Genomic DNA, 55,350 nt, shown 5'->3' with positions numbered 1-55,350 from the left:
ATGTCTGTTCGTTTTTAATTTTTTCAACGAATAAAAGAAAACTGAATATTCTCAACTTATTTATGCGACACTAGTGAATTTAGTACTATAAAGAAAACACCCTCAAATGTTTTGAGGATGTCTAAGTCATACTGTTTTCAGCAAAAGCCGGAATGTGAGAATGAGAAGGGCCAAAAAGGTTACTTTCTCAATCAGACCGCCTGTCCGAATATGGGCGATACGGAATCGCTTCGCCTTAGGAATGGGATACAGGAGCGGCACACCTTGAGGGTTCAGCATGTCGAGCAGCACGTGGCTGATTGCACCTACGAAGAAGCCAAAAGCGATTGGGTAGGAGTATGAACTGAATTCGGTCAGTCCCAGCCCGGAATAGAGAAGCAGGCTGAACAAAGCAACGATAAGCGGGGAATGAGTTGCTCCGCGGTGCGTGGTCGTACGTCTCACTAAAAAGCCAAAAGGTTTCAAACGGTTGCTGATGAAACTGTTCTTGTGGTCGATGTCTGGCGCAACCGAGCCGATCAGGGTAGCGACGGCGAATGGCACCACTTGCTCTGGCGACACATACTCGGTATGTTGAAGAACCGCGAGCGTGATGAGCGCCCCACCAGCGAAATGGGTCTTGTATTGCATGAGAAACCTCCTTATTTATGGTGCTAGTCCATAATAAGGGGTATATGTGTTCGATACAATACGCCAAATGCAGTATTAATGGATGATTAGTAACTTCTATTACAAAACGAAACGAGGCGATTCCTATTCAATCGATACACAAGCAAGGCGAACGCTTTTGGTACAGTACGGCTGTCTCTTTAACTGTAAGCATCAAATAGTGAACACGTTTTAGTTATTCAAAAGAAAAGAAAGAAGTAGAAGGTTTTTTACTGGTATTGAGTTTGAAAGGTCAGCTGAAAATGTATTGGGGCTTGTCAGAGAGCTGAAGTCTAGATACAAAACCATCATCTGATAGGGTTTGGAGTGGGGGCTACGACTGCTTTGTTATGCAGTAAAGGTGAGGATGTAGATGGGGATATTGGGATTTTGTGGTTCTGGTATCGTGAATTTTTTAGATATACTCCAAGGGTGTATGGCTCTTCTCCTCTACCGTAAAAAGGAGTGCGTGAGCTTTGATGACAAACTTTCCGAATTCAGAAATCTGCGAGTAGAATACTTTGAAGAAAGTGTCGATTATGAGGATACTCTTGCTTTGAGAAACACTCAAGGACCAGGGGAGTGAGTCTATCATCAGACTGCTCTCTTTATAAATATGATAAAGGGGAGAGCGGTTTACCATTTTGGTATGAACATAATCAACTCGGAACCATTTCAACTCTTCGTTCGTATGAATATATGGCACAAACTTAATAGTGTTATTTTGAAGGAAGGTTGTAAAAGATATGAGATATAGACATGTGATGGCCGTTTTAGTGAGCAGTGTATTAATAGTCTTAGGTATATTGTTTGCTCAAATCCAATCGGCTGATGTAACTTCAGGTGGCGAAATAACCAAAGAGAAGAATGTTGTCGCGTCCAAGTATCCAGGTATCGAGATACATACAAAAATTGAAGAGACGGATACGTACAAATCTGCGGTTCACGTTCCCTTGTTTGTGGATGATAGATTGAATGTGGAGATCAATAAGTATGTTGAAAACCAAATAAAGTCATTCCATAGCGACCTAAACAAGAACTTAAAAGTAAGTCCATCACCCCAGTGGCAGTCAGAACTCTATATAACGTTCGATGTGTACCAAGTCTCACCTTCAATCTATTCGTTTTCCATTGATACAAGCTCTTATCTCGCTGGAGCTAATGGGAATCAGACTACTAAATCGATTACGATGAATGTCGAGACAGGTGAACTTGTGGAACTAGAGGATGTACTAAAGAGCGGTGTCGAGATAGAAAAAAGGATTCTAGATGACATTAAAAAATACATACTTGCCTCGGAAGAAGATGCGCCTTATTTCTTTGAAGAAAGTTTAATGGAAATCTCCGATACGTTGTATGAAAAGGGCCTACTAACAAAGGATTCTCTTTATTTCAAGTTTGATAAATATGAAATCGCGGCAGGTGCCGCAGGATTGGTAGAAGCGAAGATTCCACTTACTGAATATGAACCTTTTTTGGAAGATGAATGGCGGTCGATCTTAACACTGAACACCATCGATTCATTAGATGGAGACGAGGATAAGGGTAATGAAGGTATCGTAGCTAAAGAGGAAAAGCAAGAGAAAAAACTTTCGAGGGACATGAAAAAAGTTGCTTTGACTTTTGATGATGGTCCCCATCCTCAAAATACGCCTGCAATATTAGAGTTACTAAAACAATATGACATGAAGGGTACCTTTTTCCTGCTTGGCAGCCGCATCGAGTTCTATCCTGACATTGTGAAGACTATAAAAGAACAAGGGCACGAGATTGGCAATCATACGTGGAACCACAAACAGCTTACATCACTAGCAGAAAGTGATATCCGAAGCGAGGTCGATAGTGTAGATGAGTCTCTTGAAGTGATAATTGGTGAGCCATCCACTGTGTTTCGTCCACCCTATGGAGCTACTGACGATACCATTGAAAAAATTGTAGGGGAGCCGTCTGTGTTGTGGACGATTGATACGCTCGATTGGAAGAACCATGATCCACAAGCTGTATTAAGTGCAGTAGAGAGCGACTTGCATCCGAACGCCATCATCCTCCTGCATGACATTCATTCATCTACAGTTGAAGGAGTCAAGCTGGTCTTAGAATATTTGCAATCAGAGGGGTATACTTCTGTTACAGTTTCTGAGATTTTATCTTTTCAGGAAGAATAGAGGTACAGGTACAACGTGTCTAAAATAGTTAAAATTAAAAGCGGTCCGGGATTGATGATTCTAATATCTTTATGAAGTTAATTTCAAAGAACTTTAATTTTATTGGTAAAGAACTTTAATTGAAAATCCATATCCCCATAGTTACCAAAGCAGTAAGAAAGATTACAATAAAAGGAATTACCTGTTCGGTTCTCTCCATAGATAAATAGGGTTTAGCAATCAGGACTGCTAAAAGTAATGCTATCCAGTGAAGAATGATAATCCCTCGATAAATTAAACCATCATTTTCGTATGAACGAAAGTTTTCGTAATTTGTATACAAACCAGCGAAACCACTACCGGCAAGCACACCACTAACAATTGCTAAAATAATTTGTTTCACAAGAATCATCCTCTATAAAATACTTCTATATTTAGAATAAAGTATAGTCGTTCTGTTCTAAACTATGAGCAATGAAAAACTGAGCCGAGTAATAGGTCGACATGATCAAGAAAGTCGATTGGGGTACATCCGATACAAACATGTTCCAGGACAAAATAGAATCAGATAGTACAAATAGCAAACTGCCTAGTATGGCCCATTTGCTTCTGGTCATGATGGCCGTCCAAGCCATAAGTGAGATGACAATCACATAAGCAATAACTGGAATGACGAGAGCAGTATTTTCGTTTTCCATCAGAGCAGTAACTAATGTTTGACCCATAAGGAAAGAGTAAGTGAGTATGAAAAGAATCATTGCGAAACGGATTTTAGAAAACTTCCAGGCTCTACTGAATCCCACTACATAAAATAGATGTCCTACTAAAAATGTTGCTAGTCCAAGAATAAAAGAATAGGCAATGAAGCCATCTGCCAGCATACAAGTAAACAATCCTACTAGAAGAATCCATTGAGTAGGATTAGGTTTGGAACGGCATTGCAAGTATGCATAAACAAGGATTAAAATCATAGGAATGAGCTTAAACGTTACTTTAAGAATGGTAGGATCTTCTGGGATACTAAAGATATAAAGGCCAGCCATGAAGAAGATAAGAAGAGGCAAAACGAATTTTTTCATCAACACATCACTCCTACTGCTTTTACTAAAGATTATGGTTTGGGGTAGATGACTAGGACTTCTTCAAAAGAGACTAGTTATCCTTTATTTTCATGAAAGATTGTGAGTAGGCTATTGTATTGAATCTACAAATAACGAATAGGAAGTGCAACATGATCTATATCGAGACGACTAGATTGCGATTGCGTGATTGGCAAGAAGCTGATTTTGAGTCTTTCAGCCGAATGAATGCAGATGAAGAAGTAATGAGGTATTTCCCTAAAACTTTATCAAAAGAAGAATCTGATGCTTTTGCGCAGGCAATTATTGCAGAAATCAAAGAATTCGGATTTTGCCTATATGCCGTGGAAGTAAAAGAAACAAATGAGTTCGTTGGATTTATCGGATTTCACAGAGCTACTTTCGAATCTGACTTTACTCCGTGTATCGAAATTGGCTGGAGACTGAAAAAAGAAGCGTAGGGAAGAGGCTACGCAACCGAAGGCGCAAAAGCTTGTCTGCAGTATGGATTTGAGGAATTAGGATTTGACGAAATCTACAGCTTCACAGCAGATATCAATGAGCCCTCAAAACACGTGATGAGAAAAATAGGGCTGCAGTTTGTGAAAGAGTTTGATCATCCGAGAGTGGATCAAGGTAGTCCGCTGCTGAAGCATGTTTTGTATCATCTACGGAGAAGTTACAACTAGCCTTCAACCTGCCACAACAAAGTCGAAATTGACGGGATATGTGCCCGTCAGATTGTTAGGATATTAATAAGGAGTTGAAAGCCATGGCGTGGGTAGAGTCGATACAAAAGGCAATTGAGTTTATGGAAAATCATCTACTGGACGATATCACGGTAGACGATATTGCGAGGCAGGCACATGTGTCGCCGTCTCATTTCCAAAGGACGTTTTCGGTTTTGACGGAAAGTACAGTCGGTGACTATATCCGAAGACGGCGTTTGACGTTAGCTGGAGAAGAGTTGCTGACTACTGATGCGAAGATCATCCACCTGGCCTACAAGTATGGCTATGACACTCCCGAGGCTTTTACGAAGGCTTTTCGCAGACAGCATGACATGACGCCCAGTGAAGCGAGAAAGAATAAGGGGAAGCTGCAATCCTATAATCGCTTGATCATTCAAGTGTCCTTGAAAGGGGCAAAACCAATGAAGTACACGATTGTTGAAAAAGAGGCGTTTCAAATCGTTGGAGTAAAGCGGGAGTTTTCTTCCGTGGGAGAAGAAGAGAATGTTGTGGGGATTCCGGAGTTTTGGCAAGAGGTCAATCAAAATGGAACAACTGATTTATTGTTTCAAGTAAATGATGGACCCATCGAAGGGGTGCTCGGTGTTTGTGGAGATGTTAGTGAAACGATAGAAGAAGGACGTAAGTTTGATTATTGGGTAGGAGCAGCACATTCGGGAGGCGTTCCCGAGGGAATGCAAAGCCTCACACTTCCTGCTTCCAAGTGGGCCGTTTTTGAAGTGCGCGGACCTATGCCTGTCGCGATGCAGACTGCGTGGAAACAAATTTTCTCCGAATGGTTCCCATCTACGGGGTACGAGCATGCCGGCACATTCGAATTCGAATTGTATACCAATGAAGATCCAAGCAGTCCAGATTTGTATTCGGAGATTTGGATTCCTGTTAAGTAAGAGCATTATTAAAACCTATACCTCTAGATTAAAGCGACCTTGTTGAGGTCGTTTTTTCATGAATAAAAAAAGGCGCCTCAAAAGGCACCTTCCACTATTACTACGCCGCTTCCAAAGTAGAAGCCACTTCCGAAATGATGATCTCGCTTCCGAGCATTGGAGACTCTTCGCCACTGTTTCCTGAACGAGAATGAGATTCTTTGAATGCGTCGCTGTTTCTCCACTGCGTGAAGTCCTCCATCGTGTTCCAGTACATATTGACGTTTAGTTCATCGTACTCCGTAAGGTTTTGTGTGATCCACACTTCGACTTTTACAAAGCCGTTCATTTGTTGTAAGGCACCTGGTTTCGTAAACATCGGCGCCATCTTTTCAGCGAAACCGGATTTCATCTTGATGCGATTTGTTACGATGATCATCTCTAGATTCCTCCCATTGATTTAATGTGTTCCAACAACTCCACCTTATTCCTTTCGAAGCCTGTTGTCGAATCATAGATGACTACTTTATGTGATAATGGAATCGTACTCCAAATCTATGTGGAAAGTCATTCTGCACGATTGAGCCGGTCTGCATAGGTTTTGACTGGCGAGACCATATGAGAAAATAGTTTCATGAAATAAAAATAAGGGAAAATAAACATAAGAAACTGCCTATTTTTAAGAGGGCACAATGATCGGAATTAGTAGTAGCTAGTTTATAGAGATAAAATAAGTAATAAGGGGAGAATGACCATGGATTATTTTAAATCGCATTTACCCGAAATGCTAGAAAAGCTTGCGGAGCTTGTGAACATCGATAGCGGGTCTCGCTATAAGGCAGGTGTTGATGAAGTTGGGAAGCGACTAGCAAAAGAATATAAAGAATTGGGCTTTCAGGTAGACGTCCATGAAAATAAAAAGCTTGGAAACAACTTAGTGATTCGGCATCCGGAAGCGACTGAGCCAAAAGTGCTGCTGATTGCCCATATGGATACGGTGTTTCCAGAAGGAACGGCAAAAGAACGTCCGTTTAAAATAAAAGGGAAACACGCATACGGGCCAGGAGTTGCCGACATGAAAGCCAGCTTGATTAATCTGGTGTATGCGATGAAGTACTTAAAAGAAGTGACACCGGAAACGCTTAACAATGTGGTGATCATTCTAAATGCAGACGAAGAGATTGGGTCTCGCACGTCTCGCAAGTTGATAGAAAAATGGGCTAAGGTCGTCGATTATGCGCTTGTGATGGAACCTGCTAGAAAAGACGGCTCTATCGTCTCTTCTCGTCGCGGAGGAGGACGCTACATTTTTAAAGTGAAAGGGAAGTCAGCGCACTCTGGAGTCGCACCTAAAGAAGGGATCAGCGCTATTGAAGAGCTGGCTCATAAGATTACGAAGCTTCATAAACTATCCGATCATGACAAAGGCATTTCTGTAAGCGTGGGAAGAATTGAAGGCGGCAAGTCGATCAATATCATCCCCGATTCCGCAGTCGGCTATGTCGATATTCGTGTCCGCAACAAGCAGCAGGGACTTGAGCTTACAAAGCAGATCGAGAAGATTGCTTCGGTACCTGATGTGGAAGGTACGAGCATTGATTTAGAAGGCGGCATCAATCGCCCGCCGATGGAATTTAACGAAAAGAATCAGAAACTACTTGGAATCATCCGTGCTGTGGGGGAAAGACACGGCATCAAAGTCAAAGATACTCATACAGGTGGCGGTTCAGACGCCTCGTTCCCATCGTATTTAGGCGTGGCGACGATAGACGGTATGGGGCCAATCGGTGATAAGATGCACAACGAAGGCGAAAATATTTTGATTGAGTCGATTCCAAAGCGCGCGCTGCTACTGGCGGAGACGATTCGGGAATTATCGAGTTAAGTCCTTGTAAAAGAATCATTTCGAAGGCCCATGCATACAATTAGAGAACGCTAAAAATGTATGCAAAGGAGTACGAGATGATTAGTGAGTTTGCTCAAGGGGGTTGGAATCCCTCCAGGGTCGTAGTATTAGCACGTGGAGACGTGACCGGTGACAGAATTTCGGACACTGTTTATTTGACCGGAATCAAGACACCAGATAGCCCTTTTGTTCAACAGATCACTCTGCATATTCAGGACGGAAGATCTGGCAGAGTGACGCGCATCCCGCTTCAGGAAAATGCAGGGTACAACCCTACGATTTTCTTGGGTGATTTTACAGGAGATGGCGTGGACGACATCTTCATCAGTATTAATACACTCGCTTGGTGGGAAGGTCGATTCGTGTTGTAGAATCAGTTTGTCGCGATTTATGGAAGCTCGAATCCGAGCTGAAGGGTTATACAATTTAAGAAAAACAAGCGATTTCATGAATTTTCACAAATCCTAAGCATTTAGGATTTGTGTTTTTTTTATTTTATTCTTGAACTTTGTGGCTAGGAACATAAGAGAATAGTTGGATTGCAATTGGAAAAAGTGTTTGCTTGAATCCTTCGGAAAACGAAAATATAGGGCAACATTCCGATGTAAAATTCAAAATATTCTGCTAAAGTGGTGACAGAAGGAAGAAATACTACATACAACTAGAAAATTTACCAGGAGGACCCAATGAAATACTTCATTTCAGTCGACATGGAAGGCATCACAGGACTACCGGATCACACATTTGTCGATTCTTCCAAACATAACTACGAACGGGCACGGCGCATCATGACCGATGAAGCCAACGCCATTATTGAAGGTCTCCTCAAAGCGAAGGCCACCTCGATTTTAGTGAATGACAGCCATTCCAAAATGAACAATCTCCTTGTTGAAGAGTTGAACCCAGCAGCAGAGCTGATCACGGGTGCAGTGAAGCCGTATTCGATGGTGCAGTCTCTTGATGACTCGTTCGATGGAGCCATCTTTGCGGGGTACCACGCGCGTGCAGGAATGCCGGGTGTGATGAGCCATACGATGATCTTTGGTGTGCGGACAATGTACATCGATGACGTGGAAATCGGCGAGCTCGGTTTCAATGCGTATGTAGCGGGTCACTTCGGCGTTCCTGTCATCATGGTAGCTGGAGACGATGGTGCGTGCCGAGAAGCAGAAGCACTGATTCCAAACGTCACGACAGTCGCCGTGAAAAAATCGATTACTCGTCAAGCCGTCCAAACTTTGGTGCCGTCGATGGCACAAGAGCTACTCAGAGAACAAGTCCAAAAAGCGGTAGCGAATAAAGACAAGGTGCAGCCACTGGTGCCGCCTAAAAATCCGACGCTTCGCATAGAATTTGCTAACTACGGGCAAGCCGAATGGGCAGCACTTATGCCGGGATGCGAAATCATTGAAGGAACGACCATTGTGAAATTCGAAGCAAAAGATATATTAGAAGCCTATCGTGCCATGCTCGTGATGGTGGAACTGGCGATGCAGACAACATTTTGTTAAAGGGGGAAGCTTATGCTCAAGTACACATTGAAACGCTTCGTCATGATGATTGCCACGATTTTGATCATTGCGACGCTGACGTTTGTTTTAATGCACTCCATCCCGGGCTCTCCGTTCAATGAGGAACGGACGACAAACGAAGCCATACAGCAGAACTTGGAACGCTTTTACAAGCTCGACCAACCACTGCCGGTGCAGTACGCATATTATTTAAAATCGATTGTGACGTTTGATTTTGGACCGTCCATCAAAAAGCCGAACGAGTCGGTCAATGAACTGCTCGCGAGGGGGTTCCCGATCTCCTTCGAACTGGGGATGACGACCATCTTGGTCGCTGTGATCTCAGGGATTTTACTTGGAACGTTTGCAGCACTACGACATAATGGCGTGATTGATTACGCGGCGATGACGTTTGCGGTATTTGGCATCTCGATTCCAAACTTCGTGCTAGCTACGCTACTCATTCAGAAGCTAGCTGTTGATTGGAACATCTTACCGCCAGCCACCTGGTCGAGTCCGCTCCATATGATTTTGCCGGTCGCCGCACTCGCCACGGGTCCGATGGCCATCATCGCACGTCTAACACGGTCCTCGATGCTCGAAGTATTGACACAGGATTACATCAAGATGGCGCGGGCGAAAGGGTTGAGTCCTTTCCGCATCATTGCAAGGCATGCACTGCGTAACGCGTTGATGCCAGTCGTCACTATCATGGGGACGATGCTAGCAGGGATTTTAACAGGGACATTCGTCATCGAGAAAATCTTTGCGATTCCGGGGATGGGAAAATACTTCGTGGAAAGCATCAACAACCGCGATTACCCGGTCATCATGGGAACAACGGTATTTTACAGTTCCTTCTTAGTATTTATGTTGTTCTTAGTCGATATCGTCTACGGCTTCCTGGACCCACGAATCAAACTACATAAGAAAGAAGGTGAGGCGTAATGACGAACCTTCGGGAAGCAGCACTACCGCAACAGACCATTCCAGATGAGTGGTTTCAAAAGAAGAACAAAGATTTAGAGAAAGCGGAAGAAGTCGTCCGCCCGTCCCTTTCGTATTGGAAAGATGCGTGGCGCCGGCTTAAGAAAAACAAACTGGCCATGACAGGCTTAGTGTTCTTAGCCTTACTTGCCTTATTCGCGATTTTCGCACCAATTTTGTCGCCGTATTCGGTGACACAAGTCGATTACCCGAATCAGAACCAGGCACCATCTGCTTCGCACTGGTTTGGAACAGATGACGCAGGACGAGACGTGTTCACACGGACTTGGTACGGAGCCCGGATCTCACTCTTTGTCGGCTTGATGGCCGCCCTGATTGATTTCTTTATCGGAATCATCTACGGAGGCTTCAGTGGCTACAAGGGTGGAAGAGCGGATTCAATCATGATGCGTATCATTGAGATCCTTTACGGATTGCCACATTTATTAGTCGTTATTTTATTAATGGTAGTCATGGGAGCGAGTTTGACGACCATCATCGTCGCCTTGACCGTGACCGGTTGGGTAGGTATGGCTCGGATTGTAAGGGGTCAAGTCCTGCAGATCAAAAACTATGAATTCGTGACAGCATCGAAATCGTTTGGTGCGAGTACGCCGCGAATCATTCGTAAGAACTTATTACCGAATACGATGGGACCGATCATCGTACAGATGACATTGACGGTACCAAGTGCCATCTTCGCAGAAGCGTTCCTTAGTTTCTTAGGACTCGGGATTTCCGCACCGTATGCGAGCTGGGGTGTGATGGCAAGTGACGCGTTGCCGGTCATCTTGTCCGGAGACTGGTGGCGCCTGTTCTTCCCGGCGTTCTTTATCTCCGTGACGATGTTTGCATTTAATGTACTAGGTGACGGGCTGCAAGATGCACTGGATCCGAAGCTGAGGGGGTGACAACGATGAACAATGAACAACAGCTTGCGGCAGTAAAAGAAATGGAGCGCGAGAAGCAGCTAGATGCCGAGCGATCCGAGCAAGAAGTGGTCGATGTTCAGCAGACGACGCAGAAACACCGCAAAGTCGTATCGACCGAGAAGGTCCTCGAAGTAGAAAACCTGCATGTGTCCTTCACGACGTTTGGAGGAACCGTACAAGCGGTGCGAGGAGTCTCGTTCGACCTGTATAAAGGCGAGACACTTGCCATCGTTGGCGAGTCAGGATGCGGCAAGTCCGTGACGTCAAACGCCATTATGGGTTTGATTCCGCAGCCACCAGGGCGTATCTCGGACGGGAAAGTCCAGTTCAAAGGACGCGAGCTGACGACGCTGACGAAAAAAGAACTGCGTAAGATTCAGGGAGTCGATATCTCGATGATTTTCCAGGACCCGATGACCGCTCTCAACCCAACGCTCACTATCGGGGAGCAATTGATGGAAGGGGTACGCACCCACTTCAAGGTCTCAAAGTCTGAGGCGAAAGAAAAGGCACTTGCGATGCTGAATTTGGTCGGGATTCCAAATCCAGCGGAACGCTTGAAGCAGTATCCGCACCAATTCTCTGGAGGGATGCGCCAGCGTATCGTCATTGCCATCGCGCTGATCTGTGAACCGGAACTACTGATTGCAGATGAGCCGACGACGGCACTCGACGTGACGATTCAAGCGCAGATTTTAGAACTGTTTGAAGAGATTCAAGCGAAGACGGGCGTCTCGATTGTGCTGATCACACATGACCTCGGTGTCGTCGCCAAGATTGCCGACCGCATCGCTGTCATGTATGCAGGAAAGATCATTGAGATTGGGGACAAGCGGGAAATCTTCTACACGCCGCAGCACCCGTACACACAAGGGTTACTGAACTCTGTACCGCGTCTCGATCTTTTGGAAGAAGAGCTCCAACCTATTGATGGCACACCGCCGGACCTGTTCGCACCGCCAAAAGGCTGTCCGTTCACGGCACGCTGCCCGTTTGCGATGAAAGTATGTGAGCAGGTCCATCCGGCCACAACGACTTTGACGAAGACACACGCAGTGGATTGCTGGCTGCAAGACGAACGAGCCAAACAGCTTTGGGAAGCATAACGTACTAAGGGGATGAAAGCACAGCCGTGCATTCACATAAAAAAGAGGACAAGGGGGATTTTATACGATGAAGAAATGGCTAGTACTACTGTTCACAGCTTTCGTGGCTATCATGCTTGCTGCATGTACTGCGAACGATGATGCAGGAAAAGACACGACAGAGAAAGACCCGGCTGGCGGAGAAGAGACCGCTGCTGAAAAAGTATTGTACTTGAACAACGGTTCTGAGCCGACAACATTTGACCCATCTGTTGGGTTTGACGCGGTATCTTGGAACGCACTGAACAACTTGATGGAAGGTTTAACGCGCTTAGGTGAAGATGACCTGCCTCACGAAGCTACAGCAGAGACAATCGATGTTTCTGAAGACGGCTTAACGTATACGTTTACTATCCGTGAAGATGCGAAATGGTCAAACGGTGACCCTGTCACAGCAGGTGACTTCGTTTACGGCTGGACTCGTATGTTAGATCCAAACACAGCATCACCAGCAGCATTCCTTGGCTACTTTATTGAGGGCGCAGAAGCATTCAATACGGGCGAAGGGACTGCAGAAGACGTAGCTATCAAAGCAGTCGATGAAAAGACATTCGAAGTAAAATTAACAGCTCCAACAGATGCTTTCTTGAACATAATCACGAATCCAAGCTTCTTCCCGGTCAATGAAAAAGTGGCTACGGAAAATGACAAGTGGTTTGCAGACGCAGAATCATTCGTTGGGAACGGACCATTCAAACTGGCTTCATGGGAACATGATGCAAAAATGGTCTTTGAGAAAAATGAAAACTACTGGGATGCAGAGACTGTAAAACTCGATAAAGTCGAGTGGGCAATGGTCAATGACTCCAACACTGAGTACCAAATGTATGAATCTAATGAGCTAGATGTGTCAGCTGTACCAGCTGAACTTGCAGAAGAATTGATGACAAGCGATGAAGTAACAAATGAAGATCAGGCAGGAACGTACTTCTATCGTTTCAACACAACGATGGAACCGTTCACGAATGAGAAAGTTCGTAAAGCCTTTGCGATGGCTGTAAACCAACAAGAAATCGTGGAGTTCGTTACAAAGAATGGTGAAAAACCAGCACACGGTTTCGTATCTTATGGATTTACTGGTCCAAGTGGTGGCGACTTCCGTGAAGAAGTTGGCGACCTAGTGATGACGAACGCAGAAGAAGCGAAGAAATTGCTAGAAGAAGGCATGAAAGAAGAAGGTTGGTCAACACTTCCTGAAGTGACATTGACGTATTCAACTTCTGACACGCACCAAAAGATTGCAGAAGCTCTACAAGCACAGTTTAAAGATGCACTAGGCGTCGATACGAAGCTTCAAAACGTAGAAGCAAGCGTATTTGCATCTGAGCAGAAAGAATTGAAGTATCAGTTGTCTCGTTCTTCATTCTTGCATGACTACGCAGACCCAGTGAATGCAATCGAGAGCTTTATCACAGGTTCCTCTATGAACCGTACAGGTTGGTCGAACGAAGAATTCGATAAGCTGATTGCCGATGCGAAACAAGAAACAGACGCAGAAGCGCGCTGGGAAATGCTGAAACAAGCAGAGCAGATCTTGTTTGAAGAAGCTCCGATCTTCCCGATCCACTTCTACAACCAAGTAAGCTTAGAAAAACCATCTGTTTCAGGAATCGTGCGTCACCCAGTCGGGTACCTCGAGTTGAAATGGGCAGATAAAAACGAATAGAGGTGTGCGCCACACGAGTGGCGCCCCTTCTGTTTTTCTTAGAGAAAAGGATGCATCCTTTTCTGTCAGAAGGCCAGAACTAGGAGGAAAACAACATGAGAATGCGTCCAAACAGGTTGCAACAAGGAGATACCGTAGCGGTCATCGCACCATCAAGTCCGCCGAACTTAGAGAATCTTAAACGAGCGCTCCCGTTTCTTGAAGAGCTCGGACTGAAGGTCAAGATGGGGAAACACGTGGAGAACGTTTACGGGTACCTCGCAGGTACGGACGACGAGCGTCTTGAAGATCTGCATAACGCCTTGCGTGACCCAGAAGTGAAGGGCATCATCTGCGCAGGAGGCGGGTTTGGAGCCGCGCGTTACGCTGAACGAATCGACGCCGAATTGATGAAAGACAATCCAAAAGTCCTTTGGGGCTACAGCGATATCACGATTTTACATACCGTCTTTGGCAAGTTCGCAGACATGGTCACATTCCACGGACCGATGCTTGCATCAGACGTCGGAACCGACAACTTCCAAGAGCTGTCGCGCAACCAGTTCTATCAATTGTTCGGACCAAAAGAGCTGCACTATACAGAAGACATTGCACCACTTCACGTCTGGCACGGTGGTGTCGCGGAAGGCATGATTGTCGGAGGCAACCTATCGCTACTCGTGAACTCATTAGGCACGGAGTACGAGATCGATACAAAAGGAAAGCTGTTGTTCATTGAAGACATCGATGAAGAACCGTACCGAGTCGACGGCTTGTTGAACCAACTGCGTCAGGCAGGGAAGCTCGATGACGCTGCAGGAATTGTTGTTGGAGACTTCGCAAAAGCAGAACCGAAGAAGCGCAAGACGTCTCTGACGCTCGATCAAGTCCTGGAACACTATGTGGGCCGTTTAGAGAAGCCCGTTGTCAGTGGCTTCAAGATTGGCCACTGTGAGCCGCACTTTGCGATTCCATTAGGGGTCGAGGCGAAACTCGATGCGGACGCTAAAACATTAACACTCCAACCTGGAGTCCAATAAGGAAGGAGTTTGACCGTTGCTGATTCATTCGATTGAAACACAGGTGGCCGCTGTGCCACTTATCAAACCATTTAAAACGGCCCTCCGCACGGTCACAGTCGCGGAAACCGTTATCGTTAAAGTCACCACTGAAGACGGAGCAGTCGGCTGGGGAGAAGCGCCTCCGACACACGTCATCACCGGAGACTCGCTTGCGAGCATCCAGTTTGTGATTAATTCAGTGTTTACACCTCAACTCGTTGGAGAAGACCTGCGGCATGCGGAACGCATCTTTAGTAAGCTGCACCGGTCACTCGTAGGCAACTCGAGTGCGAAGGCAGCTGTCGATATGGCGCTTCATGATTTGCTCGGTCAGCTCGCTAATCAACCCCTCGTCGAACTACTTGGCGGGTACCGTAGTAAGATCGAGACCGACTTTACGGTCAGCGTCAACAGACCAGAAGAGATGGCGGAAGATGCGAAGCGCTACATCCAAAATGGCTTCAATGTATTGAAGGTCAAAGTTGGATTAAACGAAATTCAAAAAGACATCGAGCGCATCCGTGCGATTCGACAGGTCGTAGATCCGACTGTCTTAATTCGTTTAGATGCAAACCAAGGATGGTCTCCGCGAGAAGCAGTCCGCGCTATCCGTACGATGGAAGACGAAGGCCTCAATATTGAGCTCATCGAACAGCCAGTCAAAGCACACGACATTGATGGATTGAAATACGTAACAGATCACGTAGATACACCCATCATGGCGGACGAGAGTGTCTTCTCACCACAAGATGCCTTGCGCGTCTTGCAGCTCCGAGCAGCAGACCTCATCAACATCAAACTGATGAAGGCAGGTGGCATCTACCAGGCAAAAAAGATCAACACGCTAGCAGAGAGCTTCGGCATACAGTGCATGGTCGGCAGCATGATCGAGACCAAGCTCGGCATCACTGCGGCTGCTCATTTTGCAGCGAGCCAGCCGAACATCACGCGATTCGATTTCGATGCGCCTTTGATGTTATCTGAGGACATTGTAAAGGGCGGCATCATATACCAAGGAAGAACGATTCGGTTCTCCGATGCGCCTGGACTTGGCGTTACAGATGTACGAACGAATGAAGAACGGGGGAATGACAATGACAACGAATTGGGTATGCGCGGTCTCCGTAGCAACCGTGTGGACGTCACCTGAAGCACCGCGAGAGATCGACCAGTTCGGGCTTGAACATCCAGTGCAGCTGAACAAATGGATTGAAAAGATGCGTTACGAGGAACTACTCGACTTGTGCGATGGCAACCGCGTACAGACGCAACTCCTTTACGGGGAGCCAGTTATCGTCGACTCAGTTGAAGGGGACTGGGCAAAAGTCGTCTGTCCGTGGCAAGGGTCCAAAAAAGATGAACGCGGCTATCCGGGATGGGTTCCGGTGAAGCAGCTTGCGGAAGTCGAGCAAAGCACTCCACAGCAATTTGCCCGAGTGAAAGTCGGTAGATCTCAGCTCTGGACAACTGAGAAGCAGCCGCTCCTAGTTCTATCGTTTAATACTATACTTCCTGTGAGTGGGGTGTCGGAAGAGTTCACTGTGGTGCAAACTCCTCATGGAGAAGCGCTCCTAGCAACATTCAATATCGAACTTGTAACGGCTCTTGATGCTTTACCAAAGTTGGACGGAGAAGCGATTGTGAAGCTTGCACTTCCGTTCCTTGATCTCCCGTACTTCTGGGGAGGCATGTCGAGCTACGGCTATGACTGTTCAGGTTTCAGCTACCAGATGACAAAAGCAGCAGGCTACTTGATTCCACGAGATGCGAGCGACCAGGCAGTGGCAGGATTAGAAGTAAACAAAGACGATCAAAGTGAGTGGCAGCTAGGCGACCTGTTGTTCTTTGCGAACGATGAAGGTACAGGCAGTGTACGCCACGTTGGCATCTATTCCGGCAACGGACAAATGATCCATTCACCGTCAACAGGACAGTCGATTGAAATTCGAACTTTAGAAGGTACGAAATTTGTGAAAGAGCTGTGCGCAGTAAGACGCTTTGCACGTGTGAGAGAAGGGGTGACGTTGTGACGAAAGAGGCATTATTGACAGTAGACAACTTGAAACGTCATTTCGACGTCGGTAGCAACCAGACATTAAAAGCCGTGGACGGCATTTCCTTTGAGATCCAACGAGGCGAAACGTTTGGCCTCGTTGGAGAATCGGGTTGTGGGAAATCCACAGCAGGCCGCACGATTTTAGGCTTATACAACAAGACAGAAGGCGCCGTCGCCTACGAAGGTCAGCAGGTGCATGAGATGACGGGAGACGAGCGTCAGGCGTTCCTGAGAAAGATGCAGATGATCTTCCAAGATCCGTACGCTTCCTTGAACCCACGTTCCACGGTCTTTGAAATCATCGCAGAGCCAATGCAAATCCACGGTCTGTACAAGACGAAAAAAGAAGTCCAAGAACGCGTCTACACGTTACTCGAAGACGTTGGTTTGAACCGTGACCACGCCAACCGTTACCCGCATGAGTTCTCAGGTGGTCAGCGCCAGCGAATCGGGATTGCGCGTGCTCTAGCGCTCGACCCAGAATTCATAATCGCAGATGAACCGATTTCCGCACTCGACGTATCCGTCCAGGCACAAGTCGTGAAGTTGCTTCAGAAGCTGCAAAAAGAAAAGGGCCTGACGTATCTGTTCATCGCCCACGACCTGTCCATGGTCAAGTACATCTCCGACCGCATCGGCGTGATGTATCTCGGTCACATGGTCGAGCTGACCACGAGCGAGCAGCTATACGAAGAGCCGCTGCACCCGTATACGCAGGCATTGTTATCAGCTATCCCGATTCCGGATCCGGACGTCGAAGAATCTCGCCAGCGCATACTGCTTAAAGGTGAGCTACCGAGTCCAATCAATCCGCCATCTGGCTGTGTGTTCCGAACGCGCTGTCCTTATGCGATGGATGTTTGCGCTGCAGAGAAGCCGGCTTGGAAAGAGCAGAAGCCAGGGCATTTTGTGGCGTGTCATTTGTATAACTAGCTAAATGAAGCCACCAGACGTCTAGAACGTTTGATGGCTTTGTTTTCTTATTTTTGAATCAATTGGGTAATGTCATAGTTGAAATAGTCTACATTGCGCTTTGCTTGAGTATCTTTGAAAAGAAGGTTCTTTTCTACTAAAAAGTTCAATGCTTGTCTTGCCGTTGCAGGTGAGATGTTGAGTTCTTGTGAAATCTGATTTGCAGTTGTGTTGGGATATCTAAATGTTAAGAGATATGTCTTCTTTTGAATTTCTTTATCGCACTTCGCTAACCCACTCTTTGCTATTTTTTCTGCATCCTCTAATAATAAATTTAATTTATCGGCCATACGATTAGAGGCTTGCAAGAAAAATTCAATCCATTCGGCCCAACTTGGATTCGTTCCCCTGGTAGTATTCAAATAGTGATAATATTTGAAGCGCTGCTTTTCAAGCTCTTCACTGACAAAAAAGATAGGGCTTGATATTAGATTGGATTGCACAGAGTATAACGTGATTAAAATTCTTCCCAGGCGACCGTTGCCATCTAAGAACGGATGGATAGATTCAAATTGTGCATGCATCACAGCTAGCTTTAGAAGAGATGGGCTATTTTCATCGATAATAAACATGTTTTCTTTTACTAAATGATCCACAGTAAGAGGTTGTCCATAAGGATGTTTATTAATAAAATTCTCCCAATTACTTAAGTAGGCTGCAATTTCATTTGCATCTACGGGTATATAAGATGCATCTTCAATTTTGTTGCTTGGTCCAATGAAGTTTTGTATTTTTCTAAACTCACCACTACCCTCAGTTGTTCCCCTTGAATCTTTCATTAAAAGTACATGTAATTCTAAAATTAATCGTGTAGAGATTGGATAGCCATTTCGAATTTGTTCATACCCATGTTGAAGTGCTTTTCGATAATTCTCAACTTCATTCATCTGAGGTGTGATTTTGGTTTTATGAGCTTTTTCGATCATCTCTATAAATGTAACTTGAGTACCTTCAATTCGAGTAGATTGCACAGATTCATTCAAAGACAGTGTATTGATTAATTCCGCCCCTAGTACAGAATATTTAAACCGTTCATCTAATCGTCCAAGTTTATTTGAAACTTCATGTAATAAGAGCAATAGATTTGTTGCTTTAGAAAGTGGGATTGAGACAGGTAATTTTTGAATACCTTTTATTGGAGACATTTTAAACACTCCTTAAGGAAAAAATATTGAAATTCTTATTTAATTTAATATAATATATCACTTTAAAGAATGAAATGATATAAAATTATTTTATTGTAACAGTGTTTTCAAAAATTGTGATAACTATTCTATTGAATATCTGACGACTTTACTTGTTGAATTTCTATAAGATAAAGGTATGATTTTCTTAACTGATTATTAGTAGGTAAAGGTGGATGTTGCAATGAATGAATTAATCGTATTTAGTGATTTATACAAATTTCTAGGTTCACTGGGTCCAATGAGGATCTCTATGACGGGAAAGACCTTGTCTATAGGTTTCACACCTATGAAATTTGCAGGGAAGATGGCGAAATTCGCCACCTTGAATGGTGAGAAAAATTATAGATGTTTGATTCTTCATGTAGATGCTGGAAATCCCAACTCTACCAGAGGAATCGAGATTCAAAAACAAGCTCAAGCACTTTTAGGTTTTGAAATTGAATCCCTGCGAAAGTTTAAGCGAAAGGGTCATGAAGTCTATATTCCACTAGAAGTTTTAGTAGATGCTTCAAATTTAAAAGATGCGAAAGAATTGATTAAAAATGAGTATATAAAAGTAGCATCCAAATTTTAAAAGTTAAGGTGTTGTATACGAGTATATACATATACAAATATACTCGTATACGCCAGCAGGAAAGTTATCAAAAACGGCTGGTTCCCTAAACAGGAGCCAGCCGTTTGTATTTACTTCTTACAATACAACTCCACAAAATGAGAAGGGTTCAATGTCTCACCTGTCACACGACGAATTTTTTCGTTCCAGTCATATAGAGCGGCTGGTTTGAAGAAGTCGTTCAGAAGCATCTCACCCGCTTCTTTTGTAAAGAACTCTGGAGAAATCTGCGTCTCGATATGGCGCTGAAGTTGTGCAGCCATCAGTTCGCCTAATAAGTAGTTCTGGTAGTAGACAGGAGCTAGTGTAAAGTGGATCTTCGCTGCCCAGTCGGGGTTATTCGTTTCCTCAGGTGGCGTGACGAGTTGGATGTCGTTCACCGTTTTCCACCAAAGCGCGTTCAAGTCTTGGTCCGGATTTGCGTAGAGTTCTCTTTCGAAGTACACGAACGTCACGATCCAGCGCATCGAAATCAGCATCTGCAGTTGTTGGAACTCTTCAAGTTCAGGCGCGAGCTCGTTCACTGTCGCTTCGTCCATTCCTAGAAAGCGGCTTAACCAGCGAGGATCTTTGCCCATCTTGCCGTACATCATCGCGATGGCTTCTGTCGTCAATGTATGGCTGTTTGTCCGTAACGTGAACGGCAGATCCATGTCGAGGTATTTGAAATACGCTGCGTGGCCAAATTCATGCAAGTTCGTCTCCGACCAGTAGGCATTTTCTTTCAAGTTACAGAGCACACGGACGTCACCAGAGCGGTCAATATCCATACAGAAAGCCGTCGGATTCTTCTTGTCTCGCGGGAAGAGGTCACTCTTTGCATAGAGGTCATCCACTTTGATGCCCATCGCATCAAATGTATCCGTCGTCAGCTGCAGGATATCTTTTCCTTTATAGAACGTATCCAAGTTTGTTTCATCAGAAGGCGGTGCTTCTTGGAAGAACGGGTCCACGTAATGCCAGGGGCGAATGTCTTCTGGAGCGATGCCAAATTTCTTAGCTAGGCGCGCGTCTAGTTTCTCTTTCATTGCGCGGTATGCATCTTCGGACTGTTCGACCAGATCATTGAAGATACGGAATACTTCGTCACGGTCCAGTTCCTGCAACTCGAAGCTCATCTCATGATAGTCGTTGTAGCCGAGAAGGCGCGCTGCTTCATTGCGTTTCTTCACGAGTTCGAGCAAATCTTTCTCAACGGCTTGGCCGACTTCCTTACTAGCGAACCAAACCTTTTTACGGAGCTCCTGGTCTTCACTTGTCATCAAGACTTCCCGAATGTCATTCGCAGAATAGGCTTTGCCATCTACTTTAGGTGAGTACGTGTTGAACACTAAATTTAATTCTGCGTCTCGTTTAGCGAGATCTTCAATGATCGATTCCGGAAGTTGGTTGCTCTTCATGTCATTCAACAAAATCTCGAGTTGGCGTTTCTCGATTTCTGTTCCTTCGCCAGAAGCAAGGAAGGCCTGGACCTGCTCGTATTTCTCTTTCGAAGAGAACAGCAGGTTGTACTGCGTGTCCGCGTCTCCAGCTTTCTCTGCCCACTCGGCCTCGCCCGTCGTCTGTGCCATCCAAGAGGCTTCTGAACCAACTTTATAGAGGCGTTCCGTTTCGTTATTAAAGTCATTTAAAAATGTCTGTAGGGTAGTCAATTACATCCCGTCCTTTCTCCATACTTATATTTCGCCACCCGTAATGAAAAGTCCTTTAAATTAGTAAAACATTCCCTAGCTAATCTAAAGTGGATGGTATAAAGTGGTATTATAAATATAACTATTGGAGGGGAACCCGCATGTATGTAGAAAAAGATACGATTTCAGAGGACTTGAAGGAGTTGCTCGCACTTCCTCATCATGTGAAGAGTTTCGCGAAAGATAGTTACTTGTTCCAAGAAGGCGATAAGATCCAGCATCTGTTCTTTCTGACGAAGGGGAAAGTGCAGCTTAACAAAGTGAGCTCGGATGGTCGAGAGCTGACGCTTCGTATCTGCGGAGAAGGGCAACTGCTTGGAGAGGTTTATTTGTATTCACCAGACGCTAATTACATGCTCGATGCGAAGGTAAAAGAAGACGCGACGTGCTACATGTTTCCAATCAAAGAGCTAGAGAACGAGCTGCAACACAATCCGAAGCTTGCCGCAGCTTTCATGAAGTGGATGTGTCTGAACCAGCAGAAGACGCAGACGCGCTTCCGGGACCTGCTTTTGAACGGTAAGAAAGGGGCACTTTATTCGACGTTGATTCGTTTGACCAACAGTTACGGTGTCGAGAAAGCAGAAGGCATCTTGATCGATGTCCATTTGACGAACCAAGACCTCGCAAACTTCTGCGGTATGGCGCGTGAAGTGACGAACCGGATGCTAGCGGATTTGAAGAAGCAGCAAGTGGTGTCCACGATGGACGGTAAGCTACTGGTCCGTGACGTGGCCTATTTAAAAAATGAAATTCAATGTGAGCACTGCCCGTTGACACTATGTCGCATTGATTAACTAAATACATGATACTGAACCACTTCCGAGCCGGAAGTGGTTTTTTGCGGTTTGAGAATGCTCAAAGGGACTTTGGTAGAAGAAACTGGCCTCGATGTAGAAGAAATCCCTCCGCATGAAGAACAAACCACAAGACATGTAGAAGAAACCCGCGCCAAAGCAGATGAACACCCGCTCACCCAACCCCCATCAGACAAAGTTTGACAAAAGTATGAAATGATTTCACATTTACTGTAGATTTTTGTCACAGATGTGATATTTATCACAGTTGCCCGCATAGGATTGCTTTACGCTTAACACAACAAGAACTTAGGTGAGGTGAACGGATTGGCTAAGAAGCAGCAAGTACAAGAAGAGAATCTAAAAGGGACATTGATCAGTGTCTTTTTTGTGGGATTTGTCATTGTGGCCATGTGGGTGGCGGTTTACCTAATGTATCTAGCAAACTAAGCGAAAAGGAGAATACCTATGCATCTTCATAAATATGAAAAGATCTGGATGACGTTCGGCATCGCGGCCCTCGTCGTGTTCCTGAGCATTGTGGGCGTGAGTGCCTTCTCTCATGAACAGCACACACCAGCGGGTGGTATCGAGACGATTGATCAAGAGAAAGTAAAAGAGACGGCTCCGTTCAATGAGCCGGGTGTCAAACAGCTCGACGAAGACACGTATCAAGCAACAATCGTAGCTATGGCTTTCGCATACGAAGCACCGGAGCTGAAAGTGCCAGTCGGCAAAGAAGTGATTTTCAAACTTACAAGTACGGATGTTGTACACAGTTTTACAATCGACAATACAAACGTCAATATGATGGTGGTTCCAGGGCAAGTGACGACTAAGTCGTACACATTTAAAGAGCCTGGGAAATATCTGATTCTATGTAATGAATACTGCGGAACCGGTCACCATTACATGTTCGCGGAAATTGAGGTGACAGAAGAATGATAGCAGCAGCAGATCGTAAATTAGCCCTTTGGAACATCGGTGTCGCCTACGCGGCCTTCTTGATCGGAACCTTAGCTGGATTGCTTCAAGTTTTCATTCGTAACGATAAATTGGTTCTTCCGGCATGGTTGGATTACTATCAGATCTTAACGGCACACGGCGTGCTTCTCGCACTTATTTTTACAACCTTCTTCATTTTTGCATTCTTTATCACGGGTATGAGTAAAAGCTTAGGCGCATTCGGACCGAAAGTGTTGCTGTGGAACTGGATTGGTTTTGTTGTAATGCTAGCTGGTACAGTCCTAGCAACAGTCATGATTGTCAGCGGGAAAGCGTCTGTACTCTATACGTTCTATGCGCCGCTGATGGCAAGCGGTTGGTACTATGTAGGTCTTGCTCTATTTGTGGTCGGTAGTTGGATCATGAGTTTCGCACTTGTAGGCCATTATATGAAATGGCGTAAAGCGAATCCTGGTGAATTAAGTCCACTGTTTGCTTTCATGACTGTTTCGACGATTATTTTATGGATCATTGCGTGTCTTGGAGTTGTAGCGACTGTGTTGTTCCAGTACATTCCATGGGCATTCGGTTGGGTCGATACGATCAATGTCGAGCTGAGCCGTTCACTGTTCTGGTATTTCGGTCACCCGCTCGTGTACTTCTGGTTATTACCAGCATATATGGCTTGGTACGTGGTTGTACCAAAGATCATCGGAGTACCGGTATTCAGTGATGCGCTTGCTCGCTTAGCATTTATCCTATTCATCCTGTTCTCGATTCCTGTTGGATTCCACCACCAGTTGATGGAGCCGGGGATCTCGAACTTCTGGAAGTTCTTCCAAGTCGTCTTAACATTCATGGTTATCATTCCGTCCCTAATGACAGCGTTCTCGATGTTTGCGAACTTTGAACGCGCAGGTCGTAAAAATGGTGGAAAAGGCTTGTTCGGCTGGTTCACACAACTTCCTTGGAAAGATGTGCGTTTCACATCACTATTCATTGCAATGGCATTCTTCATTCCCGGGGGAGCTGGCGGGATTATCAATGCTAGTTTCCAACTAAACGAGATTGTCCATAACACGCTTTGGATCGTCGGTCACTTCCACATCACAGTGGGAACACCGGTTGCGATGACGTTTATGGGATTGACGTTCTGGATGATTCCGTATCTGACAGGTCGCAAGTTCTCAAAAACAATGCAAAAGCTTGCGTTCATCCAGATTGGAACTTGGACAGTGGGAATGATTTTGATGAGTACAGCGCAGCACATCTTAGGACTTCTTGGAGCGCCTCGCCGTACGGCTTTCTCGAACTACAACAACCATCCTTCTGCACTTGAGTGGTTTGATGGAATCTTGACGAACCACGTGACGATGGCAGTCGGAGGCAGCATCTTGTTCTTATCGGCTATGTTACTCCTTTACATCGTCATTATGAGTGCTTTCATTTCACCAAAAGCGGTGGAAGCTCATGAATTCGTAGAGTTCCCATTAGCAGAGAGTGATAAACAAGCAACACCGAAGATCTTCGAGGATTGGAAAGTCTGGATTGGAATCGCGTTTGCGTTGATACTTGTGGCGTACGCTGTCCCAATCATTCAAATGATTCAAGATGCACCGCCTGGTTCTAAAGGATTTATCACATGGTAGGAGTTGAGTAGAATGTTCTTGATGCTAGTTTCCATGTTCCTTGTCATTGTCTTGACCACGGGTATTTTTATTGAATTGACTACAGAAGAAGAGTGAGGAGAGCCCCGCTGCCTGGAGAGGTAGTGGGGTTTTTGAATTCGATAAAAGTAGGATATACTAAAGACACTACTACTGGAAAGGGATGGGGAATCATGTTCGAAATCATTAATGCTAAGAAAGAACGGCTTGATAGTAAGCGTCCTCTTCCAACATACTCCATCCAAAGTTTACGCGAGAAACTATTTTTAGAATGGACTTATAATTCCAATGCGATTGAAGGAAATACACTGACTCTTCAAGAAACTAAGGTAGTTCTAGAAGGGATTACTGTAGGTGGCAAGACACTTAGAGAGCACTTAGAAGTTATTAATCACCAAGAGGCGATTCGCTATGTGGAAGAGATTGTCCAAACAGGAGAAACCCTCTCCGAGTGGCAAATTAAAAATCTGCATCGTCTCGTACTTAAGGGGATTAATGATAGCTATGCAGGAGTATATAGAGATCAACAAGTATTTATTTCAGGGGCAATTCATACGCCACCCTCTCCTATGAAAATTCCAGAGCAGATGGAACGTCTGATTCAGTGGTACGAGGAAGAGGCCCAGGGATTGCATCCGGTAGAAAGAGGGGCCATGTTACACGCGCTCTTTGTGGGAATTCATCCCTTTATCGATGGAAACGGGCGAACCTCTCGATTGTTACTGAATTTAGAGTTGATGAAATCAGGATATCCACCTATCATTATTCGAGTGGAGAATCGTTTAGCATATTACAGTGCACTTGATAAGGCTCACACAACAGAAGATTATGAGGATTTTATTGAATTGGTTGCTAAAGAAGTGGAAGCTTCTCTGGATTTGTATCTAAGTACGGTGGAAACGATATGAGAAAAGCCCGACATCCATTATTAATAGGGGATGTCGGGCTCTTTAATATTATTTCAACGCTTTGCTGACTTTTAGTTTCTTACCTTTGACCGGTGTAGACTCCATAGCTTGAAGCACCAGAGAGCCTTTGCCGTTTAGAATATCGACATAAGACATATGGTCTTGAACTGTTATAATGCCGATGTCTTCAGCGGATACACCAGGGATGTTCGCAATCGTACCAACTAAATCAACGGCACGGATTTTTTTCTTCTTCCCACCGCTGAAGTGGAGCTTCATGATGTCTTGGTTGATGCGAGCAGTCTTATTGTTGCGCACGACACGACGACTTGCAAGCTTCTCATCAAAGTCACGACGAGCTTTCGCAACGTCACCTGCTTCAGGAGCTTCCGCTTTAGGAATCTCAAAACCGATGTAGCGCTCGATAGAACGAACGAACTTGCCTTCATGAGGTGTTGCGAACAAGATGGCAGTTCCTTCATTGCCGGCACGTCCCGTACGACCTGTACGGTGCACATAGGCTTCTTTTTCCATTGGTACGTCGTAGTTAATGACGAGATTGACATTGTCGATATCGATTCCGCGTGCGGCCACATCTGTTGCTACTAGGTAGCGGAAGTTGCCAAGTTTAAAGCCTTCCATGACAGAGAAACGGTCTTCTTGAACGATACCACCGTGTAGCTTCTCTACCGGATACCCAGCCTCTTCAAGTTCACTGTACACACTGTCTACGTTTTCTTTCGTACGGCAGAAAATCAGGCAGCTGTTTGGATTGTGAACGACTGTGACGTCTTTCAGTAACGCAATCTTGTCTTCTTCTTTTACTTCAATCATCGAGTGCTCGATCGTCGAAGCTGTCACACCTGTAGATTCGATTTCAATGTGCGTTGGGTCGTTCATATACTCGTGACACAGGCTCTCGATGTCATTCGGAAGAGTGGCTGAAAACACCATTGTTACGCGGTTGTCCGGGACTTGTCGGATGATGTCTTCGACTTGCTCGATAAAACCGCGGTTTAACATTTCATCCGCTTCATCGATGATCAGATACTTCACTTTCTCTAAATCGAGCGTTCCACGTTCAATATGGTCGAGTACACGGCCTGGTGTTCCCACAACGATATGGGTTTTCTGTTTCAATTCTTCTTTTTGTTTCGAGAACGGTTCTTTCCCGTAAACAGCTACAGCCTTCACACGTTTGAAGCGGCCGATGTTCGTGATATCTTCACGAACCTGTACAGCGAGTTCTCGTGTTGGTGTCAGAATCAATGCTTGTGGCTTCTTTTCTTCCCATTCGATCTGGTCAGCTACTGGAATACCAAAAGCCGCTGTCTTTCCGCTACCTGTTTGAGATTTCACGACTAAATCTTGATTTTCAAAGGCAAGGGGAAGAACCTTCTGCTGCACTTCAGTCGGCGTATCGTACTTCAAAATCTTCAGGGCACGGCGAATGTCTTCGCTGATAGGGAAATCGTTAAAATGGTTTGTTGTCATTAAGTTACCTCGTTTGTTAGTTTTTTTCGTCATACATCGAATCAGTTCCGTACATATGTCAATATGTCTTATTATACGTGAAAATCGATAATTTTATCGGGTTTTTGTGGAAACGTAACAGAGAAGATACAATTGAGTCTATATATAAACTAAAATAGTGGTTATGCAGCACCAAAGGAAATGTAAAAGAAGCGATGGAAGCACAAGCTACTGTGCCTTCATCGCTTCTAACTTTTTGATTCGCAAGTGAAAATTGAAATCAGCCTTCTTCCGGTATCTCTGGTCCATCGAGATCTAGCTGGTAGAAAGCCAAGTCCAGCCATCTTTCAAACTTATAGCCTGCATTGCGAACAGTTCCGGAATGGGTGAATCCTAACTTTTCATGGAGCCAGATGCTCTTGTCATTTGCGGCATCGATACCTGCGACAAGGGTCTTGTAGTCTCCAGCTTTCGCAAGGTCGATAATAGCTTGAAGCAACTTGCGTCCGATACCTTGTTTACGGTAATCCGTGTTCACGTAAACCGAGTGTTCAATTGAATATTTGTAGGCCGGCCAAGCTCGGAACGGGCCGAATGTAGCGAAGCCGCCAACGTGTCCTTCGACTTCAAAGACGATGACTGGGTAACCGTCTGCTTGTTTCTGTTCGAACCATGCTTTGCGGTCTTCAATGGTTTGGGCATGATACGAGTAGACGGCAGTAGTATTGACGATGGCATCATTGTAAATAGAGAGTATTTCTTCAAGGTCATTGAGGGTAGCAGGACGGATCATCGGGTTCTTCCTTTCATGGTGGGGTGGAGTCACAATTTGAATAGTCCTAGTTTAGCAGAAAACTACTGAATGGGAAGAAATTTTTAAGGGGAAGTAGAGTTGATGAGGAGATTCCTCGATCTCAGCTAGCCAAGACCTTCCTAGTAAGGTCTTTAACCATTAAAAAAACCACCTTGACCGAAGCGAAAATGGGTTGGAACGCAGTAAGGAAATGCTTTAGTTGAGTGATTATTACAGTAAGTGATCTGATTGTGACGTTAGCAGGCTACACTCTTACGTTAACTCCCTCCATTCCTACGTTAGCTCGCCCTCCTCTGACATTCCTGAAATTATGGAAACCAATCCGGCGTCTCCGAATCCCGCAATCTTCTCAAAACACAAAAAAAGCACCCCACAAGTGGGATGCTTTTCAGATCGGAAAATTAAAGTTTTACGATGTTTGAAGCTTGAGGTCCGCGTTGGCCTTCTTCGATGTTGAATTCAACTTTTTGGCCTTCTTCTAAAGACTTGAAGCCTTCGCCTTGGATTGCTGAGAAGTGAGCGAATACGTCTGCTCCGCCTTCAACTTCGATGAATCCGAAACCTTTTTCTGCGTTAAACCATTTTACTGTACCTTGTGTCATTTAAATGACCTCCATATAAGTTATTAATAAGATCATTTTTTTTGCAATAAAAAAATTCACATATTGCAAAAAGTACCGAAATAATACCCTGATACTCTTTGGAATAGGTGAATTAGATGTTTTGTACTTCATGAACTTATTAATTGAAGTATACCGCATCCCAAGAGAGAAGTCCAGTAAAAAGCCGAAACCGCTCTCCGAGAGGCACGGTTCCGGCTTTTATCCTTAATTATTCAACTCAATCTTCATCGCTTTGGCCATCTTTTTCGGAATGTCTGTGTTGTCGAGCAGGCCAGAGAAAGCTTCCGCTTGTGGACCATACGCGTAGATAGGTAAGTCCGTTCCTGTATGCGCGCTTGTCGTCCAGCCAATCAATGCGCGGTCGCTCACGACTTCATTGATAGCAATGGCCGGATCTTTCGCTTCAACAATACGGTTCACTTCATCTTCAGATAAATCCAATCCCGTATGTTCCTTCACTACTTCTTGGACATTGTCACGAGACTCCGATAACTTTGATGCCATCACATCACCTGTAGCTGTTACATCATGTAGGACTTCCGTTTTCACATCATACACACCGTTCGCACCGACAGACATGCCGCCTGTCTCATGATCACCGGCTACTACAACTAGTGTGTTGCCATCTTTCTTTGCAAATTCAATTGCCGCAGCCACCGCTTCGTCAAATGCTTTGGAATCGTTCATTGCCCAAGCGGCATCATGTGCATGTCCTGCCCAGTCGATTTGAGAGCCTTCGACCATCAAGAAGATCGAATGGAGAGAGGGTGGACTACTGAGAGTTTATCCGAGAAGTACCAAACACGATTTTTTGGTACAAGAAGGAGATAAGCGGCATCTTCTCGTTCTCCCATAAAGGTCAATCCTTCAGAAGGAACGGGTTGGTGATCTCGAGATAGTACTCCGACTGTTTCAAGTTGTTCAGCTGCTGCTAACTTGTCGTGTACTACTAAACTCATTTCTGATACCTTCTGCAACAGGCTCGGATGGAATGACACAGAACTAGAGGGAGAGTCCGATAATCGACAGATCCACTCGACGATGTTTCCAGATGGATCTTCAAAGTAAATGGATTTCGCATCAATAGTTTGAAAGTAAACTTCATCGTGTCCTTCATCAGTCAATAACGAGACGTGCTCTTTAATCCAGTTCTTTGCCTCTTCGAACTGATTAGAAGGGACGTCAAAAGCGAAATGGTAGAAAGGAGCTTCTTCAGGTGGAGCTTGATGGATTGTGAAAGAGGTCGAGTCGATTTGTAAGGTGAAGTATGTTTCAGATTCCTTAAGGATAGGAAATTCGAGTGTGTCACGATAGAAGTTTCGAGTAGCTTCTAACGCAGCACTGTATATAGTTATAGATTCAATATGCAAAGGGGTCACCTACTTTTTTAGTTAGTTTCAGATTACGGTTTTCCTTCAAAAGATGACCCATTCGAAAGGCTGAAATTCCACATTTTCTATGTATATGCGATACTAAAAGTAGGATAAAGGAGTGAAGAGGATGGAAACCGTATATTTAGCTGGAGGATGTCTCTGGGGTGTGCAGGCATTCGTCAAAACGCTGCCAGGCGTCACCGCTACAGAGGCTGGTCGAGCGAATGGAACTACGAACACTCTGGAGAGTTCTTACGATGGCTATGCAGAGTGTGTGAAAACAGAATTTGATCCGACTGTCGTTTCTTTCGAACAACTACTCAGTTACTTTTTCGAGATCATTGACCCCTACAGTCTGAACAAACAAGGGGAAGATGTCGGCGAGAAATACCGGACAGGCATCTATAGTACGGATGCTAATCACCTAGAACAGGCACGAGCTTTTATTGCAAAGCGAGAAGACGCAGAGCGAGTTGTAGTTGAAGTGCTTCCCCTAACAAACTATGTGAGAAGTGCTGAGGAACATCAAGACCGTCTAGAGCGTTGTCCGGATGACTACTGCCATATTCCACAAAGCCTACTGACCAAGTACAAGACAAACGTCCCTACATAAAGTGAACCCCCTTTCCTTCTCGGATAGGGGGTTCTTGCTTATACGGGTTGTTCACTCATAAACGCATGAGCGTTGCCTTCTGTATCTTTAAAGAAGACCATCCACGTTGCAGTGCCATTCATCTCTGCCACAACATGTGGTTCATCTGTAAACTCAATTCCTTTCGCTTTGTACTGAGCATAAGTTTCCTGGATGTCCGATACGTTAAAATACAAAACAGAACTCGGATGGTCAAACATCTCTGACTCCGGAAGAGTGAGCATCAAACGAACGCCGTCGCAGTCGAAGAAGGATAAGTTACCTGCCGTAAACAAAAGAGGAAGTCCAAGTTGCGTTTTATAAAATTCAGTGGCGCGGGTAATGTCTTTTACAGGAATGCCGATTTGGCCAATAGCTTGAATCATGTAAGTGTCCCCTATTCATTTTGAAGTTGTCTTATGTTTAAGTATAACGTAATGCAACTATTCAGAAAAAAATTTACTTAATTGAAATCCTATCATGACAACAAAGGAACCGCTTTCATAGTCAGACTACTAAAAAAATTAGTAAAATTACTATTGACGAGGTAACTTTGATGCTTTAGACTGTGAAACAGTTAGCAAGTCGAAATAAACCAACAACTACATACCAGCAATTCTTATCACGAGAGACGGAGGGACAGGCCCTGTGAAGTCTCGGCAAAGCGCGCAAGCGTCAGTGCCAAATCCTGCAAGTGTCCATCACTTGAGAGATAAGACTGAGAGGCTTCTTTATGGCTTTCATTTCTTATGTTCTTAAGAGATGAAGGTCTTTTTTTATGTTCAAAACCAGCTAAGCACGTAGGAAAGTAGGGATTCCCACCATGATTACATTCCAAGATGTATCCAAAACATTTAAAGTCGGCAAACGAGATGTCCATGCGGTACAGAACGTATCGCTCGATGTGAAGAAAGGCGATATCTTCGGCATCATCGGATTCAGTGGAGCCGGCAAAAGTACATTGCTTCGACTCGTGAATTTACTTGAGAAGCCGACGACAGGCGTTATCACAATCAATAATACGGACATCACGTCCTTGAGTGCGAAAGAACTTCGGCTGCAACGACGCCGAATCGGGATGATCTTTCAGAACTTCAACTTGTTCACGTCTAGAACGGTTGCCGGTAACGTCGGCTACCCGTTAAAACTCGAAGGCACACCAAAAGCAGAAATCGCACGTCGCACAAAAGAGCTACTCGAGTTCGTTGGACTTTCGGACAAGGCAGACAACTACCCAGAACAACTGTCTGGCGGTCAGAAGCAGCGCGTCGGAATTGCACGAGCACTCGCAACGAACCCAGAAATTCTGATTTGTGACGAGGCCACTTCAGCACTCGACCCGGAAACGACAGAAGACATCTTGAAGCTTCTCAAGCGCGTCAATGAAGAGTTTGGAATCACAGTTCTTCTGATTACTCATGAGATGAACGTCATCTCGACCATCTGCAACCGTGTCGCAGTCATGGAGAACGGACATGTCATCGAGCATGGAGACGTTTTTGAAGTCTTCACCAATCCGTCGCATCCGACGACGAAACGTTTTATCCAGTCCGTCAACAAAGACTTGCCATCACAGGCACTTTTAAAAGAATGGCATGCAGCAGGAGATCAGCACATCTACCAGGTGACGTTCACTGGGGCTGCAACGAGTCAGCCACTGTTATCGAAGATTACACAGCAGCATGATGTACACTTCAACGTCGTCTACGGCGCTGTGCGTGAAATTCAAAACCAACTGCTCGGAAATCTGGTGGTGTCGTTTAAGGGGAAACCAGAAGATATTCAAAAAGCGATTCAAGACCTGAACCAGGTCGTCGCCATCAAGGAGGTCAGCATCCATGAAAGTTGAATGGAGTACATTCTACCAGCGCATCATTGAAGCGACTGGTGAGACCATCACAATGGTCATCTTGACCCTAATCCTCGGTTCCATTCTAGGCATCTTGGTTGGTCTCGCTTTGTTCGTATCAAGACAAGGGAATATCCTAGAAAATCGCTTCTTGTACGGATTGCTCAACTTGATCATCAACGTCGTACGTCCTATCCCGTTTATCGTGTTCCTTGTCTTCTTGATGCCTATTACGCGAATAGTGATGGGAACAACGATAGGAGTGGGGGCAGCTGTATTTCCGATGGCCATCATGGCGACGTTCAGTGTGGCACGAATTGTTGAGCAGAATTTGCTTAGCATCGACCCGGGTGTCATCGAAGCAGCAAAAGCAATGGGTGCTAGCCCGTTCCAGATTGTATTTACTGTGCTCATTCCTGAAGCACTTGGCCCACTGATTCTTGGGCTAACATTTGTTACCGTCAGTCTAATCGACTTCTCAGCAGTAGCCGGTTATGTAGGAGGCGGAGGCCTTGGTCATATTGCTATTACTTACGGCTACCAGCGTTTTGATACCAGCGTCATGGTTGTCACAGTCATTGTGTTGATTCTGCTCGTGCAGATTGCGCAGTGGCTTGGAAATACATTATCTAAAAAAATTATGAGACGATAGGAGATTACACACATGAAAAAACTAAAACTCGCGGCTCTTGCCGCAACAGCAGCTCTTACACTGGCTGCATGTAACTCAGCAGATGGAGCAGAAGAGACAATCAAAATCGGGGTGAACGGTGCAGATGAACCGCAATGGCCAGTCATCGTGGAACTTGCAAAAGAAGATGGCTTGAACGTAGAAATCGTAGAGTTCACAGACTATATTATGCCAAACAAGGCTTTAGCAGCAGGGGACATCGACTTGAACGCATTCCAGACAATCTCGTTCTTCTCGAACTTTGTAGCTGAGTCTGGAGAAGACTTAGCGCCAGTTGGAACGACTGTGTTCGCACCACTGGGAGTCTACTCTGACAAAATTGAATCGTTAGATGAGCTGAAGAAAGGTGACAAAGTAGCCATTCCAAATGATGCATCCACACTTCCACGTGCATTGAACTTGCTGCAAGAAGCAGGAGTTATTGAGCTATCAGAAGACTTTGGGATTACAGGGGACTTGGATAAGATCACTTCGAACCCGTTAGAGCTTGAATTTATTGCGATGGAACCACAGCAGACAGCTCGTGTATTACCAGACGTAGCGATTTCACTCATCAACAACGGAGTGGCTGTACAAGCTGGCTTTGTTCCAGCAGAAGATGCCGTGTACTTTGAGAATGCAGATTCCGATACTATCGAACCGTACATCAACATCATTGCTGCACGTGCAGACGAAGCAGATAAAGAAGAGTATCAGCAAATTGTCGAGTATTACCAAGATCCAGCAGTTGAAGCTGCTATCAATGAAGAGTTTAAAGGAAGCAAATTCATCATTCGCAAAACAGCCGAAGAAACTGTTGCTATGTTTGAAAAAATGAACAGCTATTTTAAATAAGGGCACCCACCCACTGCAGCTTTGACCCCCTTTGCTGCGGTGGGTTTTTTCTATTACACTGTAAAAAAGACAGTGGGGATGTGGATTCCATGCGTAAAGTGATTGTAAAGCCTTATCAACAAGACTGGGTTCGCCAATTTCAACAAGAAGCGCATATTCTTCACAAACTGTTTGGAGGTTTAGTTGTAGACATTCATCATATCGGGAGTACGGCAGTTCCGGGTCTGGCAGCAAAACCGGTGATCGATTTGTTACCAGTCGTCACAAACCTTGAGCAAGTGGATGCTTTCAATGCTCGGATGGAAGCACTCGGCTATGAGCCAAGAGGAGAGAACGGACTGCCCGGTCGACGCTACTTTCAAAAAGGTTGCGACAACCGGACTCATCATGTCCATGTCTTTGAAGTGGGGAATCCGGAAATCGAGCGTCATTTGGTGTTTCGAGACTATCTCCGTGCACATCCCAAGGAAGCACAACAATACGGTGATTTAAAGCTTCAACTTGCCCAATCGTATCCCACCAACATAACAAGTTATATAGAAGGAAAACATGACTTAGTGCAGCAGCTTGAACAGCAGGCCACAGCTTGGCAAGTGAGCAAGATTGAATCCTTACAAATGAAAACAGTCAGGTGTATCCTTCCAAAACAATATAGAGGTGAAACTAAATGGTCCATCTAATAAATCAAAGTCATGAACAGCATCTGCAAACACACCAAGTTTACAAGACATTGCCTTTTTCACTAGAATCGTGCTCTTGTCTCTATTGTCAAAACTACATCAACTCTATCCCCTCATTGCCTGACTGGATTCAAGGTTTCGCAGATCGCTATGGTATAGACCTAGCGAAAGCGGTAGAGATTATGCAAATTGATCAAGAGGGAGAGCACCATCAATTTTTAGCGATTTATCATGTGGTGGGGGAGGCTGTCGATTCTAGCTATTCCGATGAAGAAATTACTCTATTTCTCGATACAGAAGACCTGGACTTCGTACCAGACGAGTTGCCTACTCCTGTTGTTCAAGTCATGATGGAATTATGGCTTCCTTGGGTAGTTGAACCACTTGAAATACAAGGGTAAAGTAGAAGGTAACAGATAGGGGGCTCTTATGACAGTAGTTTATGTGACAGGTTTATCAGGGGTTGGAAAGACCAGTGCGTTAAAAGGATTAAATCGTCTAGGGTATCAAACGGTTGATACAGATTACGGAGATTACGTAATAGAAGTGACTCACGAGAACGGTACAGAACGTTTTTTAAAAGAAAAGAAAATGACAGAGTTAGTGGAATCAGCAAGATCCTCACACTTATTTATTTCAGGATGTTGCGACAATCAAGGGGTATTTTATCAAGACTTTGATGTAGTCGTTTTATTGAAAGCAGAGTTGACTTCTATGCTAGAAAGAGTGGAGAAACGGAGCACGAACGATTACGGAAAAACTCCAGAGCAACGTACAGAGATTCTTGAAAACCATAGAACCGTGTTGCCTCTATTGGAAAAAAGTGCAGATCTTATCCTAGATACTACAAACCTAAGCATCGATGAAGTATGTAAGACTCTTGAAAGTGTATTAAGAAATTGAGAGGGGAATTCGTATGGCAAATCACGAACTAACTGATTTAGAGAAACAAGAGCTTTTAGAAACTCTTAAATCGCGTTTTGAGAAGAACAGTGACCGTCACCCGGCAGTCCCTTGGGAGCAAGTAACGGAAAAGCTTAACGCGAATGAAAAAGCACTAATGAATCTCTATGAAATGGAACAATCCGGCGGTGAGCCAGATGTCGTGTATTTTGATGAAGCGTCAGGAACGTTCCATTTCTACGACTGTGCGAAAGAAAGTCCAAAGGGACGTCGCAGCACATGCTTCGATCAAGCCGCACGGGAAGGCCGTAAGAAGTTTCCACCAGAGCAATCGGCTGTTGAAATGGCAGAAGCGATGGGTGTAGAACTACTAGATGAAGAGCAGTATCGCTATCTACAAACTCTTGGTGAGTTCGATCTGAAGACCTCTAGCTGGATTGCTACACCTGAAGCGATTCGAACGCTCGGTGGTGCGCTGTTTGCCGACCGACGTTATAACACGGTCTTTGTTTACCACAACGGAGCTGATTCCTATTATGGGGCACGTGGCTGGCGCGGAGTATTAAAAGTTTAGAAGTAAGCATTCGACATGGAGGAATAGAAATGAACAAAGCAGAACGGATGGATGCAGCGCTTAAACCTTACGGTACAAAACTTACAAGCGAAGAGCTTTTTCCTGTGATTCGTGAAATTTTTGGTATGGATCTGGACCAAGTACCTCTCCTACAAGCTTCTTCTCAAAAGGCGCGTGACTTAGTGGACCAAGAACTTACACAAAGACAAGGTGAAGTTACGGGAAAAGAAATTCGCCAGTTCATAAATGAACTGTTTGGAGTGAACCTTGAAGCCATTTCTGCATTAGAAGGAGCAGGTATCTCGTTGTACGCGAAAAGACGCTGGGTCATTGCAGAGCAGGCGGACTGTTTTGTCGTCTATTCAGGGGATGGTGACCGAATCGCTCGAGTGTTCATCACACCGGTATACAAGGAACGAACAGGTAGGCTCTCTGCACCGGACTCGATGGTAGAGGCTTTCTTGAAAATGGGGTACATCGCCAACTCGAGTCACTCGAGTTTTTATTATGAAAGTGCAGAAGATGCACCTGTACCGGATGCTTTTAAAGGACAAACAATCGGAACGCTTTTAAAACACATGCCTCAAAGTGAGGTTCATAACTAAACAAAAAGCCTCTGCGGACTCCTAACGAGTTCACAGAGGCTTTTCATTTATTTTCCGAACGAAGATAAGAACTTCACACGGTCTCCCATTGGAGGAGTACTGTTATCTTTTAAGAAGACTTCGAGAACAGCTGGACCGTTATGAGACAGTAGCTCTTGGACGCGTTCTTCTGTCAGGTCTTCCATCTCACTCACACGGTGGCTTGGAATTCCCATAGCAGCTGCCATGGCACTGATATTCACCGGCTCTTGTTCGAATGCGCTATGCGTGCGTTTGAACTGCAAGTTGTGACCATGGTACACCATACCAAGACGAGCGTTGTTCATAACGACGAACAAAATCGGCAAGTTGTATTCCTTCGCCGTCAACAGCTCCATGCCGTGCATGAAGAAGCATCCGTCTCCTGTGATACAGACGACTGGGCGTTCTGGTTCCGCAAGCTTCGAGCCGATTGCTGAGCCGATTCCGCTTCCCATCGCTCCAAAGTGGACGTTGATTTCATAGGTATACGATTCTTTTACTTCTAAATGGTTGATCATGTAAGACATGAACTCCCCGATATCGATTGTGTAACGAGTCGAAGCAGGTAGAGATTGTTGCAATGCAAGTAGCACGTTCTTTGTCGTATACTCCGAACCACCTTCAGAAGGAGCTTGCTTTTTCACTTTGAGTGGAGCAGGTGACGTCGCGCCTTTACGAGCTTTTACAGCTTCAAGAAGTGCCGGTACGCTCAACGTAATATCGCCAAGTACTGCCTCGTCGACTACGTATTTGCGATTGAACACCGAAGCATCAAAGTCGAGTTGAACAGTGAAACGATCTTGTGTGATGGCTGCGTTGTAGTTGTTTGTAGCCGTTTCTCCTAAACTAGAACCAATAATCAGCGCTACGTTGTGCGCATCTCCTGAAACCAATTCTGAAGCAGCCTCATGACCGGCAAATCCATAGACCCCCACAACTAGTGGGTGGCTCGCTGGTAAATAGCCTTTCGCTTGAGGTGTCGTAACAACTGGCCAGTTCAAGACTTCGGCAAGCTCGAGTAGTGCAGGGACGGCATTTCGAATCCCTTGCCCAGCTAAAATATAGCCGCTCTCACGGGTGATTAGTTCTTCTGCTACGCGGTCAAGGACGTCTGCATCCGGTGTAATCAAGTTACGCTCAGCAGCAGCAGGAAGCGTTGCATCTGGTACTTGTTGATGTTGTACGTCAATCGGCAGGGCGATGTGAACCGGTCCGGGAACGCCTGAAAGAGCAATTTCAACAGCCTTTGTGATTTCCTCTACGACATTTGCTACATCGTTCACTGTCGCGCTGTACTTTGTCACAGGACGGAAGATCGGCTCGGCATCCAGTTCTTGAGATGCATTAAGACCAAGCGTGCTGACAGGAACAGCCCCTGTTAAGAAGACAACAGGCAAGTGCTCGCGCATCGCGTTTGCTGCACCTGTAACTAAGTTCGTGCCACCAGGTCCGCTACAAGCGATACAGACTGCCAAATGATTCGTGTATTTCGCATACGCTGCGGCCATGTAGCCAGCAGCCCCTTCATGTTTTGTCACGACTGGCGTAATATCGTCCATCTGCGTCAACTCGTCAAAAAAAGCGTTGACGGATCCTGCTGGGATTCCAAACATGTGCTGAACCCCGTTCTGCTTCAAAACATCTAATACGATACGTGCTGCTTTCATTACTGAATTCTCCTCACTTACGCGTATTTGGTGTAAATCTCTTCTGGTGGGATTGGCTTGCTAAAGTAGTAGCCCTGCATCAAGAAACAATCTTGTTGCAGTAGGTAATCTGCTTGTTCCTTCGTTTCAACGCCTTCTGCAATGACTTCAAGGCGAAGGTTCTGAGCGAGTGTAATGATGGTGTTGGTGATCGCTGCATCGTCTTGCACCATCAAGTCGACGAAGGACTTATCGATTTTTAATTTAGAGATTGGAAGATTGCGCAGATAGCCAAGAGATGAGTAGCCGGTACCGAAATCATCGATAGCAATCTTAATGCCAGATGCATTCAACTTCTCCATCGTCTGTAGCGTCTGAACCGTATTCTTTACAATCAAATTCTCTGTCAATTCTAATTCCAAGTACTCTGGTGCGAGTCCAGTCTCCTCTAAAATACATTCAATCGTGTTAAACAGTTCTTGATGCTCAAATTGATGGACCGATAAGTTTACAGATAAACGAGGGAGTTTTAAGCCGCTATCGTACCATTGTTTCATCTGAGCACATGCTGTACGTAAGACCCATTCACCGATTGGCACAATGAGCCCAGTCTCTTCTGCGAGCGGAATGAACCGATCAGGTGGAATAAAACCATGTTCTGGATGATTCCAGCGCAACAAGGCTTCCACACCGACAATCTGGCCCGTCTTATAGTCGATTTGCGGCTGATAATGTAGGTACAGTTCATCTTTTTCAATGGCACGGTACAAATCGTTTTCTATGCGAATCGTTTCATACGAGCGGATGTCCATCTCTTCACTGAAGAAGTGGAAGCTCGTCCCTGGACGCTCTTTAGATTTGTACATCGCCGTATCCGCATTTTTGATTAACACTTCAGCTGATTCCCCATTTTCAGGGAACAGACTGATTCCGATACTCGTTTTGATGTACATCTCATGCTGCTGAAACTGGAAAGGCTTCTCGAATACAGCATCGATACACTTGATGACCTTCAAAATATCGCTTTCCTCTTTGACGAGTGGCAGGAAAATCATGAATTCATCGCCACCTTGTCTAGAAACCGTAGCTCCTTCAGGTACACAAGTCATTAAACGACTTGCCACTTCTTGCAACAGGATGTCTCCGTAACTATGACCGAGAGAGTCATTGACGACTTTGAAGCGGTCCAAATCTAAAAACAGAATGGCAGCTTTTTCATCATTCTTCTTGGCATATTTCAAGCCTTGTGTGATGCGGTCCATTAATAACACACGGTTTGGCAAATCAGTAAGGCTATCAAAATACGCATAGTATTTGATTTTCTCTTCAAGCTGCTTCCGCTGAGAGATATCTTTAAACGTAATAACTTCGCCCACGATTTCGCTATTTTCTTTGATATGCGCTGTCACATACTCAACAGGGAACGTGGAGTGGTCTTTACGGTAGAACACCTTGTATTCTTCAAAATAAGAGTCGGTTTCGTCCGACGCAATCTCTTTGCGTTCCATAGATTGGCCGTTCATGATGACATGCACGGATTTTCCGATTAGTTCACTCTCCGATTCGTATCCGAGCATAGTGGCTCCTGCCGGATTGCAGAAAGTGATGTTACGGTGTAGGTCTAAACCAAAGATTCCTTCACCAGCAGAGTTCAAAATCAATTCTTTCTCACGGCTCAGGTGTTGCAATTCCGAGACCACATGTTGAAGCTCTTTATTTTTCTCCAGGACTTCCGAGGTTCGCTCTTCAATAATGATGTCCTGCTTTTCCATATATAAAAGGTGTGACAGGGCAGAAGCCATCGTGTCAATAATGGACTGTGTCAGCTGCAACTGACTCTCCGTATAAAGAGGTGCTTTCTCCTCGAGAGTCACTACAGAAATCTGACCGAGCACTTCTCCCATAGTGATGATAGGGAACATGACCAAGCCATAAATTCCAAAGTTTCGACAGAGATTATGATCTGGACGGGAATCTGTAAAAACATCGGGAACGTATATATAGTTCTTCGTTTCCAACACTTCCATCACAAGAGCATCTGTATTTTCATCAAAATTCATTTCTTTATGGGGCTCTAACCATTCTTCTTCTGTCCAGTCACTGTCTTTGCTCAGCTTGGCAGGACGAATCCGTTTCTGTGCAATAGGATCCATTAGATGCACACCGATATTTGGGTTGTCGAGAACACGTTGGATATAGAAGAAACAGCTATCAAAACACTCCTGTAGCGTCGTATACATCGACAAATCGCGCGATACATCCAGGAGCAATTGCTTCTCATTCAACAATTTCTCTTTTTTGGTTAGATTGGTGGCGTTTTGAATCGCTACGGCAGCCATATTGACGTAGGCTTCCACTGCTTGAATCTCGTCGTCTGTCAGATTCATCGGAATCCCATAATCAAACAAGAATACGAGGCCAAACAGTTCCTGCTCGTAGGAAATAGGCAACGCTAAGAGAGACTTGATTTTGAATGCTTCTACTGCACGAGGATCCGGACGGTTGTCTTTCGAGGTGTCAGGGATATAAATAGTTTTCTTAGTTTCAATGACTTCTTTTGCTAATAAATCATAATCGGTATCAATGACATGCATATCCAGTGTACGCCCATTGATAATTTCCGGCTTCCCGACATATCCTCTGAACGTGCCGTCTGGTTGTGGTAGATAGATGCCGACAGAATCGCAGCGCATGATTTCTTCTGAAATGGCCAGTGTGACTTGCTCCATGACTTCGCGTAAATCGAGCTTCATGTTGATCATTTTCGTGATGTTGGCAAGGCGAGAATACCTCGAGTGATCTTGGGACATGTTACAAACCTCCTAACAATTAGATATAGGTCTAAGATTTCAAAAATTTGCTCTTTAGTCACTGACAACTAATCATATATATTCATATTAACAGGTAAACGCCATTTTATTGCAATAATATTCGAAAAAAATATGGTCTGTTAGATACAGTTCTCGAAACTATGGCAACAGGGTCTAATTAACTATCTTTAGTCCTAGATAAATAAAAAAACTTCGAATCCAAAGTGAATTCGAAGTAAGTGGATGTTTTAGCATGTTGCATCGTCGGTTAATCCAAGCTTTATGGACAAATCGGTGAGCATGCGCTGATAAGCAAAGTATTCATTTTCGTTGAGACCAAGGACCTCAGCAAGTTGTTCAGGAATCGACTCAGCTTGCTTTTGGAGTGCTCGGCCTTCATCTGTGAGCTGAACGACAAGCTGCCGTTCGTCTCCAGGATTGCGTGTCTTTTCAAGGTAGCCTTGCGAAATAAGTTTATTGACGAGTGGGGTAAGGGTACCTGAATCAAGATGGAGTCGTTTGCCGATGGTCTTCAAAGACACCTGATCTGTCTCCCAAAGGACGAGCATGACCAAGTACTGCGGGTAAGTCAGATGAAGAGGCTCTAATAGAGGTCGGTATCGTTTCGTGATTTCTTTTGACACAGCATAAAACGGAAAGCACAGTTGGTTGGATAGATGTAAAGCTTCCATAGAGAAGTCCTCCTTGTGCATATTCATTGCAAGATTATTTTTATTGTGTAAAATTAAATTGTATACAACTTAATTATATCAGAAAATTCGAGGAGGAACTACTTATGCAAAAACTATTTACTTCAACTGCAACAGCGGTCGGTGGCCGTCAAGGACGCGTCACTTCTGAAACAGGAACTTATGACTTGAACCTAGGCATGCCAATGCCAGGCGTGGATATGACAGGGAAGACGACACCGGAAGAATTGTTCGCGGGTGCGTACTCTGCTTGTTTCGATTCCGCTCTAAATATTGTAGCGATGCAAAAGAAAGCGCAAATCGCCGGTTCTGAGATCACTTCTCACGTATCACTCAATAAAGGTGATGCAGGCTACGCAATCTCTGTAGAGATGATCGTGACAATCCAAGGTGTTGATCAGGAAACTGCTGAGATGCTAGTTCACGAAGCACACCAGATCTGCCCGTTCTCGAATGCAATCCGCAATAATGTGAATGTGGACTTTACAGTTAAAACTGCATAATGTGGTCAAGGAGCCTCCGGAGATCTGTTCTCTGGGGGTTTTTGCGGGTTGAGCGGTCATTCTTCTGCAAGAGGAGGTGTTTGTTCTGCAAGAGGCTACTCGTTGTTCTCCATGCGAAGGGGTTTATTCTACATAGGAGCATGATTTCTTCTACATGCCAGATTAAAAAGCAAAGAAACTTGTAATTTTAATTCGAGTTCCGCAAAATAGAGAAAAAGTTGAGCTTAGCGGAGGGAACACTATGTGTAATAAGGTCATACCAGCCATTCGGAATATGAAAGATTTTGAGTTGGCGTTAAAGTCAGACCATCAGCAGATCATTCTTTTAGAATCGAGGTTGTCTCAAGTAGAGAACGTCGTCAAATACGCAAAAAAGCACGGCAAGGAAGTATTTATGCATGCGGATTTGATTCAAGGATTAAAGGTCGATGAGTATGGACTTGAATACTTAATCAATAATGTGAAAGTCAACGGCATCATTTCTACTCGTTCTAGTGTAATCAGCTTTGTGAAAAAGCGTAATATTATTGGGATTCAACGATTGTTTGCGCTTGATAGTGTGGCGCTAGACCACAACTTGCGTGCGTGCCAAAAGATTCAACCGGATTATATTGAAGTCCTGCCCGGAGTCATTCCGGAAGTTCTGCAAGAAGTAAAAGAAAAGACAGGGATCAAGGTGATTGCAGGGGGACTCATCAAGAGCCAGGAAGATGTAAATCGTGCTCTGTCGCACGGTGCCTCTGTTGTTACTACCTCTAACACAAATTTGTGGTAAGTATCGTAAAAAATTTCAAACACTTGTTGACACCGCTTTCACGTGACTATATACTTGGTCGTAAGTTAATCAAATGTGATGAGATCTCGAGACACATGAAGTACTTTGGAACTAACCAAAGTGATTTCGTGTGTCTTTTTTATGGTCTTACAGGGAAAGGAGTGACCACATTTTTTGCTTGAAACTACTTACAAAGGGGATTGGACATGAAGAACAACAAGAAATCATTCATTTTACTAGCTGTTGCACTTGTTCTTATTTTAGTGGGAAGTTTAGTGGCTTCATCCTTTAACAGTGCAGGGGGAGACGTCGATGTCTCTCGAATTTATTTTGAAACGGAGCGCGGTGAACTGTCCGGTCTTCTCTACAAGCCTGATGGCGCAGATGAAGAAGCAAGACCGACACTTATTGCGACACACGGTTATTTAAACTCTGGAGAAATGCAAGACGCTCAAGTGATTGAGATGGCCAAACGAGGCTATGTCGTACTAGCCTTAGACCAATACGATCATGGACATTCAACAAACACACAAGAGAAGCCGATTCCATTCTTCTCTTTCTGGCCACAAGCCATTTATGATGCCGTCCAGTATATGTATGAACAAGAGTATGTATTGAAAGATGCAGACGGTAACGGAATCATCGCTGTCTCGGGTCACTCGATGGGTGGGTTCTCGACGACACATGCTGTGATGTTAGATGAAATAGACTTCCAGTCTTCAGGTGTTCGTAAGATTCACAGTTCCCTGACGATGGGCTCGGACTATCAATGGGTCAAAGCGCTTGGATATACAGATGAGCAAATCAACGATTCATACGGCCCTCGTCCTTCTGGGAAGATTGCAGGAAACTATGACGAGTTCTTCTTCAATGCAGAAGCGGCTGCTGCTGGGAAACCAGTTGTGAAGAAAGACTACGTATCCACACCGGAAGGTCTTGGATTTTTAGGTGGTCTTGAAACGGCAAATGCGAATGAAGTGTATGACGTCAATGGCGGCATGCGTGTTATTTACCAGCCGAATGAGACACACCCTTGGAATCATTTCTCTCAAACTTCTACTGCGTTTGCGATTGATTTTTATGACATGGCGTTTGAAGAGTATGGAGACGTTGTGACGATTGGCGAAGATGGTCAGAGCTGGATGTGGAAAGAATGGTTCTCGTTCGTGGCATTGATCGGCTTCTTCTTGCTGTTCATCCCGGTCATCCGCCTTCTTACACAGCTGCCGTTCTTCAAATGGGCTGTGACAGATAAAGCGAATACATTACCAGCTCCACAGACGTCAGGCGAAAAGCTCACAGGACTTGTATTACTTGCTGTTGGGATTTTATATCCGGCACTGTTCTTCGCTGCTCTTTACAGCGGAGATGAATCCGGTATGCGTTTACTTCGCCAAATCAGCTTAATCACTATTGCACTATCTGCCATCATCTTAATTGCAGGATTCGTAAAAGGTGCTGCGAAAAACGTGAAGGTTGGAGCAGGACTTGTCTTGCTAGTGAGTATCGTGCAGTACTTCTACTTGCGTGAACAGGCTCGTTTCTTTGAGACAACAGAATTCTTTGGGGCTCCAACAGTAAATCCGATTGCTTACTGGGCTATCAATGTAGCTATCGTGACTCTTCTCATCTTGATTGGCTATCACTTCGTGTCTCGTCAAGAACGTGGTACACGCTTTGCTGACTACGGTTTTAAAGCAGGCATCAAGACAATCTTAGCGGCGCTAGCTTCAGCTGTTGTAGCAATCTTGATCGGTTACGGAATCTTGTATCTTGTAGATGCGATTTGGAAAGTGGATTTCCGTCTGTGGACGGTAGCGGTGAAGACATTTGAGGACCAGCACGTTTGGGCATTGTTCCGTTACGCGCCACTGTTCTTGATCTACTACTTCATCGTAGGTCTTTCGATTAACATCAACACATCTTCTGAGCGCTTCAACGGTTGGAAGGGATACGCAGTCTCGATCGTGCACTTTATCGGAGGCCTTTTACTGTACTTGGCCTACCATTACGGTTTATTATTTGCGACAGGAACGGCTGGCTATCCAGCAGAGTCGTTATCTTCTATCATCGTCATCGGACTGGTGCCGATGCTGACAGTTGCGGCAATCTTTAATCGCTATTTCTACCGCAGAACAGGAAATGTGTATGTCGGTACATTCTTAAATACCTTGCTTTTGACTATGATTACACTGGCAAATACGGCTCTTTACACTGTATTTTAATACCTGATAAAGAGTGAGAGGGGCCATCCCTTCTCACTTTTTATTTGCAACTTACTGGAGGTACTACTATGGAACGGTTTATGTTGGCACTCGACCAAGGGACCACGAGCTCTCGTGCTGTACTGGTTAACAAACAGGGACAGATTGTGGAAGTGGCGCAACAAGAATTTGAGCAACACTTTCCGAAACCAGGCTGGGTGGAACATGATGCTGTTGAGATTTGGAATTCGGTGCAATCTTGTATTGCAGAAGTGATTCGGAAAGCTGGCATCCAGCCTCGGCAAATCGAAGGAATTGGCATCACCAATCAGCGCGAGACGACGGTGGTCTGGAACAAGAAGACAGGGCAGCCCATTCATAAAGCGATTGTCTGGCAATCCCGTCAGTCGGAGGACATCTGCCGGAAGCTTCGAGAACAGGGTCATGAAGATCTGATTCGAGAGAAGACCGGGTTGTTAATCGATCCTTACTTCTCAGCTACGAAGATTCAGTGGATTTTAGAGGAAGTACCCGGTGCTCGGGAGCTAGCAAATGAGGGAGATCTGCTATTCGGCACGATGGACACATGGCTCGTCTACAAGCTATCCGGAGGAAAAGTCCATGTAACCGATTATTCCAATGCCTCTCGGACGTTGCTGTTTGATATCACGAACCTGGAATGGGACGATGAGCTCCTTGAGCTGTTTACGATTCCCAAACAAATGCTGCCAGATGTTCGTTCGTCCTCTGAAATCTACGCCTATACACAGGATTATCACTTCTTTGGACTAGAGGTGCCGATTGCCGGAATGGCAGGAGATCAGCAGGCGGCCCTATTCGGTCAAGCGTGCTTTGAAGAAGGAATGGCGAAGAGTACGTTCGGTACGGGCAGCTTTATGTTGATGAACACGGGACAAGACCGCGTTCGTTCTACGCATGGCTTGCTGACGACGATTGCTTGGGGAATGGACGGTAAGGTCGACTATGCCTTAGAAGGCAGCGTTTTTGTAGCTGGCTCTGCGATTCAGTGGCTGCGTGACGGTCTTCGCATGATCGATCACGCGATGGACAGCGAGAACTATGCCAAGCGAGTGGACTCGACTGAGGGTATGTACATGGTGCCGGCGTTTGTTGGGCTTGGTACGCCCTATTGGGACAGTGAAGCCCGTGGTGCTATCTTTGGTTTGACACGCGGCACGACAAAGGAACACTTTATACGCGCGACGCTAGAGTCTCTGGCCTATCAGACACGAGACGTCCTAGAAGCGATGATGACGGATTCGACACTTGCCATTTCCTCCTTGCGAGTCGATGGTGGAGCCGTCAAAAATGACTTCTTACTTCAGTTCCAAAGCGACATTTTAGGAGTTCCCGTTGAGCGACCGTCAGGAAATGAGACAACTGCGCTTGGAGCAGCATTCTTAGCCGGTCTTGCGATTGGATTCTGGACAGACAAGCAAGAAATCGCAGAGCGTCGTCAAATAGACCGGACCTTCGAGGAGCAACTACCGGAAGCGAAGAGAGAGCAGCTGTATTCTGGTTGGAAGCAGGCTGTGGCAGCGACACGATCCTATAAAAATCCAAACTGAGGAAAGTCGCCTCAATAGAAGCGCAAGGCTCAACATGGTATACTAATACTAAAGACAAGTTAATCTATCGGACCGAGAACGGAGAGACCGCATCCCTTTTATCTACAGGATAAAAGGCGATTTGTGGTCTCTTTTTTTCGTTCCCTACAAGGGAGAGAACATAATGACATTTTCAAATCTACAACGACAAGAGGTCAAACAAAGATTAGAGTCGGAGACTTGGGATCTACTCGTGATAGGAGGTGGCATTACTGGTGCCGGTATTGCACTGGATGCGGTGAGTCGAGGGTTGCGTGTGGCTTTAGTCGAGATGCAAGACTTTGCTGCAGGGACGTCAAGCCGATCGACGAAGCTCGTCCACGGGGGCTTACGCTATCTCAAACAATTTGAAATCAAAATTGTCGCGGAGGTAGGGAAAGAACGTGAAATCGTGTATGAGAACGGACCACATGTGACCACTCCCGAGTGGATGATGCTGCCATTCTATAAAGGCGGTACGTTTGGTCCTCTCAGCACAAATGTAGGGCTTCGCGTTTATGACTTCTTGGCAGGAGTGAAAAAAGCAGAACGCCGTAAAATGCTCTCAGGTGAAGAAGCCCTTACGAGAGAGCCTCTTTTGAAAAAAGAAGGGTTAAAGGGCGCAGGGTACTACGTAGAATACAAGACGGACGATGCACGCTTGACGATGGAAGTGATGAAAAAAGCTGTAGAACTAGGAGCACTAGCGATTAACTATGTCAAAGTGAACTCGTTTATTTATGAACAAGGAAAGATTGTGGGAGTGCATCTACAAGATCAACTGAATCGGACAGCTTTTGAGGCACGTGCTACGACAGTCGTCAATGCAGCAGGGCCATGGGTTGATACACTTCGAGAAGCAGACGGGTCTCGGACTGGGAAGTCGCTCCTACTGACAAAAGGGATTCATCTAGTGTTTGATCAGCAACAGTTTCCACTTCGCCAGGCCATCTATTTTGATGGGGAAGACGGCCGTATGATTTTTGCTATCCCTCGTGAAGGGAAGACGTATGTTGGAACGACGGATACGGTCTACAAAGAAGACCCGACGCACCCAACGCTGACAAAAGAGGATGTTGACTATGTGCTCGCGGCCATCCGTTATCAGTTCCCCGATCTGAAATTGACGGAAAACGATGTGGAATCTACCTGGTCAGGGGTACGGCCGCTTATTCATGAAGACGGCAAGTCGCCATCTGAGATCTCGCGTAAGGACGAGGTGTTTGAATCCGAGAGCGGGCTTCTTTCTATAGCAGGAGGAAAACTGACGGGATACCGCAAGATGGCAGAGCAGATCGTCGATCGAGTCCTACAAGTACAGGGGCGGCCTGCAACGAAAACCAAGACGCAACATTTGCCGCTTTCAGGAGGAGACGTCGGCGGTTCAGCGGGCTTCCGGGCCTTCAAACAACAGCAACTGAAACGGGCAGCGGAACTACGCATCGCACCAAACGAAGCGGAACTCTTGATCCAGCGTTACGGCTCGAATGTAGAGAAGTTGTTTACTTTATATACGGAAGCGCCAGCAGCAGAGCTGGATCCACTGACGTATGCCATGCTGGAGTACGGAATAATGGAAGAACTCGTCTACACACCTGCTGACTTCTTTGTGCGCAGAACCGGTGCTCTGTTCTTCCATATCGACTGGGTCAGAGAGAAGAAACTAGCTGTGCAGAACTACTTAGCTGACCGTTTCAACTGGTCTGAAGAGGAGTCTAAGCGGCATCAACATGAGTTAGAAACGCTCCTGATAGATGCGGTTGAACCAATCGAATAGAACGCAAAAACCTCGCTTTCCGTTAAAAAAGGGAAGCGAGGTTTACATGTTTACAAGGCGTTTCCGGAACCGCCATCAATGTTGACGGACGTACCCGTAACGTAAGAAGCTGCGTCAGATACAAGGAACGTAATGACGTTGGAAGCCTCGTGTGTATCTCCTATGCGACCGAGTGGAATCGTCTTGCCTGTCTCGTGCGAGAACTCATCCCACGTCAAGTCCGGACGCTGTTTTTGCCACATCTTTTCGATCTGGTCACTGCGGATCAATCCGATACAGACAGCGTTGACTCGAATGTTGTGCTTACCGAGGTCTTTACTCATAGCTTGAGTCAGGGCAAGACCTGCTGAACGGCTGACAGATGACGGCAAACTACTTGCAGGAGGAGTCTTGGCGACTACCGCTGTCAAGTTGACGATAGCGCCACCGCCTTGTTGTTTCATATGTGGAATCGCATAACGTGAACAGTGGATCGTGCCTCCGAGCTTCAAATCGAGGTCATTCTGCCATGCTTCGCCGTCTACATCTTCGAACGAACGGGCTGCTGCAGTTCCTGCGTTGTTGACGAGAATATGTAGACTGCCAAAATGAGCAACAGTTTCTTCAACGGCACGTTGACACTCGCTTTCTTGCGATACGTCTGCTGAGATAGTGAGTGCTTCTTGACCTGTCGCTTCAAGAATTTTTTGCTTGGCTTGTTGTAGGGCTTCTTCATTGCGGGCGACGATAGCTACAGAAGTACCTTCGTGAGATAGGTCTAGGGCAGTCTGAAAACCGATTCCTTTACTGCCACCTGTAATCAGCGCTACTTTTTGAGAAAGTCCAAGTTCCATGATCATCCTCCTAAAATTGTGTGATTACTCTGATAGTATCATACATGACAAAAGCGCACCTCTATGATAAACTTAGAGAGATGCGCTTGAATAATAAATGTATAAAGATTTCCTTACATTAATCATACTATATACATTTTGCAAGTGTCAAGCATTTTCACTCGAGAAAAGGGGCGATTGGATGGAGCAGCAGCTGAAGCAAGAATCCCAGTGGTTACAACAGGTGCAAGAGGCCATTGCGAAGGAGCGATTTCTGCTAGACGGAGATGCGTCTCGATTAAAAGAAGAAGTGATTCGGATTCGCCGTGAATTTTGGGATGAAGTGCGAGTCAACACAGATTCCTTTGACGATTACCTCGAGACGATTATCGGGCTTCGTCAAGAAGCGCAAGAGTTGGCAGTCCGCCAGACCTTGCACGGACAGGCCTCCAAACGTCTTGAAGTGTTGAACCGGATGCAAGACAAACCTTATTTTGGTCGAATTGACTTCAAAGAGGACGGGGAAAAGCAGGCAGAAGTTGTCTATATCGGTATCTCGACGTTACGAGACGAATCCAAGGACGGATTTTACGTCTACGACTGGCGAGCACCGATCTCAAGTGTTTACTATGATTACCAACCGGGATCGGCCATGTACCAGACGCCAGGTGGCACCGTAACCGGAAAACTCGAAAAGAAATGGCAATATGTGATTAAGAACGGGCAGCTCGAGGCGATGTTCGATACGGGACTCACGATTGGTGACGAAATCCTGCAGCAAGTGCTCGCACATGGCACCAACGATCAGATGGGATCTATAGTAGCGACCATCCAGCAGGAACAGAATCAGGTCGTGCGCCATGACGGCAGTCGGGTGCTGATCGTTCACGGGGCAGCAGGAAGCGGCAAGACGTCTGTGGCCATGCAGCGTATTGCGTACCTTCTGTATCACTACCGCAACACGCTCACGAGCGATCAGATCCTGCTGTTCTCACCGAATCAGCTTTTTGCGCATTACGTGGCCAACGTGTTGCCGGAACTCGGGGAAGAGAACATGCGTCAGACGACGTTCCAGCAGTATCTGAATGAACATTTACAGCCAGAATTTACGGCAGAGACACCGTTTGACCAACTCGAGTTTAGTTATACACAACAAGCTGCACCAGACTTTACGTCTCGTCTTGAAGCTATCGAATGGAAAGCGTCTGCGGACTTTTTGCAGCGCATGACCGACTACATCGACCAATTAAAAGAGTCGGGGCTACAGTTCCGACCGATTCGCTTTCGAGGGGAGGTCTTGCTGAGTGCGGATGAGATTGCCGACAGGTTTTACAAGGAACCCTCGTCTCAATCGATACCGAACCGATTAGAGGCTCTTGCGGAAGACTTGATGAACGTGGTGAAGCAACGTCTAAAAGGCGAATGGAAAGAAGATTGGGTGCAGCACAAGATGGATTTAATGACCAACGAGCAGTATCACAAGGCGCATCAGATCCTTGCCAAGCGAGCGGGACTCTCGCGTGCGGCAGCAGCTGACTATGACATGACTCCGCAGCGACTCGCCAAGTTTGTCGTCCAGCAACAGCTCCAACCGGTCCTAAAACACATTCGAGAATTTGGGTTTGTAGATGTGGCAAGCACGTACCGTCAACTCTTTGCAGAGGAAGAGCAGCCACAGGGAAATCACTTGTTGTATGAAGACGCCACGCCTTATGTCTATTTGAAGCAACAGCTCTTAGGAGTGGAAGCGAACCGTTCAATTCGTCATGTGGTGATTGATGAAGCACAGGATTACTCACCGTTCCAGTTTGCTGTGATCCGGCAGCTCTACCCGAACTCACAGCTGACCATCCTCGGCGATTTTAACCAGGCGATCTTCGCACATGCGCGGCACAGTTCAGACTTTGGAGACATAGCAAGTCTCTATCCGAACGATGAGACTCGCGCGTATTATCTCGGACGCAGTTACCGCTCGACTAAAGAAATCGTGGAGTTCACAAAGCAATTGATTCCAAACGGAGACGCAATTGTTCCGTTCGAACGTCATGGGAACGAGCCGACACTGACAGAGGTGGCGGACCAACGAGTGCTTCACCAAGCCATCGAGCAGCAAGTATATGAGTTTCAACAAGCAGGACACGAGCACATCGCTATCATCTGTCTTTCTGCCAAGGAGAGTGAAGAAGCGTATGCGGCTTTAGGGAAGACATGTGGAGCGAAGTTGATCACGACCACATCGACTGTTGGCGAACAAGGTGTTGTCATCATCCCGTCGTACCTCGCAAAAGGCATGGAGTACGAAGCGGTCATCGTCTACAACGCGAGCGATTTTGTATATGGGGATGAGTCTCTTCGTAGAACATTCTATACCGTGTGCACGCGGGCGATGCATGAACTCAAACTGTTCAGTGTGGGGGAACGGACACGGTTGCTAGAAAACTAAGGAAGAGAGCATCGACCGATTTCGGTTCGATGCTCTTTTTATGGAGAGAAATTCGCTTAGGGCACAAACCAGCAAGCCAGGGGCACAAACCGCCCCGAAACCTATATACACAACCCCTTACTAAAAAAACCAAACCCCAATTTCTCGGATTTTGGTTACACGCACTACTAATTAATAAGCTGTCCAGCCGCTGTCCGCCGCAATGACTTGTCCGTTCACAAAGCTTGATTCATCGGAGCCGAGGAACACGGCAAGATGAGCAATCTCTTCAGGTTTGCCCATTCGAGGGTTGATAGCCATACCTAATTGCTGACGTCCCATTCCGTATTCGCTTAGACTCGTCATAGAAGAGCCGATGTTGGTTTCGACGCCACCAGGTGCAATGCCGTTACAGCGAATGTTTTTGTTCGCATACATGAAAGCTGTGTTTTTTGTCAGACCGACGACGGCATGCTTCGATGCCACGTAGGCAGCACCTGCACGGGCACCGTAGAGACCGCCGACAGAAATATTGTTGATGATCACGCCGTGTCCGCGTTCTAAGAAATGGTTCACTGCTAGACGGGAGGCGCGCATGACAGATGTCGTGTTGACCGCAAAAACACGGTCCCAGCGAGCATCATCGACTTCGCCGACAGGCTCCATGCCATCCATGATGCCCGCGTTGTTCACGAGGATATCGAGATGACCATAAGCCTTTACGGTTTCCTCAAACAGTTTGTCAAAATCAGCAGATTCCGCCACGTTCGTCTGGATGGCGAATGCGTGACCGCCGGCTTCTTTAATACCAGCTGCTACGGCTTCTGCTCCTTCTCCGTTTAAATCTGAAACTACCACTTTAGCGCCTTGCTTGGCATACGCTTCTGCAATCGCTTTTCCCATACCTGATGCGGCGCCTGTTACGATCGCTACTTTGTCTTGTAGTCGCATAATTGCGGCCTCCTTCAATGAAATGGCATTTCTTATTGAACACATGTTTAATAAAAAGTATACTAAGGCATAGAAATTGTCGCAATTATCAAAAAACAAGAAAGTGTTCACTACTAAACATTTTAATCTTGTTTGTTTAGAAAGGAGAAAAATAATGGCCAAAACAGACTTGCGTGTTATTAAGACGAAAGATGCGCTTCATAAGGCACTCGTGACATTATTGAAACAAAAGTCGCTCGAGAAGATTACGATTACGGAAATCTGCCAGTTGGCGAACGTCAACAGGGGAACGTTTTATCTTCATTACCAACAAATCGGCGACGTATTCGAAGAATACTTCCGGGAAATCACGGCCGACCTCGCAAAGTCTTACGAGGAACCGTATCGGCATGTCTCTGTGTTAAAGACATCTGAACTCGACCCATCAACCATCCGTATCTTTCATCACATCGAGAAGTACCAGCCGTTCTACTCTATCGTGTTCTCACAAAATGTCCCTCTACTCTACTACTATCTGCTGTTCGAAGAGATTCAGAAGCTGTTCCTTAATGACCATGCGACGTCTTGGAATCATCCGGAAGTCGACAGGGAGATGTACTGTGCCTATCAAGCGAATGCCATCATCGGCATGATCCTCCACTGGTACCGTCACGACTTCAATGAATCAGCACAGCATATGAACGAACAGCTCGTTAAAATCTTGAACTTGACACACCAGCCAAACTGATTCAGTTGTTCCCCGTGGAACTTGAGACCAGGTCACAAGCTGCCCGTGCTGACCTGAGTGCACCTTCCAAATGGCCACCAAACGCATTTGAAGATTCTGTTCCTGCGAAGGCAAGAGTAGTTGTCCACGAACCTGAGAGAGGTGGGAAGCCATAGGGAGGGAAGTCTCGTAGGGGCTCTAGATCCTCCGGTGTTGCCGTCACTGTCTCAGTCGACCAGTCTTTATAAAGTACTTGAACAGGCTCCGCTGCCTGTTCTCCGAATAGACGAGTGAGTTGTTCTAATGCTAAGCGCTTGACCTCGTCTTCTCCAAGTTGTTGGCGCAGCTGAGCCGGAAGTCCGAAGAAGCCGAACAACGCGCCGCTTCCAGAGTCCGGAGACGCATCATGGATTTCTTGCATCGGACCAACGCGACTGGAGACAAATCCGGAAAGTCCTTGCTCGCGCCAAAATGGTCTGTCATACACAGCAACGAGTTTTGCTTGTCCAGCCATCCACGTCGCTTTTGAGGCCAGATTGGCTTGAGTCTCGCTTGGTAGCTCCGGCTGAAACACGATATCTCGAAGAATGACACGAGGTGGGATTGCTAAGATCACATGCGAAGCCTGAATCTGTTCCATGCTACCTGAAGCAGTCGTCACATTTACAACGCAGCCTTCTTCCTGCTCGTGGATTGCTATAACGGACTTGCCGAGTTCGATGGGAGTGTTGGTGAGAGTAGCCGCTAGCGATGAGATCAGTCGTTCCACACCTTCAGCAATTCGGAGCGACCTGCTCTCAGGGCTTTCTGGCACCAGATGGCGACTCGCCGCGACATGCGGAGACTGCTCGAACAACATCGCGCCTTCTGTGTGTTGAGGAAACGTAGGGAGGCCAAGCTCTCTAGTGAGTGCTACCATTTCCGATTCGAAATGAGGCCAGAACCAGGTCGGTCCTAAATCAAATGCGCCGCTACCCGGTACATTCGTTGTCACGACGCGACCGCCTATACGATCACGTGCTTCTAGAATCCGGCACGGTATGCCTCGTTTTTCTAGTAACGTCGCCGCAAACAGACCACTCAAGCCCGCGCCGACAATGACTACTGTTGGTTTCATATCATCACCTCTCGTTTCATCTAATCACACAACCCGAAAGGATGCATCTGAATGCACTCAAACTCAATCATTTCATTCCTTATAGAAATACAAGACCGCTGGATGCCAAAGGAGGAGACGTCGCATGCGAACGATTGAGGAACTCGAAGCGACGAACGCCAACGCCTTGCGTCTCTATGAATCCGTTGGGTTCCGAGTGCATCATGCTCAGGAGTACTACACGTATACAACTAGTGAATAAGTTTTGGTGACAGAGGAGTGTTAAAGCTCAACTGTCTTTTTTTCTAGTTAAATGAAATGGGTTCCCTCTATTGGAATTCCCAACAATTTGGTATTCTGTAAAAAAGGGGGTTCATCACCATAACTCGTGGTTGCTATTTTGAGCTTCCTAGTTCAAGTTTTAACCTCGTGAAGAAGTTATTCAGATTACGATACCCGAAAGCTCTTCGTTTGATTAGCTTGATTTTATTGTTTGTACCTTCTATTTTTCCGTTAGAGAAAGGCGAGAGTATTGTGTTTTCCATCTCACGTTGACGCACTATAACAGCTTTCGCAATCTTGGCCAGCGGCCCACATGGATGAAACATGAAACGGTCGATCCACTCTTTCAGACGACGAGAAGCTTGTCCAGATGTAGTCGACTTCAATACAAATCGCATATGTTGTAATCCGTAATAGATGTCCTTGATGAACTCGTCTTCACGAAGGCATGCCCGTGCGACCT

54 protein-coding genes, 1 pseudogene and 1 riboswitch are annotated in these 55,350 nt (G+C 45.6%); of the genes and pseudogenes, 36 read left to right on the top strand and 19 right to left on the bottom strand.

The window, feature by feature from the left end; all coding sequences use genetic code 11:
• Positions 1–126: 126 nt before the first annotated feature.
• The gene (locus CF394_RS11815) at positions 127–630 is read right to left on the bottom strand and encodes a metal-dependent hydrolase (protein WP_094943890.1); all 504 of its coding nucleotides are present in this window, start codon (positions 628–630) and stop codon (positions 127–129) included.
• Between the two features lie 764 nt (positions 631–1,394).
• Here CF394_RS11815 and CF394_RS11805 point away from each other — a divergent pair.
• Positions 1,395–2,813, top strand: coding sequence for a polysaccharide deacetylase family protein (locus tag CF394_RS11805; RefSeq protein ID WP_094943887.1), 1,419 nt, complete (start codon positions 1,395–1,397; stop codon positions 2,811–2,813).
• A 115-nt stretch (positions 2,814–2,928) separates the two neighbouring features.
• Here the strand turns inward: CF394_RS11805 and CF394_RS11800 are convergent, their stop codons facing one another.
• Positions 2,929–3,195, bottom strand: a complete 267-nt coding sequence (locus tag CF394_RS11800; RefSeq protein ID WP_094943885.1) for a hypothetical protein — start codon at positions 3,193–3,195, stop codon at positions 2,929–2,931.
• A gap of 31 nt (positions 3,196–3,226) precedes the next feature.
• Complete coding sequence (locus CF394_RS11795; protein ID WP_094943884.1) at positions 3,227–3,871, bottom strand: lysoplasmalogenase; 645 nt, start codon at positions 3,869–3,871, stop codon at positions 3,227–3,229.
• A gap of 152 nt (positions 3,872–4,023) precedes the next feature.
• Here CF394_RS11795 and CF394_RS11790 point away from each other — a divergent pair.
• Both CF394_RS11790 and CF394_RS11785 read left to right on the top strand, forming a co-directional pair.
• Positions 4,024–4,560: pseudogene (locus CF394_RS11790) on the top strand (GNAT family N-acetyltransferase).
• 83 nt (positions 4,561–4,643) lie between these two features.
• Entirely contained in the window at positions 4,644–5,513 is an 870-nt protein-coding gene (locus CF394_RS11785) for an AraC family transcriptional regulator (protein WP_094943883.1), read from the top strand.
• 100 nt (positions 5,514–5,613) lie between these two features.
• Here the strand turns inward: CF394_RS11785 and CF394_RS11780 are convergent, their stop codons facing one another.
• Complete coding sequence (locus tag CF394_RS11780) at positions 5,614–5,931, bottom strand: heme oxygenase (RefSeq protein ID WP_094943881.1); 318 nt, start codon at positions 5,929–5,931, stop codon at positions 5,614–5,616.
• Between the two features lie 315 nt (positions 5,932–6,246).
• Between CF394_RS11780 and CF394_RS11775 the strand changes: the two genes are divergently transcribed.
• The 11 genes from CF394_RS11775 to CF394_RS11725 all read left to right on the top strand — a co-directional run bounded on the left by CF394_RS11775 (position 6,247) and on the right by CF394_RS11725 (position 17,668).
• On the top strand, positions 6,247–7,377 hold the full coding sequence (locus CF394_RS11775; RefSeq protein WP_094943880.1) for a M20 family metallopeptidase: 1,131 nt from the start codon (positions 6,247–6,249) through the stop codon (positions 7,375–7,377).
• A 77-nt stretch (positions 7,378–7,454) separates the two neighbouring features.
• Positions 7,455–7,769, top strand: coding sequence for a hypothetical protein (locus CF394_RS11770; RefSeq protein ID WP_094943879.1), 315 nt, complete (start codon positions 7,455–7,457; stop codon positions 7,767–7,769).
• A gap of 315 nt (positions 7,770–8,084) precedes the next feature.
• The gene (gene dppA, locus CF394_RS11765; RefSeq protein WP_094943878.1) at positions 8,085–8,909 is read left to right on the top strand and encodes a D-aminopeptidase DppA; all 825 of its coding nucleotides are present in this window, start codon (positions 8,085–8,087) and stop codon (positions 8,907–8,909) included.
• Between the two features lie 12 nt (positions 8,910–8,921).
• Positions 8,922–9,857, top strand: coding sequence for an ABC transporter permease (locus tag CF394_RS11760; RefSeq protein ID WP_094943877.1), 936 nt, complete (start codon positions 8,922–8,924; stop codon positions 9,855–9,857).
• A complete protein-coding gene (locus CF394_RS11755) occupies positions 9,857–10,807 on the top strand; it encodes an ABC transporter permease (RefSeq protein WP_094943875.1) in 951 nt (316 codons plus the stop codon). Before CF394_RS11760 ends, CF394_RS11755 begins: the two co-directional genes overlap by 1 nt.
• Positions 10,808–10,812: 5 nt before the next feature.
• The gene (locus CF394_RS11750; protein WP_243370832.1) at positions 10,813–11,934 is read left to right on the top strand and encodes an ABC transporter ATP-binding protein; all 1,122 of its coding nucleotides are present in this window, start codon (positions 10,813–10,815) and stop codon (positions 11,932–11,934) included.
• A 67-nt stretch (positions 11,935–12,001) separates the two neighbouring features.
• Positions 12,002–13,639, top strand: coding sequence for a peptide ABC transporter substrate-binding protein (locus CF394_RS11745; RefSeq protein ID WP_094943874.1), 1,638 nt, complete (start codon positions 12,002–12,004; stop codon positions 13,637–13,639).
• Positions 13,640–13,734: 95 nt separating this feature from the next.
• Positions 13,735–14,658: a S66 peptidase family protein gene (locus tag CF394_RS11740; protein ID WP_094943873.1), complete on the top strand. Its 924-nt coding sequence runs from the start codon at positions 13,735–13,737 to the stop codon at positions 14,656–14,658.
• A gap of 16 nt (positions 14,659–14,674) precedes the next feature.
• Positions 14,675–15,829 (top strand): mandelate racemase/muconate lactonizing enzyme family protein, encoded by a 1,155-nt coding sequence (locus tag CF394_RS11735; protein WP_094943872.1) that lies wholly within the window; start codon positions 14,675–14,677, stop codon positions 15,827–15,829.
• The gene (locus CF394_RS11730; protein ID WP_341476741.1) at positions 15,774–16,709 is read left to right on the top strand and encodes a C40 family peptidase; all 936 of its coding nucleotides are present in this window, start codon (positions 15,774–15,776) and stop codon (positions 16,707–16,709) included. The genes CF394_RS11735 and CF394_RS11730 overlap by 56 nt, the downstream gene beginning before the upstream one ends.
• Complete coding sequence (locus tag CF394_RS11725) at positions 16,706–17,668, top strand: ABC transporter ATP-binding protein (protein ID WP_094943868.1); 963 nt, start codon at positions 16,706–16,708, stop codon at positions 17,666–17,668. Before CF394_RS11730 ends, CF394_RS11725 begins: the two co-directional genes overlap by 4 nt.
• 47 nt (positions 17,669–17,715) lie before the next feature.
• On the opposite strand, the gene CF394_RS11720 is transcribed toward CF394_RS11725, so the two are convergent.
• Positions 17,716–18,852 (bottom strand): Fic family protein, encoded by a 1,137-nt coding sequence (locus CF394_RS11720; RefSeq protein ID WP_094943866.1) that lies wholly within the window; start codon positions 18,850–18,852, stop codon positions 17,716–17,718.
• A 223-nt stretch (positions 18,853–19,075) separates the two neighbouring features.
• Here CF394_RS11720 and CF394_RS11715 point away from each other — a divergent pair, with 223 nt between their 5' ends.
• Entirely contained in the window at positions 19,076–19,468 is a 393-nt protein-coding gene (locus CF394_RS11715) for a hypothetical protein (protein ID WP_094943865.1), read from the top strand.
• A gap of 110 nt (positions 19,469–19,578) precedes the next feature.
• On the opposite strand, the gene CF394_RS11710 is transcribed toward CF394_RS11715, so the two are convergent.
• Positions 19,579–21,159, bottom strand: coding sequence for a M2 family metallopeptidase (locus CF394_RS11710; RefSeq protein ID WP_094943863.1), 1,581 nt, complete (start codon positions 21,157–21,159; stop codon positions 19,579–19,581).
• 140 nt (positions 21,160–21,299) lie between these two features.
• Here CF394_RS11710 and CF394_RS11705 point away from each other — a divergent pair, with 140 nt between their 5' ends.
• The 5 genes from CF394_RS11705 to CF394_RS11685 all read left to right on the top strand — a co-directional run bounded on the left by CF394_RS11705 (position 21,300) and on the right by CF394_RS11685 (position 25,515).
• Positions 21,300–21,995, top strand: coding sequence for a Crp/Fnr family transcriptional regulator (locus CF394_RS11705; protein ID WP_094943861.1), 696 nt, complete (start codon positions 21,300–21,302; stop codon positions 21,993–21,995).
• 327 nt (positions 21,996–22,322) lie between these two features.
• On the top strand, positions 22,323–22,445 hold the full coding sequence (locus CF394_RS11700; protein WP_100353891.1) for a cytochrome C oxidase subunit II: 123 nt from the start codon (positions 22,323–22,325) through the stop codon (positions 22,443–22,445).
• Positions 22,446–22,463: 18 nt separating this feature from the next.
• Complete coding sequence (locus CF394_RS11695; protein WP_094943859.1) at positions 22,464–22,940, top strand: cytochrome c oxidase subunit II; 477 nt, start codon at positions 22,464–22,466, stop codon at positions 22,938–22,940.
• Positions 22,937–24,589: a b(o/a)3-type cytochrome-c oxidase subunit 1 gene (locus CF394_RS11690; protein WP_094943858.1), complete on the top strand. Its 1,653-nt coding sequence runs from the start codon at positions 22,937–22,939 to the stop codon at positions 24,587–24,589. The genes CF394_RS11695 and CF394_RS11690 overlap by 4 nt, the downstream gene beginning before the upstream one ends.
• Positions 24,590–24,780: 191 nt before the next feature.
• Positions 24,781–25,515, top strand: a complete 735-nt coding sequence (locus CF394_RS11685; protein WP_094943857.1) for a Fic family protein — start codon at positions 24,781–24,783, stop codon at positions 25,513–25,515.
• Positions 25,516–25,563: 48 nt separating this feature from the next.
• Here the strand turns inward: CF394_RS11685 and CF394_RS11680 are convergent, their stop codons facing one another.
• The 5 genes from CF394_RS11680 to CF394_RS11655 form a co-directional block, all read right to left on the bottom strand.
• Entirely contained in the window at positions 25,564–27,009 is a 1,446-nt protein-coding gene (locus CF394_RS11680) for a DEAD/DEAH box helicase (RefSeq protein ID WP_094943856.1), read from the bottom strand.
• A 259-nt stretch (positions 27,010–27,268) separates the two neighbouring features.
• Positions 27,269–27,781 carry a GNAT family N-acetyltransferase gene (locus CF394_RS11675; protein ID WP_094943854.1) on the bottom strand — a complete coding sequence of 171 codons (513 nt, stop codon included), beginning with the start codon at positions 27,779–27,781 and terminating at the stop codon, positions 27,269–27,271.
• A 422-nt stretch (positions 27,782–28,203) separates the two neighbouring features.
• Complete coding sequence (locus CF394_RS11665; protein WP_094943850.1) at positions 28,204–28,404, bottom strand: cold-shock protein; 201 nt, start codon at positions 28,402–28,404, stop codon at positions 28,204–28,206.
• Positions 28,405–28,629: 225 nt separating this feature from the next.
• On the bottom strand, positions 28,630–29,169 hold the full coding sequence (locus CF394_RS11660) for an alkaline phosphatase (protein ID WP_094943848.1): 540 nt from the start codon (positions 29,167–29,169) through the stop codon (positions 28,630–28,632).
• A complete protein-coding gene (locus CF394_RS11655) occupies positions 29,169–29,795 on the bottom strand; it encodes a toxoflavin lyase-like VOC family protein (RefSeq protein WP_165767550.1) in 627 nt (208 codons plus the stop codon). Before CF394_RS11655 ends, CF394_RS11660 begins: the two co-directional genes overlap by 1 nt.
• A gap of 130 nt (positions 29,796–29,925) precedes the next feature.
• Here CF394_RS11655 and CF394_RS11650 point away from each other — a divergent pair, with 130 nt between their 5' ends.
• Positions 29,926–30,411: a peptide-methionine (S)-S-oxide reductase gene (locus CF394_RS11650; RefSeq protein ID WP_094943844.1), complete on the top strand. Its 486-nt coding sequence runs from the start codon at positions 29,926–29,928 to the stop codon at positions 30,409–30,411.
• Between the two features lie 38 nt (positions 30,412–30,449).
• On the opposite strand, the gene CF394_RS11645 is transcribed toward CF394_RS11650, so the two are convergent.
• Positions 30,450–30,815, bottom strand: coding sequence for a VOC family protein (locus CF394_RS11645; protein WP_094943843.1), 366 nt, complete (start codon positions 30,813–30,815; stop codon positions 30,450–30,452).
• A gap of 230 nt (positions 30,816–31,045) precedes the next feature.
• Positions 31,046–31,148: riboswitch (SAM riboswitch) on the top strand.
• A gap of 104 nt (positions 31,149–31,252) precedes the next feature.
• On the opposite strand from CF394_RS11645, the gene CF394_RS11640 reads away from it, so the two are divergent.
• From CF394_RS11640 to CF394_RS11605, 8 genes are all read left to right on the top strand, one after another.
• Positions 31,253–32,278, top strand: a complete 1,026-nt coding sequence (locus CF394_RS11640) for a methionine ABC transporter ATP-binding protein (protein ID WP_094943841.1) — start codon at positions 31,253–31,255, stop codon at positions 32,276–32,278.
• Positions 32,268–32,930: a methionine ABC transporter permease gene (locus CF394_RS11635; protein ID WP_094943839.1), complete on the top strand. Its 663-nt coding sequence runs from the start codon at positions 32,268–32,270 to the stop codon at positions 32,928–32,930. Before CF394_RS11640 ends, CF394_RS11635 begins: the two co-directional genes overlap by 11 nt.
• A 12-nt stretch (positions 32,931–32,942) precedes the next feature.
• Entirely contained in the window at positions 32,943–33,803 is an 861-nt protein-coding gene (locus CF394_RS11630; RefSeq protein ID WP_094943838.1) for a MetQ/NlpA family ABC transporter substrate-binding protein, read from the top strand.
• 89 nt (positions 33,804–33,892) lie between these two features.
• Positions 33,893–34,483: a GrpB family protein gene (locus CF394_RS11625; RefSeq protein WP_094943837.1), complete on the top strand. Its 591-nt coding sequence runs from the start codon at positions 33,893–33,895 to the stop codon at positions 34,481–34,483.
• Positions 34,471–34,884, top strand: a complete 414-nt coding sequence (locus CF394_RS11620) for a hypothetical protein (RefSeq protein ID WP_094943836.1) — start codon at positions 34,471–34,473, stop codon at positions 34,882–34,884. Before CF394_RS11625 ends, CF394_RS11620 begins: the two co-directional genes overlap by 13 nt.
• Positions 34,885–34,912: 28 nt before the next feature.
• Entirely contained in the window at positions 34,913–35,386 is a 474-nt protein-coding gene (locus CF394_RS11615) for an AAA family ATPase (protein ID WP_094943834.1), read from the top strand.
• Between the two features lie 13 nt (positions 35,387–35,399).
• Positions 35,400–35,960 carry a DUF4256 domain-containing protein gene (locus CF394_RS11610; protein ID WP_207761719.1) on the top strand — a complete coding sequence of 187 codons (561 nt, stop codon included), beginning with the start codon at positions 35,400–35,402 and terminating at the stop codon, positions 35,958–35,960.
• Positions 35,961–35,989: 29 nt separating this feature from the next.
• The gene (locus CF394_RS11605) at positions 35,990–36,565 is read left to right on the top strand and encodes a hypothetical protein (RefSeq protein ID WP_094943831.1); all 576 of its coding nucleotides are present in this window, start codon (positions 35,990–35,992) and stop codon (positions 36,563–36,565) included.
• 47 nt (positions 36,566–36,612) lie between these two features.
• Here the strand turns inward: CF394_RS11605 and CF394_RS11600 are convergent, their stop codons facing one another.
• The 3 genes from CF394_RS11600 to CF394_RS11590 form a co-directional block, all read right to left on the bottom strand.
• Positions 36,613–38,253 (bottom strand): thiamine pyrophosphate-binding protein, encoded by a 1,641-nt coding sequence (locus CF394_RS11600; RefSeq protein ID WP_094943829.1) that lies wholly within the window; start codon positions 38,251–38,253, stop codon positions 36,613–36,615.
• 17 nt (positions 38,254–38,270) lie between these two features.
• A complete protein-coding gene (locus CF394_RS11595; protein WP_094943828.1) occupies positions 38,271–41,042 on the bottom strand; it encodes a bifunctional diguanylate cyclase/phosphodiesterase in 2,772 nt (923 codons plus the stop codon).
• 248 nt (positions 41,043–41,290) lie between these two features.
• Positions 41,291–41,734, bottom strand: a complete 444-nt coding sequence (locus tag CF394_RS11590) for a MarR family winged helix-turn-helix transcriptional regulator (protein WP_094943826.1) — start codon at positions 41,732–41,734, stop codon at positions 41,291–41,293.
• A gap of 104 nt (positions 41,735–41,838) precedes the next feature.
• On the opposite strand from CF394_RS11590, the gene CF394_RS11585 reads away from it, so the two are divergent.
• The 5 genes from CF394_RS11585 to CF394_RS11565 all read left to right on the top strand — a co-directional run bounded on the left by CF394_RS11585 (position 41,839) and on the right by CF394_RS11565 (position 48,618).
• Positions 41,839–42,255, top strand: a complete 417-nt coding sequence (locus tag CF394_RS11585) for an Ohr family peroxiredoxin (RefSeq protein WP_094943824.1) — start codon at positions 41,839–41,841, stop codon at positions 42,253–42,255.
• Between the two features lie 241 nt (positions 42,256–42,496).
• Positions 42,497–43,030, top strand: a complete 534-nt coding sequence (locus CF394_RS11580) for a glycerol-3-phosphate responsive antiterminator (protein WP_094943823.1) — start codon at positions 42,497–42,499, stop codon at positions 43,028–43,030.
• A 206-nt stretch (positions 43,031–43,236) separates the two neighbouring features.
• Positions 43,237–45,255 (top strand): alpha/beta fold hydrolase, encoded by a 2,019-nt coding sequence (locus CF394_RS11575; protein ID WP_094943821.1) that lies wholly within the window; start codon positions 43,237–43,239, stop codon positions 45,253–45,255.
• 68 nt (positions 45,256–45,323) lie between these two features.
• Positions 45,324–46,823, top strand: a complete 1,500-nt coding sequence (glpK, locus tag CF394_RS11570; RefSeq protein ID WP_094943820.1) for a glycerol kinase GlpK — start codon at positions 45,324–45,326, stop codon at positions 46,821–46,823.
• 163 nt (positions 46,824–46,986) lie between these two features.
• Positions 46,987–48,618, top strand: coding sequence for a glycerol-3-phosphate dehydrogenase/oxidase (locus CF394_RS11565; protein WP_094943818.1), 1,632 nt, complete (start codon positions 46,987–46,989; stop codon positions 48,616–48,618).
• 50 nt (positions 48,619–48,668) lie between these two features.
• On the opposite strand, the gene CF394_RS11560 is transcribed toward CF394_RS11565, so the two are convergent.
• Entirely contained in the window at positions 48,669–49,451 is a 783-nt protein-coding gene (locus CF394_RS11560) for an SDR family NAD(P)-dependent oxidoreductase (RefSeq protein WP_094943817.1), read from the bottom strand.
• A 181-nt stretch (positions 49,452–49,632) separates the two neighbouring features.
• Here CF394_RS11560 and helD point away from each other — a divergent pair, with 181 nt between their 5' ends.
• Positions 49,633–51,873 carry an RNA polymerase recycling motor HelD gene (gene helD, locus CF394_RS11555; protein ID WP_094943815.1) on the top strand — a complete coding sequence of 747 codons (2,241 nt, stop codon included), beginning with the start codon at positions 49,633–49,635 and terminating at the stop codon, positions 51,871–51,873.
• 171 nt (positions 51,874–52,044) lie between these two features.
• Here the strand turns inward: helD and CF394_RS11550 are convergent, their stop codons facing one another.
• Positions 52,045–52,803: an SDR family oxidoreductase gene (locus CF394_RS11550; protein ID WP_094943814.1), complete on the bottom strand. Its 759-nt coding sequence runs from the start codon at positions 52,801–52,803 to the stop codon at positions 52,045–52,047.
• A 154-nt stretch (positions 52,804–52,957) separates the two neighbouring features.
• Here CF394_RS11550 and CF394_RS11545 point away from each other — a divergent pair, with 154 nt between their 5' ends.
• The gene (locus tag CF394_RS11545) at positions 52,958–53,530 is read left to right on the top strand and encodes a TetR/AcrR family transcriptional regulator (protein ID WP_094943812.1); all 573 of its coding nucleotides are present in this window, start codon (positions 52,958–52,960) and stop codon (positions 53,528–53,530) included.
• 1 nt (position 53,531) lies between these two features.
• Here CF394_RS11545 and CF394_RS11540 read toward each other — a convergent pair whose 3' ends face one another.
• Positions 53,532–54,626, bottom strand: a complete 1,095-nt coding sequence (locus tag CF394_RS11540) for a flavin monoamine oxidase family protein (RefSeq protein WP_094943811.1) — start codon at positions 54,624–54,626, stop codon at positions 53,532–53,534.
• 374 nt (positions 54,627–55,000) lie between these two features.
• Positions 55,001–55,350, bottom strand: a 350-nt coding sequence (locus tag CF394_RS11535; protein ID WP_165767443.1) for a transposase, incomplete at its 5' end; no start/stop codon positions are given.

Source organism: Tetzosporium hominis, assembly GCF_002265435.1.
Taxonomy (GTDB): Bacteria; Bacillota; Bacilli; order Bacillales_A; family Planococcaceae; genus Chryseomicrobium; species Chryseomicrobium hominis.
This window is presented reverse-complemented; position numbering and strand designations above follow the sequence as displayed.

Coding starts and splice junctions, on each gene's coding strand:
- CF394_RS11815 (WP_094943890.1), bottom strand. CDS start 630: ATGCAATACAAGACCCATTTCGCTGGTGGGGCGCTCATCACGCTCGCG.
- CF394_RS11805 (WP_094943887.1), top strand. CDS start 1,395: ATGAGATATAGACATGTGATGGCCGTTTTAGTGAGCAGTGTATTAATA.
- CF394_RS11795 (WP_094943884.1), bottom strand. CDS start 3,871: ATGAAAAAATTCGTTTTGCCTCTTCTTATCTTCTTCATGGCTGGCCTT.
- CF394_RS11785 (WP_094943883.1), top strand. CDS start 4,644: ATGGCGTGGGTAGAGTCGATACAAAAGGCAATTGAGTTTATGGAAAAT.
- CF394_RS11780 (WP_094943881.1), bottom strand. CDS start 5,931: ATGATCATCGTAACAAATCGCATCAAGATGAAATCCGGTTTCGCTGAA.
- CF394_RS11775 (WP_094943880.1), top strand. CDS start 6,247: ATGGATTATTTTAAATCGCATTTACCCGAAATGCTAGAAAAGCTTGCG.
- CF394_RS11770 (WP_094943879.1), top strand. CDS start 7,455: ATGATTAGTGAGTTTGCTCAAGGGGGTTGGAATCCCTCCAGGGTCGTA.
- dppA (WP_094943878.1), top strand. CDS start 8,085: ATGAAATACTTCATTTCAGTCGACATGGAAGGCATCACAGGACTACCG.
- CF394_RS11760 (WP_094943877.1), top strand. CDS start 8,922: ATGCTCAAGTACACATTGAAACGCTTCGTCATGATGATTGCCACGATT.
- CF394_RS11755 (WP_094943875.1), top strand. CDS start 9,857: ATGACGAACCTTCGGGAAGCAGCACTACCGCAACAGACCATTCCAGAT.
- CF394_RS11750 (WP_243370832.1), top strand. CDS start 10,813: ATGAACAATGAACAACAGCTTGCGGCAGTAAAAGAAATGGAGCGCGAG.
- CF394_RS11745 (WP_094943874.1), top strand. CDS start 12,002: ATGAAGAAATGGCTAGTACTACTGTTCACAGCTTTCGTGGCTATCATG.
- CF394_RS11740 (WP_094943873.1), top strand. CDS start 13,735: ATGAGAATGCGTCCAAACAGGTTGCAACAAGGAGATACCGTAGCGGTC.
- CF394_RS11730 (WP_341476741.1), top strand. CDS start 15,774: ATGACAACGAATTGGGTATGCGCGGTCTCCGTAGCAACCGTGTGGACG.
- CF394_RS11720 (WP_094943866.1), bottom strand. CDS start 18,852: ATGTCTCCAATAAAAGGTATTCAAAAATTACCTGTCTCAATCCCACTT.
- CF394_RS11715 (WP_094943865.1), top strand. CDS start 19,076: ATGAATGAATTAATCGTATTTAGTGATTTATACAAATTTCTAGGTTCA.
- CF394_RS11705 (WP_094943861.1), top strand. CDS start 21,300: ATGTATGTAGAAAAAGATACGATTTCAGAGGACTTGAAGGAGTTGCTC.
- CF394_RS11695 (WP_094943859.1), top strand. CDS start 22,464: ATGCATCTTCATAAATATGAAAAGATCTGGATGACGTTCGGCATCGCG.
- CF394_RS11690 (WP_094943858.1), top strand. CDS start 22,937: ATGATAGCAGCAGCAGATCGTAAATTAGCCCTTTGGAACATCGGTGTC.
- CF394_RS11685 (WP_094943857.1), top strand. CDS start 24,781: ATGTTCGAAATCATTAATGCTAAGAAAGAACGGCTTGATAGTAAGCGT.
- CF394_RS11680 (WP_094943856.1), bottom strand. CDS start 27,009: ATGACAACAAACCATTTTAACGATTTCCCTATCAGCGAAGACATTCGC.
- CF394_RS11675 (WP_094943854.1), bottom strand. CDS start 27,781: ATGATCCGTCCTGCTACCCTCAATGACCTTGAAGAAATACTCTCTATT.
- CF394_RS11665 (WP_094943850.1), bottom strand. CDS start 28,404: ATGACACAAGGTACAGTAAAATGGTTTAACGCAGAAAAAGGTTTCGGA.
- CF394_RS11660 (WP_094943848.1), bottom strand. CDS start 29,169: ATGGTCGAAGGCTCTCAAATCGACTGGGCAGGACATGCACATGATGCC.
- CF394_RS11650 (WP_094943844.1), top strand. CDS start 29,926: ATGGAAACCGTATATTTAGCTGGAGGATGTCTCTGGGGTGTGCAGGCA.
- CF394_RS11645 (WP_094943843.1), bottom strand. CDS start 30,815: ATGATTCAAGCTATTGGCCAAATCGGCATTCCTGTAAAAGACATTACC.
- CF394_RS11640 (WP_094943841.1), top strand. CDS start 31,253: ATGATTACATTCCAAGATGTATCCAAAACATTTAAAGTCGGCAAACGA.
- CF394_RS11635 (WP_094943839.1), top strand. CDS start 32,268: ATGAAAGTTGAATGGAGTACATTCTACCAGCGCATCATTGAAGCGACT.
- CF394_RS11630 (WP_094943838.1), top strand. CDS start 32,943: ATGAAAAAACTAAAACTCGCGGCTCTTGCCGCAACAGCAGCTCTTACA.
- CF394_RS11625 (WP_094943837.1), top strand. CDS start 33,893: ATGCGTAAAGTGATTGTAAAGCCTTATCAACAAGACTGGGTTCGCCAA.
- CF394_RS11620 (WP_094943836.1), top strand. CDS start 34,471: ATGGTCCATCTAATAAATCAAAGTCATGAACAGCATCTGCAAACACAC.
- CF394_RS11615 (WP_094943834.1), top strand. CDS start 34,913: ATGACAGTAGTTTATGTGACAGGTTTATCAGGGGTTGGAAAGACCAGT.
- CF394_RS11610 (WP_207761719.1), top strand. CDS start 35,400: ATGGCAAATCACGAACTAACTGATTTAGAGAAACAAGAGCTTTTAGAA.
- CF394_RS11605 (WP_094943831.1), top strand. CDS start 35,990: ATGAACAAAGCAGAACGGATGGATGCAGCGCTTAAACCTTACGGTACA.
- CF394_RS11600 (WP_094943829.1), bottom strand. CDS start 38,253: ATGAAAGCAGCACGTATCGTATTAGATGTTTTGAAGCAGAACGGGGTT.
- CF394_RS11595 (WP_094943828.1), bottom strand. CDS start 41,042: ATGTCCCAAGATCACTCGAGGTATTCTCGCCTTGCCAACATCACGAAA.
- CF394_RS11590 (WP_094943826.1), bottom strand. CDS start 41,734: ATGGAAGCTTTACATCTATCCAACCAACTGTGCTTTCCGTTTTATGCT.
- CF394_RS11585 (WP_094943824.1), top strand. CDS start 41,839: ATGCAAAAACTATTTACTTCAACTGCAACAGCGGTCGGTGGCCGTCAA.
- CF394_RS11580 (WP_094943823.1), top strand. CDS start 42,497: ATGTGTAATAAGGTCATACCAGCCATTCGGAATATGAAAGATTTTGAG.
- CF394_RS11575 (WP_094943821.1), top strand. CDS start 43,237: ATGAAGAACAACAAGAAATCATTCATTTTACTAGCTGTTGCACTTGTT.
- glpK (WP_094943820.1), top strand. CDS start 45,324: ATGGAACGGTTTATGTTGGCACTCGACCAAGGGACCACGAGCTCTCGT.
- CF394_RS11565 (WP_094943818.1), top strand. CDS start 46,987: ATGACATTTTCAAATCTACAACGACAAGAGGTCAAACAAAGATTAGAG.
- CF394_RS11560 (WP_094943817.1), bottom strand. CDS start 49,451: ATGGAACTTGGACTTTCTCAAAAAGTAGCGCTGATTACAGGTGGCAGT.
- helD (WP_094943815.1), top strand. CDS start 49,633: ATGGAGCAGCAGCTGAAGCAAGAATCCCAGTGGTTACAACAGGTGCAA.
- CF394_RS11550 (WP_094943814.1), bottom strand. CDS start 52,803: ATGCGACTACAAGACAAAGTAGCGATCGTAACAGGCGCCGCATCAGGT.
- CF394_RS11545 (WP_094943812.1), top strand. CDS start 52,958: ATGGCCAAAACAGACTTGCGTGTTATTAAGACGAAAGATGCGCTTCAT.
- CF394_RS11540 (WP_094943811.1), bottom strand. CDS start 54,626: ATGAAACCAACAGTAGTCATTGTCGGCGCGGGCTTGAGTGGTCTGTTT.